The following is a 55,299-nucleotide window of genomic DNA, read 5'->3' on the forward strand; positions in this document are numbered from 1 at the left end:
GACGAGAGATTGTTTAAACTCCTCGTCGTAACGTTTAAATCCCGACATAAAAGTCCTTTCATTTTTGTGTCTTCTTAGACAGATTATAGCACACTTATTTGTGTCCACTTTTATAGTATAGCTCCACTTGCTGAACTTGCGGCACTACTTGTTGCTGAACTTGCAGTTGCGCTTGTGGCACTTAAACTAATGGTTGAGCCAGAAGTTGTGCTTGTTGCTGCAGTACTTGTAGCTGTGCTTGATACGGCACTGGTTGATGATGTTGCTGATGTTGAAACAGCAGATGTGCTTGAGCTTGCTACTGCACTTGTGGTGCTAGCGGCAACGGCACTGGTATCTGATGTGGCGGCGGTACTAGCGGCAGTACTCGCGGAGCTGGTCGTTACGACTTCAGTCGGTGTCACTGTGGCTGCAAAGGTAGCAGATGAGTTTACTGCTCCTCCTGCAATCAAAAGTGCCAAGGCTGACGAAGTGTAGAGCCATGATTTGCCAGATTTCCACGTTCTGAAGTGAGAGTTTTTAATTTCTTCTTCTTTTTTCTTGCGACGTGCAATCCGACTTAATTTTTCATTTTCCAAAATCGCTATTCAATTCTGAGATAAATCCAGAATGCCCCTTCTTTTGTATTTTATAGAATATACGCTTGTATTATACCATATCTGAACCTTAATGTATAGAGCAAAATCCCTAAAATGTCATAAAAAGAATAAATTATTTTTCATCATTTTGTAAGTGATTTTGTGTATTCTATATGCTATAATGATTATAATTGAACCTGTTTCAATAAACTTCCTCGGAAATAAATGCCATTCCATTTTGCTCCATTCTTTGGTTAATTTTTTCGACGGACACATCCTATGAACTAAAATGTCGGCAAAAAATTATCTCATTCCGCAAAATTCTGTTCTGATTCGTACTGAGCGGATTGAAACGGGGATAAATTTTGGAACGTATTAGTTCACAGTTTGTGTTTGTTCCAAAATTTATCCGAAAAGTGAAGTGAAGCGATTTTATTTCCGAGGAAGTTCAATAAAATTTATGAAAACTTTCTTTTTTGTATGGAGTAATATTGAAAAGAAAAAGAGGATACTCGTCGTGAATTATTTTGTCAATGAAAACATCTTTGCTTTAAATTCAGGAACTGAATTTTCTGCAATCAATCGGATTAAGTTATTCAAGAAAAATAAGATTTCAGCAAAAATCGTCACGCGCAACTACAACACGCAACTTGCGGCTGATGCCAAACGTTTGGGCCTTGAGTCGAGTGATGTCGTCAATATGTATGATTATTTTCAAGAACTTGTTGGGCTTGAAATGGAACGCGCAGATGTCCGTTTTGTCGATATGATTGACAAAACAAAATACCATATCGAAGGTGTCGATGCTAATTCATCTTTGATTAGTCATCATGGCACGACCATCGGAAAAATCAACATTGCACCCGCAACAGTTGGTCTTGTTGGTTCGGTCGATTATTTTGGTACTTTCGGTGATACTTTAACTACTGATTTGTGGGATTGTCGTGGTTTTAAGTCTTCGACTCAGTATTATCACCCAGACGGCTCAAAAGGAACTCAGGTTTTCTTTAATAAAGACGGGCAACCCAAGCTTGAACTGGCACACATGAATATCAATGGTCAACTTTTCCCTACAATGTATCGTTTGGTGGACTATAAAGGGGAAAGCTGGCGTTTTAATACCGAGGAAGAACTTTTCACATTTTTCCTTGATGAGTTAGCTGCACAAGGCGAAGCAAGTCTTATCAACGACCGTATTTCCTTGGCGCCTGCTGTCCATCGTGCCAAAGGTTTTGCTGGCAAATGGCACTTTTTACACAATGTTCACTCCTCAAACAATCAACAAGTTGGCCCTTCACGGCAGTTGGTTGATTATTTGAAACCTTTGTTTACTGAATTCAATGCTGAACTCGATGGCATTATTGTACCGACTGAGCAAGAACGTGATGAAATCATGAAATTCTATCACTTCAACAATGTGCTTGCTTTACCTGATTACTTTACAAAAGATGTCAAATTTGAAATTCCAAAAACGAAAAATAAGATTATTCATTTGGGACGATTGGCAGATGATAAAGGTGTTATCCAAACGGTCGAAGTCATGAATTATCTGCATCAAATGAACCCTGAAGCAGAGCTTGATTTTTATGGTTACGCTTCTCCTGCTGAAATGCAAAAACAACTTGATGAAAAAGTTGAAGCATTTGGTCTGCAAGATGTGGTTCATTTTAGAGGCTATCAAAATACAGAAATTCTCGAAGCCGCAATAAAAGAAGCACGCGCCGTCATCTCGACAACACCTGCTGAAAGTTTTGGTATGGAATTGTTAGAAGCGATGAGTTTTGGTGTGCCTGTGGTTGCTTATGATGTCAAATATGGTCACAAAGAATTGATTGACAATGGCAAAAACGGGGTGCTTGTACCACTCGGTGCAACGCTTGAAGCTGCACAAGCACTCAATGCATTGATTGTTGACGATAGCAAACATCTCAAGATGAGCAAGGCTGCACATGAAAAAGCACAAAAATGGCACGAAGCACTCGTTTGGAAAAAATGGACGAAGGTTCAAAAAACAAGTTCAAATTTGTTTGTGAAAGGGGAAAAATAAGCTATGAAATTCTTTATCAATTCATCTTTTAACCAAAAAAATTCAGGGATTGAACACGCACAGTTAAAACGTGCCAAATTGTTCAGAGATCACGGCGAAGCATTCAAAATGATCTTTCGTGAATGGAACCCCCGTTTACATCGTTACTTGAATGATGTTGGTGTTGCTGACAACGAAATCTTGTCAATGTTTGACTTTTTCCAAGATGCTGAACAGGTTGAAGATAAGATTGTTCACGCTCAAGATTTGAGATTTGGTGTCCGCAATGTCATTCATTTTAAAGATGAAGAAAAACATTTGTACAATGTCCAAACGAATACAAATCAACTGGTTGCTCGCGTGCATTATTATACTGAAGAAGACGATAATGAACGGGTCAGCATGGTTGAAATATTTGACGCTTTTGGCAATCTTTACCGTGTGGATAATTATGACTTTAGAGGTTTTCTATCTTTGACGCAATGGTACACGCCGGATAACAAGATTGGGACTGAAGTCTGGTACGATGTGCATGGTAAACCTGTCCTTGAAAGCTTTAACCGCTACAACACGAAAAAAGAATATAAAAAAGAAGGTTGGCGACTGACTTTTGGCAAAGCCATCTATATTTTCCCTACTATTGATGAGCTGATGAAGCATTTTTACAATCTCATCAATGAAAAATACTGGTCTGATACAGCTTTAAATGTCTTTATTCTTGACCGTACTCACTTGGGGGATTGGTCTGTTCTTGAACTCGATCGCCCTGTTTATACTGTTTTGCACTTGCACAATTCGCACGCAGGCGATGCACAAGATACCATGCATTCAGTCATGAATAACTTCTATGAATATGGTTTGACCAATATCAATCGTTATGACGCTGTTGTTTCTGCCACGCAAAAGCAAACATGCGATGTCATGGCACGTTTCAAACCGCAAACCAAGTGTTTTACCATTCCTGTTGGGATTATTCCAGATGCTGTCTTTGATCTTCCACGTGTTCCAATGGCTGAACGTGACCAACACTCTGTCGTCATGACTTGTCGTGTGGCACCTGAAAAGAATGTGGGCTTGGTTGCCCGTTCGATTGGACTTGCGAAAGCTATGATTCCTGACATCAATTTGACGGTTTATGGTTATATTGACCATCGTGATAATGATGCGGCTAAAAAAGCGATTGATGCAGCGATTGAAGAATTTGATCTCCAAGATGCAGTCAAATTGTATGATTATACTAACGATGTGGCCTCTGTTCAACGTAAAGGTCAAGTTTATGCGCTTGCTTCTGTCATGGAAGGATTTAATTTGTCCTTGATGGAAGCTCAGTCAAATGGCATGGTCAGCGTTACTTACGATGTTAATTATGGGCCAAATGATTTGGTTGTTGATCAAGAAAATGGTTACGTTATTCCATTTAATGAAGGTTTTAGCTGGCAAGAAACCGATCAAATGGTGGAAGCCATGGCTGAAAAATTCGTTGAATTGTTCTCTGACGCTGATAAATTGCAGGCCATGAGCGATAAAGCATTTGAATTGTCTGATCGTTTTTCAGAAGCAAATGTTTGGGCAGCTTGGCAAGAATTATTGACTGACGCTAATGAAAAAGCATTTCATTATGTGCCACAAACGCAATATGGTTTGAAAGAAAACGGCGAATAAAGAAAAATTAAAATCCATTTCGAAGTGAAATGGATTTTTTTAATATTATTTATTTAAAACGGCGGGATTTTTGAAGGGCAGGGACGATTGCCATTGTTAAGATGATTGCAATGATGACTTCGGCGATTGAATTTCCCGTGATAATGGCGCTTAGTAAGGCACCAAAGGTCATTTTTGTCACAGCTCTGAAAAAGATAAAGATGAAACCAAGGACAAGCACTGTATTGGTTGCTGTTCCAACAAAGGCCGCTAAGGCCGCTCCAAAGCGATTTTTAGAGATTTTATAGACATAATAAGGGAAAATACCAATCAAAATTCGTGGAACAATCGCAATAATCAGCGCTGCGATTGAGCCGTGATTGCTTCCCGGTACAGGCTGCAAAGGGCTAAACATAAAACTTGAAGGGAGTGTGATAATGGTCGAATTGACTACACTAATCAAGCCCATGACAAAGCCTAAAAATGCACCTTTTTTGGGCCCGAGTACGATGGAACCGATGATAACCGGAATGTGCAAAAGGGTTGGCACAATCGGCAAAGGCCAAACTGAATAAATAATCTGGCTCAAAACTTGGATTACGACCATAATGGCAATAAAGATAGCTAAAATGGCAACATCAGATGCTTTTGATTTTTTCATGGTTGTTTAAATTCTCGTCTCTTTTAATTTTAATTGAACGGCAGTGACAATGTCCTGCACGTCAGCAAGTGCGCCTTCGCCAAAATCGCCACAGGCAAGTAATGATTGTTTAGGGGCAATCATTTCAAAGCCAATTTTTTTCAGGGTCTGGATATTTTCTTGTGTCAATGGATTAACATACATATTGGTGTTCATGGCTGGGGCAAACATTTTCTTTTTGCCAGCTGGCAAAGCGAGTGCCACAGCACTTACAATATCATTTGCCGCACCATGAGCCAAACGACTGATCGTATCAGCTGTGGCTGGAGCAACAATAAAAAGGTCTGATTTTTTGGCGAGTTCGATATGATTGACGACTTCTGGTCTTTCCTCGTCCATAATGTCCAAGTGAACTTTATTTTTTGAGAGAACTTGAAGGGTCAATGGCGTGATAAACTGTGTGGCCGCCCTTGTCATCAAAACTGTGACCTGATGTTTTTGCTTTGTCAGCAATGACACCAAATCTGCTGCCTTATAAGCTGCAATACTTCCAGTTACGGCAAGTGTAATGTTAGCCATGATATGCCTCCTGCGCTTTTTCTACGATTTTATTGGCGATTTCTTGTTTGGTATTAAGCTGAATGAGCCTTTGCTGCTTATCCAAAATGAATGCTTTATGCTGTCCATTTTTAATTGTCGCAAGGTCATTTGCCACAATGAAATCTGCCTTTGTTGTGTTCATTTTTTCCTTGGCAATATTGAGCAAGTGCGTTTCTGTCACTCCTGACAACAATTTGAAACCAAATAAAATGACACTGGGTTTCCATTTTTTTATTTCTTGAATGACTTTTGGCGTTTTTTCTAGTAGCATGATTTGAAAATCTGCCTTCGAAGAGATTTTATTTTCCTGTGTTTGAGGTCTAAAATCAAGCAGTTCTTGACGAGAGAGTTGCTCAGAAAACTGCTCAAGCCCCGTCATATAGACTGGTCGATAATCAGAAACTGCCATGCTATGAATGACCACATCAACTTGGGGGACTAAGTCTGCCATTGACTCCATCAAGTCTTGCGTGTCCATTATCCGTCTGACCGTCAAGTTTTTGTGAGGTTCAGGAATGACCGCCGTCTGTCCAGCCAACAAAATGACCTGATGTGATGCTTGTAAAAAAGCTTCAGCTGTCAATTTTCCCAAGCTTCCTGTCGCAAAATTTGTAATGCCTCGAACCGTATCAATCGGCTCGGTCGTCCCACCCGCAGTAATTAAAATCTTCATGCTTTAATTTTAACCTAAGAAGCGCTGTTTCGCAAGATTTAGTCACTAAAATTACTTGATTTTTAAATGAAAAACACCTCTGTCAGTACTGACAAAGGTGTTTATTAACTCATTGGCGCTTATTTGTCGCCTCTGTTGCCTTTTTATCAGCCAATTTATTGGCTAGAGAAAACGGACATCTCTTTTAGTAGAGATCATTTATCTCCACGGTTACGCATTACGAAGCCAGCTGTTTTTTCTGTCCCTGTTGATTTGCGTGGTTTTTTGTTGTTTGATTTATTGTCAAATTTACGGTCGTCGCGTTTTCCTTTGTAGCCGCCACGGTTGTTATCACGATCACGGTCACGGTTCCAAGGTTTGCGTTCGCCACCTTCTTTGTTATCGCGGTTGCCACGGTATCCACTACGATTATTGTCGCGGTTATCTCCGTCGCGGTCGCGCCATTTGCGGTCTTTTTTGTCGCGATTACGGTGACCAGCACGTGGTTTTTTACCACGTCCGTCTTCTCCGTTATATGGCAATGGACGTTCAGCAGAAATTTTCACTTCTTCTTGATTGTCTGGGTCTTTAACACGACTTTGCAAGAGCAAGTCAACCAAAGCTTTTGCATCAAATTGTTCAAGCAATTTTTCTGCTTGTTTATCAAATTTGTGCAATTTTGATTGTGCATCTGCATCAGAAGCAATATCCAAATCACGAATAACTTCGTTCATGGCAACACCAAGTGATGCTTTGTAAGCTTCGTCTTTTGTTGGTGGTTTGATGCCTTTCATTGGTTTTTTAGTCAATTTTTCAATGGCACGAAGGTAACCCATTTCATTGTATGAAACGAATGTCATTGAACGACCTTTTTTACCTGCACGACCTGTACGACCAATACGGTGAACGTAGCTTTCTTGGTCTTGAGTGATGTCGTAGTTATAAACGTGTGTTACGCCTGAAACGTCAAGTCCACGTGCTGCAACGTCTGTCGCAACAAGCACATCAATGTGACCAGCTTTAAAGTCACGCAAGACAGCCAAACGTTTGTTTTGATCCAAGTCACCGTGCATTCCTTCTGCACGGTAGCCACGAAGTTTCAAACCACGTGTCAATTCGTCAACACGACGTTTTGTACGACCGAAGACGATGGCAAGTTCTGGGCGTTCAACGTCCAAAAGGCGTGTCAAGATGTCAAATTTTTCAAATTCTTTCGCTTTGATGTAGTATTGATCAATATTGTCAGCAGTCAATTCTTTAGCAGCAATCTTGATGTGTGTTGGTTCGTGCATGAACTTAACACCAATTTTCTTGATTGGTTCTGGCATTGTTGCTGAGAAAAGCAATGTTTGACGGTCAGATGGTGTATTTCCAAGGATGAATTCAATATCATCAAGGAATCCCATGTTGAGCATTTCGTCTGCTTCGTCCAAAATCAATGTTTGGATGTGGTCAATTTTCAATGCTTTACGTTTGATTAAATCGCACAAACGTCCAGGTGTTCCGACAACGATGTGGGCTCCTGATTTAAGTGCTTTGATTTGTTTTTCGATAGATGAACCACCAAAAACAGTACGAACTTTAAGCGATTTTGATTTTGCAAAACGGAAAAGTTCTTCTTGTCCTTGAACGGCAAGTTCACGTGTTGGTGCAATAACCAATGCTTGTACATTTGGATTTTGTGCATCAATTTTTTCAATGGTTGGCAAACCAAATGCGGCTGTTTTACCAGTCCCTGTTTGCGCTTGACCGATCACATCTTTTCCTGCGAGCGTCAATTTAATGGTTTGCTCTTGGATTGGAGTTGGTTCTACATAACCAATTTCTGTGAGGGTGTTGACGATGCCTTCTGAAAGGCCGAGGTCGCTAAATTTCAATTCTTTACCTATAGTTTCTAAGCTCAAATCGTAAATCATTACATTTGAGATTTATTTTGTCTTCCGACAATCATTTATTACTGAAGCACGAAGCTTCTCTACAGGCGAGATTTTATTAGCGCCTGATGTAACTTATCTATTATAGCACATAATTTTTACTTACACCATTTATTTTCTTGAAAATTTTTCAGAAGTAAAAAAACGGCTTCTGTCAGTACTGACAAAAGCCATTTTTATTCATTTTTTTGCTTAAACTGAAAATTCTTCTTTTAATTCAACATCTGGGTATTTATCTTTGAACCAACGCAATGCAAAATCATTTTCAAACAAGAATAATGGATGATCAAAGCGGTCACGCGCTAAAATATTACGTGAAGACGACATTTTTTCGTCCAACTGTTCTGGATTGATCCAACGAACTGATTTTTTACCCATTGGTGTCATGATAATATCGGCATTGTATTCACGTTCCATACGGTCTTTGAAGACTTCAAATTGAAGTTGTCCAACCGCACCCAACATGATATCGCCTGTCGTGTAGTTGGTATAAAGTTGGATTGCTCCTTCTTGTACCAATTGTTCAATTCCTTTATGGAAGGACTTTTGCTTCATGACATTTTTGGCTTGCACACGCATGAATAATTCAGGCGTAAATGTTGGCAATGGTTCAAATGCTTTTTTGAGCTTGCCTGTCGTCATCGTATCGCCGACTTGGTAAGTTCCAGTATCGTAAACCCCGATAATGTCGCCAGCAACCGCATTTTGAACATTTTCACGCGTATCTGCCATAAATTGAGTCACGTTAGCAAGTTTGAATTGTTTACCCGTCCGAACCAGATTGACACCCATGCCACGTTCAAATTCGCCAGAGACAATACGAACAAAGGCAATTCGGTCACGGTGGCGTGGGTCCATATTGGCTTGAATTTTGAAAACAAAGCCAGAAAAATCAGGATTGAGTGGTTCAATCTCTTCATCATCGATGGTTTTGTGTGCGTGTGGTTCTGGTGCATATTGGAGGAAACTTTCAAGGAAAGTCTGTACCCCAAAGCTTGTCAGCGCTGACCCAAAGTAAACTGGCGTTAATTGTCCAGCAATCACACGGTCAGCATCAAATTGGTTTCCTGCATCAGCCAACAACTCAGCATCTTCCACAGCTTGTTCGTAGAAAGGATTGCTTGCTAGTTCATGCTTGCCATCTGCCAGCTCTGACAAGCTCACAAAACGTTCGCCATCAGCTTCATGATGATAAACTTCAACACGGTCATTGGTAAAATCATAAAGGCCTTGGAAATTTTTACCCATCCCGATTGGCCAGTTCATTGGTACACTGTCAATACCCAAGATTTCTTCAAGTTCTGACAACAAATCAAGCGGTTCGCGTCCATCACGGTCAAGTTTATTGATGAAAGTGAAAACTGGAATGCCGCGATGCTTAACAACTTGGAACAGTTTTTTGGTTTGTGCTTCAATCCCTTTTGCAGAGTCAATCACCATAACCGCAGCATCCACAGCCATCAATGTCCGATAAGTATCTTCAGAAAAGTCCTCATGCCCAGGCGTGTCCAAAATATTGACCCGTTTTCCAGCATAATCAAATTGCATAACGGAAGATGTAACCGAAATTCCACGTTCTTTTTCAATGTCCATCCAGTCAGACTTGGCAAAGTTACCTGTCTTACGGGCTTTTACAGTCCCTGCTTCTCGAATGGCACCCCCAAATTTCAACAGTTGTTCAGTGATGGTTGTTTTACCAGCATCCGGGTGACTAATAATCGCAAATGTGCGACGTTTTTTAATTTCTTCTGCTCTACTCATTTTATTCTCATTTCATTCAAACTTCATACTTTTTTTCCAAAAAACAAGCCCAGTTAACTGAGCCAAAATCATTTTTCCTTATTTACATTGCTTTTTTCTTTCAAAAGTGGTTTTGTACTATTATATCAAAAAATGGGCTGAAATACACAGTCCATTTTCTTAAAATAATCAATTTTAAGTGTGTTAATTAGTCGCAGAGTGCGATTGAAACCAGCTTTTCATATTCTGGTTGATGCAATTTAACTGCAAAATCACGTAAAACGAGTCCACGTTCATCTGCATCTTCAGCATTATTTAATGCGAAAATTGCTTCTTTCAAGATTTTATTGTTTTCCATTCTCAAATCATTCCTTTCTTCAAACGGATTTGGACATTATAAACAAGAAATCTTAAACCAAGCATAATCAAGCTTTGTCAGCTTACAAAATCAAGCTGTCAGCACTGACAAAATTACATTCCTGGAGGGGTAACAACTTCATACAAATCAAGATTTCCACCCATCAATTTGTGAGGATGAATAGCAACTAAATCTGCTAAATCTTCAACGTTTTCTGCTTGCAAAAATGAATAACCACCAACACCTGGAGCTGTTCCTGCGACTGCAACCGTTGGATTACCAAAATCAAGCAAATGTTCGCCTGCTTTTTCAGCCCAATCCATCCAAGCCTTGTTCATTTTTTCGATGTCTTCTGGAGATAAATCACCAAAATGATTTTCTGCGGACATTTCTGCGGTATAAAGAACTAAGAATTTTTTCATCTCATTCTCACTTTCTGTAAAAGAAATTTGAATACGGTTTCATTATAACAAAATATTAACTTTTTGGACAAAAAAAGAACCTATCATTTGATGATAAGTTCTCATTTTTTATTAGATTAGTTTGTTGCAGTTTTCTTATATTCAGCAGCTTCTGCTTCTGTAGCGAAAACGAAATGTCCTGGTGTAATTTCGCGCATTTCACGATCTTGACCGTCTGTTTCATCAGTTGGATCATACACGATTGGTGTACGTTGACGTTCTGAAATAGGGTCAGGAGAAGGAATTGAGCTCAACAATGACTTTGTATATGGGTGGATTGGGTGATTGTAAACTTGTTCAGAAGTTCCAATTTCCAAGATTTTACCCCAGTGCATAACACCGATACGGTCAGAAATGTATTTCACCATAGATAAGTCATGGGCGATGAACAGATAAGTCAAGCCATTTTGTGCTTGAATATCTTTCAACAAGTTGACAACTTGAGCTTGGATTGAAACGTCCAAGGCTGAAATTGGTTCATCAGCAACGATAAATTTAGGTTTTACTGCAAGCGCACGAGCAATCCCGATACGTTGACGTTGTCCACCTGAAAATTCATGTGGGTAACGTGTCAAATGGTCATGGTTCAAGCCAACTAATTTCAACAAACGTTCAACTTGTGCTGTACGGTCGTCTGCATCTTTTGCCAAATGATTGACATCAAGCCCTTCAGCAACGACATCTTTTACACGCATACGGCCATTCAATGAAGCTTGTGGATCTTGGAAAATCATTTGAGCTTCAGAACGGAATTTTTTCAATTCATCGCCTTTAAGTTTACGAACATCTTTACCATTGAACAAGATTTCTCCTGATTCAATGTCTTTGTCGTACAGTTTCAAAATTGCACGACCGATTGTTGTTTTACCTGAACCAGATTCACCAACAAGACCAAATGTTTCGCCTTCATAAATGTCGAAAGAAACGTTATTGATGGCTTTATTTGCGTTGCGTTTTCCTTTGTTAAAGACAAGATTTAAATTCTTGAGTTCAACAATCTTTTTACCTTCTTGAGTCATTATTTCGTTTCTCCTTTCACGTCAGACATTTCAGCCCAGCGAGCCCAGCGTGCTTTGATTTTTTCTGATGGCTCGATTTTTGGTGCGCGAGGATCGAGCAACCAAGTTTTCGCGAAATGAGTAGGAGAAACTTCAAAGAATGGTGGTTCTTCTTCAAAGTCAATATCCAAGGCGTATTTGTTACGTGCTGCAAATGCATCGCCTTTTGGAGGATTCAACAAATCAGGAGGTGTCCCAGGAATAGAAACCAAACGGTCAACATCTGAATCAACAGTTGGCATAGAGTCTAAAAGTCCCCAAGTGTATGGGTGTTGCGGATTGTAGAAGATTTCTTCAACTGTTCCGTATTCAACGATTTCGCCCGCATACATAACGGCTACCTTATGCGCAAAACCAGCAACAACACCCAAGTCATGGGTAATGAAGATGATTGATGATGAAATACGTTCTTGTAATTCTGCCATCATGTGCATGATTTGTGCTTGAATGGTAACGTCAAGGGCTGTTGTTGGTTCATCAGCAATAAGAATTTCTGGATCACCAGCAAGTGCAATCGCAATAACAGCACGTTGACGCATCCCACCTGACCATTGGTGTGGATAATCATTGATGTGTTCTTCAGCAGCAGGAATACCAACTTGTTTCATGAGTTCCAAAGCACGCGCGAGCGCTTCTTTTTTCTTCATTCCTTTGTGTTTAATCAAAGGTTCAGCAATTTGTTTCCCGATTTTCATTGTTGGGTCAAGTGAAGTCATTGGATCTTGGAAAATCATTGAGATTTCATTTCCACGCAATTTTTGCCATTCCGCTTCTGTTAATTTCAAAAGGTCGTTGCCTTTATAAAGCAATTCTCCTTCTGGAATTTCAGCGTTTCTGGCATTCAATCCCATCAAAGTTTTAGTTGTTACAGACTTACCTGAACCAGATTCACCAACAATCGCAAGTGTTTGACCTTTTTCGAGATCGAAGTTTACGTTACGAATTGCTTTTACCTGACCAGCATAAGTTTTAAAGTTGACATGTAAATTTTTTACTTCTAATATTTTTTCAGACATGATTAATCCTCGCTAGATTTAGGGTCAAATGCATCACGCAAGCCATAACCAAACAAGAAGAATGAAAGTGACAAGAGACACAAAACAACAGCAGGTACTGCAAGTTGGAATGGATAGAATTGCAAGCTTGAAATACCGTCAGAAATCAATGAACCAAGTGAAGATGTTGGTGGTTTAACCCCAAGGTTAATCGCAGACAAAGTCGCTTCAGCAAAGATAACAGATGGAATATCGAACATGATTTGTACGATGATAACACCGAGCATGTTTGGAAGCAAGTGACGAATCATGATACGGAAAGTTGATTCACCAAGCGTCCGAGAGGCCAAAATGAATTCACGTTCTTTCCAACTCAAAGTCAAGTTACGCACCTGCCGGGCAATCCCTGTCCAAATAAACATACCAATCGCAAGGATAATTGAAGTAACCCCTTGTCCAAGAAGCATACCAAGCATTGTTACAATAACAAGGTAAGGAATTGATGAAATGATTTCGATGATACGTTGCATGACATTATCGACTTTTCCGCCGACCCAGCCTGAAATCAAACCATAAGTAATCCCGATAAAGATATCAAACAAAATCGCAGCAAAGGCAATCAAAAGTGAGATACGAAGTCCGACAATCGTACGTTTCGCAAGCGAACGTCCCAAGTTATCAGTTCCGAGAATGTATGATGTTCCTGAAGGTACTTTTTGGTCTTCATAAACATTTGTAGAAGCACTGTTACCAGGAGTTGTGAATTCACCATTCCAACCTGGAATATTCAAATTACCCAATTTTGGTGGCAAGTTTTTATAAACTTGTACTTTATTTGGATCAAAGTTATTTGCAGAACTTTGTGGTACAAGTACGATTGAAACCAATGAGAAGAGCAATGTCGCAATAACTACGACCATAGCAACAACTGCAATACGGTTCTTTTTAAAACGACGCCAAGCATCTTGCCAGAAAGTAAGTGCAGGTTTCGAGATTAATTCCATGTCATGTGAATCTGTCGTTCCCACGAGAGTGAATTTTTTATTTACATTTTCCATTTTTTTACTCTCCTTCCTAGTCTAATCTTACACGTGGATCAACAAACGCTGTGATAATATCGGTAATCAAAATCATAACCATCAACATCAAAGCATAGACGATTGTTGTCCCCATGATAACTGGGAAGTCTTTTGAAGGAATTGATTGAACAAATTGTTGACCAATTCCGGGGATACTGAAGATTGTTTCAATAAGAACTGAACCAGTCAAAAGACCAGCAGTCATTGGGCCAATCAATGTAAGCATTGGAATCAATGAGTTACGAAGGGCATGTTTCCAGAGTACTTCTCCGTCTGACAACCCTTTGGCACGTGCCAAGAGAATATAATCGGAACTCAAGGATTCTATCATTTCGGAACGCACGAAGGCGGTCACTTGTGCCATGGACGCGAGGGAAAGGGCGATTGATGGCATAACTGACGTTCCTGTAAACATTCCGTCCCAACCTGTAACAGGAAGTGATTGCAATGTATATCCGAAAACGAGAAGCAACAAAGTACCAACGACGAATGAAGGAACTGAGAAGGCAAATGTTGAGATAACACTCAAGACATTATCTACCCAACCGTTACGGTAGCGGGCAGAAAGAACTCCGAAGATCGTACCAAAAATAAGTGCAATAATCATTGCTTGAAGTCCGAGTTGAGCAGAAACAGGCAAACGTTGTGCAATCATCATGCTAACTGGTTGGTTAGTATAAGTGAATGATGTTCCAAAGTTACCAGTAAAAGCATGACCAATATAAATCAAATATTGATACCAAAGGGGTTTATCCAAGCCATAAGCTGCCATCAATGATTGTAATTGTTGTGGTGAAAGCTTAGGATTGTGGAATGGCGTACCAGGCATAACTTGCATCAAGAAGAATGTTGCAGTAATGACAAGGAATAATGTAAGCACCATCAGCATGATGCGTTTTAAAATGTATTTAGCTAACATATGTTAATCTTTCTTATATAAACACGAAAAAGTAGGTGCCAGTGGCCCTTACTTTTTCATTTACTCTAATTTCAAACTCATTACTTGATGTAAACACTCTTAAGGTCGTAAGAAAGTCCAGTTCCGTGGAAGGCCAAGCCAACCATGTTTGGATTACGAAGTGCAGGTGTTGTACGGAAGTAAATAGGGTTGATACTTGATTCATCGTAAAGTGCTTTTTCAGCATCTTTATAATCTGCATCACGAGCTGCATCATTTGTTACATTAGGCAATGTTGAAGCGCTCTTCATTGCTGCTTCATATGCAGCATTTGAAACACCACCGTCGTTGTTACCTGAGTCAGCTGTGAAGAGTTGCAAGAATGTTGATGGTTCTGCATAGTCGCCACCCCAAAGTGAGTTAACTAAATCAAATTGGTGATTTTGTGAATCTTTCAAACGTTGTTGGAATGGAACAATCTTTTCTGTGATTGTCAAACCAGGAAGTGCTTTTGCGAGTGAAGTTTGAAGGAAGTCAGCCATTTGCTTAGCAGTTGTTGAATCTGCATCTGTTTCATAAGTCAAAGTCAATGTGGTTTCACCAATTTCCTTCATCCCTTTGTCCCAGTATTCTTTAGCTTTAGTTGTATCGTAAGTATAAGGCTGTTTAGCGTATGTTGCAAAGTCTTCACCGTCTGCTGTCAGTGCCATACCAGATGGTACCAAACCAGTTGCTACTTTAGAACCGGCAGTTGTTTGAGAAACAATTGTTGCACGGTCAGTTGCAAGGTTCAAAGCCATACGAATGTTTTTGTTTTGCAATGCTTTAGCTGCTGCTGTACTTGAAGTACCTTTACCCGTTTGGTTATATTGGATATAGTCTGTTGTAGCTTCTTTAAGCGTTACGAGTTCAGCGTTCTTAGTGTAACCTTTGTTTGCATTGTAAAGGTCAGGTGTTCCAAGTGAAGCTTGGTCAAGTTTTCCTTGTTTGAACAATTGAACAGCTGTTTCAGGTTTTTTGATAACTTGATAGCTAATTTCGCTTGATTTAACATTCTTTTTGTCGTAGTATTTGTCGTTCTTAACAAGATCGAATGATTGGTTTGAACCTGTCCAACCAGAACCTTTGAAGACGAATGGACCAGAATAAAGTGTCTTGTCAGATGAAGTTCCGTATTCTTTACCATATTTTTCAACGAATGTTTGGTTCAATGGGAAGTATACAGATTGAGCAAGAAGATAGTTGAAGTAAGGAGTTGGTTGTGTCAACGTTACTTTCAATTCAGTATCTGAAACTTTTTCTATTCCAAGTGTACTTGGTTTAGCCTTGCCGTTCATGATTTCGTTTGCACCTTTGATGTTAGCCATAAGGTATGCATATTGTGATCCAGTTTCTGGATCAACTGCACGTTGCCAAGCATAAACGAAGTCTTTCGCTGTCAATGCATCTCCATTAGACCATTGAAGTCCTGAACGAAGTTTGATTGTATAAGTCAAGCCATCTGATGAAACATCAACACTTTCAGCAAGTGCTGGTTGAGCTTTTCCTGAGTCATCAACACGCATGGCACCTTCTTCGGTGTTACCGATAAAGATGTTTGAGTATGTATCTGTTGCCATTGTTGAGTCAAGTGTTGAAATATCCGTTGGGATTGCCAACTGAGGCGCACGTCCCGCATCTGACTTAGATGATGAACTACCACCACACGCAACAAGCAAAGCTGCAGAAGCCAATGTAACTGTACCTAAGCTTACTTTTTTCCAAGTTTTCATGAAATTTCCCTCTTTCATATTTTTTCTGTGAAATTATGTCATCGTAATTGTCAGAAAATTTGATATATTGGTATTATACTTAAATTAACCTAAAATGTAAAGTGAAATCATTACATATCATCTTTTTTAGTTTAATAACTTTAGTTTATTGTGGTTAAGTTCGTATTTTATCAATCTTTAAATCTATTTGTTATTTTCTGAAAATTTACTATGTTTGCAATTTTATCAGATTGGTTTAAGTTTGTCAAGAGAAATAGTAATTATATTTATATTAAAAAAATAACATGATTTGTAATAAATCATGTTATTTTTTATTTTATTTGATATAGGCTTCTTTCAAGTCATATGTAAGACCTGTTGAGTGGAATTGAAGTCCTTTAAGGTCTGGATTGACAAGTGCTGGACTTGCTTGGAAGTCGATTGGATTGATGTAAGAACCTTCGTAAAGAGCAGTCTCTGCTGCTTTATAGTGTTCATCAGTTTTCGCTTGATCCAAGACATCTGGTGCAGTTGATGCTGCTTTGTAGGCTGCATCATAAGCTGAACTTGAGAATTTACCATCGTTATAAGATTGTCCTGTTACAAAGAGTTGCAAGAAAGTTGATGGTTCAGCATAGTCGCCACCCCAACCACCAAGAATCAAATCAAAGGTCGTGTTGCGTTGGTCTTGCAAACGTTGTTGGAATGGAACGAGTTTCAAATCAATCGTAAGTCCTGGAAGGATTTGTTGATATGATGTTTGAAGGTAACTTGCTGTTGCTTTTGCAGGAGCCAAGTCTGCTGCTGCCTCAAGACTGAGCGTTAATTTTGTAAGTCCGACTTCTTTCAAGCCTTCAGCCCACAATTTTTTAGCTTCTGTTTCATCATATTTATAGTCTTGTTTTGCATATTGCGCAAAGTCTTCTCCTGAGTCGGTCTTACTCATACCGGCTGGTGTAAAGCTTGTTGCGACTGTTGAGTATGGCAATGCATTATCTACAATGGCTTTACGGTTAGTCGCCAAGTTAAGCGCTTGACGGATCTTCTTATTGGCCAATGCTTTTTGAGCATCTGTGCTGCTTGCACCTTTTCCTGATTGGTTATATTCCATGTAGTCAGTACGGGCTTGTTTAAATACAGTAAAGCCGTCATCGCCTTTATTTGCTGTAATCAAATCGGTTGTTGCCAACAAAGCGAAGTCAAGTTTGTTTTGTTTATAAAGTTGAGCACCTGTATTTGCATTTGAAATGACTTTGAAATCAACTTGTTTAGATTTCACTTTGTCTTTGTCCCAATAGCTTGGATTTGCATAAACTGAGAATTCTTTATTGGTTCCTGACCAGCCGTTCGATGATTTGAACATGTATGGGCCGCTATAGACCATCTTTTCAGAAGTTGTTCCGTATTCTTTTCCGTATTTTTCAACAACTTTTTCATTCAATGGATAGTAAACAGGCTCTGAGAGCAAGAATTTGAAGTAAGGAACTGGCTCAGCAAGTGTGACAGTCAACTTGTCTTCTCCGTCAACTTTGACAGCCAACGTATCTTTGTTTGCTTTTCCTGAAGAAATTTCGTTGGCATTCTTGATGGCACCCATCAAATAGGCATATTCTGAACCTGTGTCTGGGTCAACTGCACGTTTCCAAGCGTAAGCAAAGTCATTGGCAGTGAGCTTGTCGCCATTTGACCATTTCAAATCAGGTTTCAATGTGATGGTATAAGTCAAGCCATCTGATGAAACATCAATTGACTTTGCAAGGGCAAGTGAGGCGTCACCGTTTTTGTCAACACGTGTTGCTCCTTCTTCCACGTTCCCAATAACATCATATGAATATTGGTCAGTTACAACTGTTGAGTCCAGCGTTACCACGTCTGTTGGAATTGAAAATACAATATTTTTTTGAGCTTCTTCCTTTTTATCGCCACAGGCTGCCAAAACAGCAACAGATAAAAGCGAGAGCGCAGATATTCCGATAATCTTTTTCTTGTTCATATCAATAACTCCTAAATTTAATATATATAGAATTTACAGAAAATTTTATATGTTTTGTATTTTACAATATATTAAAAAACTTGTCAAGGATGAACTGCGAAATAAAAAAAAAGAAATCATCAGATTTCTTTTTCAATGTGTTCAATTATTTGGAAAAGTTTCATTCCATTTGAGCCTTTAAATAAAATTTGGTCGTTTGGTTGCAACTCCGCTTTGATGGCTTCAGTCAACTTCTCAAGGCTATCAAAATGTACAACTTTAGGATTTCCTGCTGCTTTGTCATAAAGATATTTCATCATTGGTCCATACAAATAGACCTTGTCCAAAATATCCAAATCTAGCGTTTCAAAGATGCTGGCGTGAAGTTGAGGTGCAGTTTCACCAAGTTCCAGCATGTCAGCAAGGACAGCCAGCTTTCTTCCCTTTTCATTTGGTGCAATCGCTTGGAAAGTCTCCAAAATCAAGCGTGTAGCTGTTGGATTGGCATTATAAACGTCAGCAAGAATATCTGCGCCATTGGCCGCTTTCTTCCATTCTGTTCGGTTTCTCGTCAATTCAACGTGTTCTAGTCCATGTTTGATTTCTTTTTCAGTCAATCCCATTTTCAAACCAACATAGCTCGCAAGCATGGCGTTAGTTGCATTGTAGCGTCCTGGCACTGGAATGCTGATGGTTTCGTTCATAAAATTGCTGTTGAAAGTGAGATAATCTCTATGTTCAACGAGTTGTGTCACATAAATATCTTCGTCAGCGCCAAAGCGTGTGATTTTTTGATTGTCATAGATAAATTCATTGATGATCGGATCAGCAGGTGCAATCAGCTCATTTTCAATGCCAAGTCCTGCTTGAATGCCCATTTTTCCTTTGGCAATGTTACGGCGACTTCCCATAAATTCAAGATGTGCTTCACCAATCAGCGTAATGACTGCCAAATCTGGACTAGCAAGACTTGAAAGTAAGTCAATGTCGCCAGGATGATCCATTCCCATTTCCAAGACCAATTTTTCAGTATCATCTGGCATGTGCAAAATGGTATAAGGCATGCCGATTTCGTTATTATGATTGCCTTGTGTTTTATAAGTTTGGTATTTTTCAGACAAAACAGCAGCAATCATATCTTTTGTGGTCGTCTTTCCGTTTGAGCCTGTAACAGCAATAACGGTTGGCTTCATTTTACTCACGTAATACTTAGCTAAAGCCTGAAATGCACGTAAATTATCATCGACAAGAAGATGTGCTTGTTCGATTTCTTTTTCAGAAAAAGTCAAAACGGCACCATTAGTAAAAGCGGTTTCGATAAAATCATGTCCGTCACGCACTCCTTTTAAAGGTAAAAAGAGGTCTCCTGATGTGATTAAACGGCTGTCAAATTCGATGGCGTGTATTTCTTGGTCTTTGTAGCTCGACCAGTCATTTTTGGCTTGCACGACTTGTGCAATTTCTTTTATTGTAAGTTTCATATTAGCTTAATTATATCACTTTTTGTACAAAAAAAATCTGTCAGTGCTGACAGATTTCATTCTTTTTTATTGTCTAATTTGGCCATTACCATAAATGATATATTTGGTCGTTGTCAGTGCTGACAATCCCATAGGCCCACGTGCATGAAGCTTTTGGGTGCTGATACCAATTTCTGCGCCAAATCCGAATTCAAAACCGTCTGTAAACCGGGTAGAGGCATTGATATAGACAGCCGCTGAACTGATTTCTTGCAAGAATTTTTGACTATTAGCATAGTCTTTTGTGATGATGCTTTCAGAATGCTTGGTACTGTGCGTGTTGATATGTTCAATCGCTTCCTCGATACTGTCCACAATCTTGATGGACAAAATCAAATCATTGTATTCTGTATAAAAATCTTCTTCTGTAGCTGGCGTGCAGTCAATGATAGACTGCGTGCGTTCATCACCTCGAAGCTCAACTGTATTGTTTTTTTGTGCCAACATCTGTAGAAATTCTTTTGCGACTTTCTCATGAACCACCAAACTTTCGCAGGCATTGCAGACAGATGGGCGTTGCGTCTTGGCATTCCATAAAACGTCAAGCCCCATTTCTAAATCAGCAAATTCGTCGATATAAACATGACAATTTCCAGAACCTGTCTCGATAACTGGAACGGTTGAATTTTCCACAACTGTTTTTATCAGACCTGCACCACCTCGAGGAATTAAAACGTCAAGATAAGTATTTAATTTCATCATTTGTGTTGCTGTCTCGCGTGACGGATCTGCCACGACTTCGACACAAGCCTCAGGTAAACCAGCAGTTTGAAGGGCTTGTTTCATTAGACGAGCAAGTTCAAGATTTGAATGCAAAGCATCACTTCCCCCACGTAAAAGGCAGGCGTTTCCTGATTTTAAGCACAAAACAGCTGCATCAACAGTCACATTTGGTCTTGCCTCGTAAATGATGCCAATAAGTCCTAAAGGCACGCGTTGCTGTCCAATTTTAAGACCGTTTGGCCGTTGCCACATTTGATCAACATTTCCCAAAATATCTGGCAGAGCGGTCAACTTTCTAGCTGCTTGCGCCATGTCGGAAATTCTTTGTTCATTGAGCATGAGGCGATCGCGCATGGCTGTTTTTTTTGAAGCAGCCATGTCTTTGGCATTTGCAGCAAGGATGCTCTCAAGATTTGCTTCTAAGCTATCTGCGATGGCAAGTAGTGCTGCATTGCGCTGTGTAATTGATGTATTGGCCAAAATAGTGCTGGCTTTTTTAGCCGCTTTTGCTTGTTCAACAATCGAAATATGTTCCAATTTCTTCTCCTTCTAATAAATTGTAAATTTTGCTTGGATCTGCGCCATTCATGATAACCGTTCGTGTTTTTGATTGCTGTGCAATTTGTGCAGCAAGGAGTTTCGTTGCCATACCGCCAGTACCGCGGTTAGAAGACACCCCGCCAGCCATTTCTCTTACTTGGTCAGTAATGACAGGAATTTCTCTGATTAACCGGGCATCTGGATTTTCGTTAGGGTTCATGTCATAGAGTCCATCAATATCTGTCAGCATGACCAACATGTCAGCTTTGACCATATTTGCAATATGCGCTGACAAGGTATCATTGTCGCCAAAGAGGATTTCGTCAGTTACAACAGTATCGTTTTCGTTGACAATCGGAATGACATTGAATTCAAGTAAGGTCTGAAAAGTATTGACTGCATTGTCGTGCATTTTTTTGTCCGTCAAGACAAGATGTGTCAAGAGAACTTGACCAATCAACTGGTTATATTGGCGGAAGAATTCGTCGTAAATTTCCATCAGTTGAGCTTGACCAATCGCTGCAGCTGCCTGCTTTTCCTTGACAGTTGTCGGCCGATGATCCATTCCTAATTTTTGAGCACCCACGCCGATTGCGCCAGAGCTGACCAAAACAATGTGCTTTCCCGAATTTTGTAAATCAGAAATCAAGCGCGCTAATTGTTCGATGCGGCGTAAATTTAAGCTCCCATTTTCGTAAGTCAAGGTACTTGTCCCGACTTTAATGACCATTCGATTGATGTTTTCTAAATTTCTCATATCGTTCACATTCTTTATTTTTGCTACTTCTTCACAACTCAAGATGAGTTTTATATATTATAGCAGAAATCAAGCAATTCTGCAGTTTTTCCCAACTGTTAAACATAAAAAAAGCTGTCAGTGCTGACAGCTTTTTGATTAATATTTCATGCTTAAAGCAATGAGTTTTTCGCAGAGTTGTGTATAATCCATTCCGACAACGGCAGCTTCTTGGGGCAAGAGGCTCATTGGTGTCATCCCTGGAATTGAATTTGACTCGATGAACCAAATATTTTCGTTGGCGTCAACGATAAATTCAGCACGTGAATAAACTTCAAAGCCAATTTGTTTATGACAGTATTCTGCTGCTTGGCGGAGTTTAGCATCAACAGTAGGCGTAATGTCAGCTGGACAAATTTCTTGAACGAAACCAGGATTATATTTTGCACGATAGTCATAAAAACCTTCTGTGGCAACAATTTCAATCGGCGGAAGGGCAACGCCATCAACTACACCTACTGAAAATTCACGCCCAAAAAGTTGTTGTTCAATCAAGACATCTTCCAAATCTAGTGCCTTGAATTCTTCCATATTTGCAGGAAATGACACGCCAATACTTGAACCTGAAGCGTTGGGTTTGACAACGATTGGAAAGGCTGCTTCCGTCACTTCATCAACTTCATATTCTTTCGCAACGCCCACTTTTTCGGCAGCCATGAGTTTTTTAGTGAGTGATTTATCCATCGCAACACCAGTGCTCAAGAAACGGTTACCCGTAAATTTAATCTTGTTCAGCTCAAGCAAGGCTTGCAGTTGGCCATTTTCGCCAATGCCACCGTGCGTTGCCAAAAAACAAATATCTGCCAATTTGGCAAGTTTCAAGGTATTTTCGGTGATTTCAACTGATTTGTCAGTGCTGACAGCAGCAAGGTCTGCTTTTGCCGCAAGCAAGTCATCAAATGTCGCAAAAGCTGGGTATTGCCCAATCAAGTTCAAGCTAACAAGCTGATGGCCATTTTTTTCCAAATGCTCAGAAATTTGTTGTGCAGATGAGGCAGAAACCTCTGCTTCTGGGCTTAAACCGCCAAATAATACAATAATGTTCATCTTATTTTTTGTCAGCCCAACTTCTGTAAGGACTGACAGACTCCTTTTTATGCTTTTCTTCTTTAGAAAATTGTTCTATCCTGTTTAACCATAGCCAAACCATTTTTATCATAAACAATTTGTTGCAAATGGTTTTAGTCTATTTTATCATTTTTAAGTTTGAATTTGAAGTTTTGAATTTAACGTTTTGGTCTCAAAAATATTTTGATTTTTACAATTCCAATCGATTTTCGACTGCTTTGGACAAGGTGACCTCATCGGCATATTCAATATCTGACCCTACAGCAAGTCCGCGTGCCAAACGTGTCACTTTAATGCCGGCAGGCTTAATCATCCGTGCTAAATACATGGCAGTCGCTTCTCCATCTGATGTTGCATTGGTCGCAATGATAATTTCGCTCACGGTGCTATCCATCAAACGCGTAATCAAAGACTTGACATTGATTTCATCTGGAGAAATCCCATTCATTGGGCTAATTGTTCCATGTAAAACATGATAAAGACCACGATATTCCCGAATTTTTTCCATTGCCAAAACGTCTTTTGGCTCTTCAACCACGAGAATGATTGACTTGTCTCGCGTTGGGTCGGAACAAATCCCACAAGGGTCAGTTTCTGTTAAATTGCCACAAATCGAGCAAAAATGCAAATCTCGTTTGGCTGAAAGTAAATTTTTTGCAAATTCATTAACCGATTGGTCGTCCATACCAATCGTATAAAAAGCAAGCCTTGTCGCCGTTTTCTGGCCAATTCCTGGCAATTTTGAAAAGGACTCAATCAGCTTTGCAATAGGTTCTGGATAATACATCCGCACTCCTTCATGTTTCTTTTTCTTCTCTTACTGTTTACTAGTCAAAATAATCAATATTCGACCATCGAAATGGTCGAATATTTTGATTTTAGTTGGCTGTATTTTCATTTTGGAAGGTCTGATTTCCAAAGTATAATTTGTAAATTTCGTTTGCAATCAACTGACCAATACCAGCAGTTGCTCCATTGACTGTTGAAGTATGAGGAACCATGACTGCTACGGCAATATCAGGGTCATCTGATGGCGCAAATGAAATGGTATTTGATACCGTGGTCTTGATTGGTGTCTTACCGTCTGCACCATACATGGTGTTGCCATTGGCATCTACAGCGATGGTTTCGGCTGTCCCTGTCTTACCAGAAATGCTTTGAGTCACGCCATTTTGAATCCGAAGACCTGTCGTCAACGAGTCTGTACCATGTGTTACTGCGTACATCCCTTGGTGCAAAATGTCCATATCAGATGATGAAATATCAACCTTATCTTTAGTTGTCGTTTCAATTTTCTTAACTAATGAACCTGTTGTCCCGTTAGCATTGCTTGTATAAACGCCTTCAACAATATGTGGTGTAATTCGTGTTCCACCATTTGCAATAGTTGACGCATAAACTGCCAACTGCAATGGTGAGAATTGGTCGTACTGACCGAATGACTCAAACAGGGCATTGGTTGCATCTGTTGTGCTACCTAAGAAGCCTGTTGTCGCCCCTGGAATATCAAAGCCAACATCTGTTCCCAAACCATATTGACCGTAGATTTTACGATAAGCATCCCATGTAGAAGTTACTTTACTTGTTGAGAGTTGCATACCTGATGAATAACTTTGACCCAACATGGCAAGTGCAACTTGCGTCATATAAGTATTTGATGAATACTGAAGTGCTTGAACCGCAGTGATTGCAAATGGGTTTGTATCTCCCCAAACGTCTTTGATTGGGTTTGATCCCGCAATATTGATGGCTTGCGCTGTGAAAGTCTGATTACCAGTAATGGCACCCAAGCTCCAACCAGTCGTCAATGTGGCTGGTTTCACAACAGATCCTGGAAGGAAGGTTTGCGTAAATGTATTGATGGTCGCAGGAGTTAATGTTCCTGTGGCTGGGTCACGTTCAAAGCCAGACATGGCAAGGATTGCGCCAGTTTTAGGGTTCATGACAACTGCATAAGCACCATTTGAGTAAGTCGCATAACCTTGAGAAACGGCGGTTTGCATTTGTGTTTTGATGATATTATCGACTTGCGTTTGGAAATTCAAATCCACCGTAAGTTTGATATCGTCACCCTTTTTACCTTCTTGAACAACTTTTGTTCCAGTAACATTTCCACTCTTATCAATGACAACTTTGCTGATTTCATGCGTTCCTTGGAGGTATTCTTCATACCCTTTTTCAAGATAAGAAGTTCCGACACGGTCGTTAGATTGATAGCCTTTTTTCAGATAGGCTGCGGCTTCTTCTGCTGGAAGTCCAGCTTGTTGACTACTAACACTTCCGACCAATGTACTCAGTGAATTTGAGGCGTATGAGCGATCCCAACTTGTGCTAACCGAAATCCCCGGTAAATCGCTCTCACGTTCTGCAATCGCAGCTTGTTGCTCCGCAGAAATATCGCCAATAGCAATGATGGTGGTGTGGAAAGTTGATGTCCCATTTATTTTTTTGAATAATTGTGCAGCAAAAGTTTGTTGTGCATTAAAATTGATGTCTGCATCTGTCACTTTTGACAACTGAACTTTATAAATATCAGAGCCAGACAAACTATTTCCATTCTTGTCTTTCGTTTCTTTATCGGTCAAACTTGCGGTAATTTTGGCAAGATTTTTTGCATCTGCTAAATAATAGTCTTTTTTATCACGTGTGGTTAGTGTTGTCGTGCTCGAACTTGTCGAAATTAAGGTTGATAATTGGTCTGCTACATTGCGCATTTCAGCTGCGGTAACATTTTGCCCACGAGTGTATTTGACAGCTTCCACAGCAACCGTTGTAGCAAGGGGTTGGCCAGCCGCATCATAAATATTCCCACGCGGAGCGCCTTGTACGATGGTTACATTTGATCCAACACCACTTAATTTATCCGCATAAAAGCTGCGATTAAGTACTTGCATGTCGTAGAGTTTGACAATCAAAATCATAAACAGCACAAAAATGACGAAGAATAAGATATTCACTCGCTTTGGAATTGAGCCGACCCGATTTGATTTTCTGGATAATTTCTTTTTAAATTCAAGTTCGCTTGATTGTTCGTTTGTTTCTTTATTTTCGCGTTTATTACGTGTTATTTTTGGCATTTTATCTCCAATAAATCTGCTATCCCATAGAATTGTGTTTTACCTTATTATTTTACCACAAACCGCTCATTTTTTCTCGCCTACATTTCGTAAGTTTTGTTTAAGGGAATTTATATTAATTTTATCAGTGCTGACCGTATTTTTCAAAAGAAATGCAAAAAAAATGCTTCCCTCAAAAAAGGAAATGCATTTTTCATTGATTATTTACCGAGGTAATATTCAGCTGTAACGTTGAGTTCGTCATCGAATTCAAATACAAGTGGTGGGAAGTTAGGGATTTCAACACCCATGATTTCGTCATCTGACAAGTGTTTGATTTGTTTAACGAGGGCACGAATTGAGTTACCGTGTGCACCAACGAATACTGTCTTACCTGATTTCAAAGCTGGAGCGATTTCATCTTCCCAGAATGGAAGTGCGCGTTCCAAAGTAACTTTGAGGTTTTCACCATCAGGAATACGTGAATCTTCAAGACCAGCGTAACGACGGTCTCCGTGAGCAGTGTATTGATCATCGTGGGCCATTGCAGGAGGCAATACATCGTAGCTACGACGCCAGATGTGAACTTGATCGTCACCATATTTAACAGCGGCGTCAGCTTTGTTCAAGCCAGTCAAACCACCGTAGTGACGTTCGTTCAAACGCCAAGATTTAACAACTGGTACCCAGAGTTGGTCTGAATATTCAAGCGCAAGGTTTGTTGTCTTGATTGCACGTTTCAATACTGAAGTGTATGCAATATCAAATTCAATTCCAGCTTCTTTGATGAGTTTACCAGCGTTGATGGCTTGTTGAGTACCTTCTTCAGACAAATCAACGTCTGCCCAACCAGTGAAAAGGTTAGCAAGGTTCCATTCAGATTGTCCGTGACGGGCGAATACTAATTTTGGCATGTGTATTTTTCTCCAAATTGTTATATTTTTTACAATATCTATTTTACACTATTTTTTCATTTTAATCTAGTGATGAAACCAACAAGAGACTTGTTTTATTCACGTTTTCTAAATTAGTTTTCTTTCAAAATCGCGTCAGTGTACAATGAAAGCTCTTTCTCGGTTGCTGTTGGACCTGAGTAGAAATAAACCTTGTTGTAGTCCATTGTGATGACATGTCCTTCTTTAACAGCTTTCATTTTTGTCCATACTGGATTTTTTTGGAGGGCTTCATATTGTGCCTTATCTGTGCTTGCAAAGTCAACGAAAATGTAGTCCGCATCAAATTCTGCCAAGCTTTCGGCACTGACTTCGGCATAACCTGTTCCATTTGTGAGAGCAGTCATTTTTTCAGATTGTTTGAAACCAAGGCCTGTTGTCAAAGCTTGACCTCCGCGGCCAAAATTACTTCCGTAGGCATAAATTTTATTGCCTTGTAATTCCAAAATCGAAATTGTTTTTTTAGATGGGTCAATTCCTGCATCTTTAAGTTTAGCTACTTCTTTTTTAGATTCTTTCTTGAATGATTTCAAGAATTTATCTTTGCCGTCTTCCATGTTGAGCAATTCAGCGAAGTAATCCAATGATTTATCCATTGTTGACAATTCTTGATAATTAACAAGTACTGTTGGCGCAATTTTTTGATGATCTGCAACTTGGTCTTTGTCAACGGTGATAATCAAATCTGGATTTTGCGCAGTCAATTTTTCAATGTTGAATTTTGGAGAGCCCAAGTCAACCATGTTTTTCTTTTGTTCTTTTGACAAGAATGGGTTTGGATATGCCCAAGAATCTGTCCCGACAACATTTCCACCGATAGAGGCAACTTCGTCAGGATAGTTTTGAACGGCAATACGTTTTGGGTGTGTTGGCACTTTAACATCGCCATTAAGCGCATGGAAAGTCTTTGTCGTTGGTTCAGTCGATTTTTTTGTGTCTTGGCTTGATGAGCCACAAGCTGCAAGTGTGAAAAGTGCGCCAAGCGCAACAAGTGAGGTTAATGTTTTTTTCATGAGATACTCCTATATCTTGTGAATGGATTAGCCAAGGCTAATTATATTTTTTGAATGAGATAAATGTAATATGGTGCCCCAATAAATGCTACAACAAAGCCTAATGGCAAGCTAGATGGTGCAATGATGAGCTGAGATACAATGTTTGCGAAAACGAGAATAATCATGCCGCTCAAGACAGCAAATGGAATTCGCTTTTTGAGTTTGAAACCGCCAAGTTCTCTTGCAATATGTGGCGCAATCAAGCCTACAAAAGCCAATCCGCCTATCACGAGAACGCCAATTACGGCATAATAAAGTGCCAGTAAATAGAGCTGAATTTTGACCCGTTTCACATTTAGTCCTAGAGACAATGCCAATTCTTCACCTAATGATAATAATTCCAATTGTTTGATGAAAAATGGGAAAACCATTAGTCCTAGCAGCAACAAAATTAAAACCAAAGTGATATAACTCGAATCCGTTTGCCAGACATCTCCAGACAACCAGACAGCCACCTGTTGAAAATCAAATTGATTGACTGATAGCTGCGCAATGGTAATGATAGATTGAAAGAATGAAGTCACAGCAATCCCTGTGAGCAGAACTCTGACATTGCTGACATTTTTTCTTAGTGCAAACACATAAATCATGGCAAATGCTAAAATGGCACCGACGATTGCAAAAATGGGATAGGAGAAATTCCAAAGTCCACTTAAGCTAAAATGTGAAGCAATAAGGAAGAAAATGACTGTTCCCGCACTCGCACCTGATGTGATACCAATTGTCGAACTGTCCGCCAACGGATTATCAGTAATCGTTTGGATAATCAATCCAGCCAGCGATAAAGCAATACCTGCGGCAAGTAAAATAATCAGCCGTGGCAGACGAAAGAGGGGAATAAGCAGAGCAAGGATTTGCGTGTTTGTCGAAAATTGCGTTAAATCAACGGCTATCAGAAGCGCCAATATAAAAAGTAATAAAATCAATTTCTTTTTCATTTTGCCTCCTGACTAATCACCCAGATGAAAAATGGTGCGCCGATAAGCATGGTCAAAGATCCTGCCGGAAATTCGTAAGGCTTAAATAAATTCCTTGCCAGCAAATCTGCAAAAACAAGTAAGATAATGGCTGTCAGCACTGACAAAACAACAGTTTGCCAAAAATTACTTTTGGTCAGTTTCTTTGCTATATGTGGTGCAATTAAGCCCACAAAGCTGATGACACCGACCGAAGATACGGTCACACCAGACGCGATTGCCACCATGACCATGACTACAAAACGCACTTGATTGACAGAAACGCCGAGTGATTTTGCTAAATCATCTCCCAAAGCTAGCATTTTTAATCTGCTGCCATAAAAAAAGAGAATCAGAAGAAAAAGCACAACTGTTACTGCCAAAAGCTTTACTTTTTCAGTTGTCACCCCTGAAAATGACCCAACAATCCACAAAAAATAGGCTTGCGAATCGTGTTTAGCAAAAGTGATGGCACTGGCTAAACTGGTCGCAAATAGGCCTACTGATGTCCCAACAAGTGCTACTTTAAGCGGTTGAAAATGCGTTCGTGCTGTCAAAATCATGACAATGAATAAAGAAACAAATGCCATGATTGACGCTAAACCTGCCGAAATGGCTGCATCTGTTGAAAAGCCAAATGCCAAGAGTATTGCTAAACCAACACTTGCACCACCTGAAATTCCCAATGTGGACATTTCAGCAATGGGATTTCTTGTCATCAACTGCACCAAAAAGCCACTGACTGACAATAAAAAGCCTGCTAAAAAGAGACTCATCAGTCTTGGTAAGCGCAGCTGCAGGACAATAGGATTTGTTGTCAGAGCTGACAGCGGATAATTTTTATCCCCAAGCATTAAATAAAGCACTGACAAGACCACTATCACAAGTGTCAAGCCAGCCACCCAACTGATAAACCGAATTTTACGCATTTTTTACCCCAGTTATCATCAGGCTCTTGGTATAAGTATCACAACCTAAAGTTACTTCTAAGCCAAAGCAATTTCTTAATTGTTCCGTCGTAAATAACTGCTCAACAGTGCCTGTATCAACGATTTTTCCGTCTTTCACCAAAATCAAATTGTCAGCAAAGCGGGCAGCATGATTAAGGTCGTGAATGACATAAACCACTGTTTTGCCAAATTTGTCAACGAATGCTTTGAGCAAACTTAAAATATCAAGTTGATGAACCAAATCAAGATAAGTTGTCGGTTCATCAAGCAAAATAATATCGCTATCTTGAGCCAAAATCATTGTGATAAAGACCCGCTGACGCTGTCCGCCAGAAAGTTCTGCTACTCGTTCATCGCGCATTTCCCAAATGTCCGTTTCGCGCATGACCTGTTCAATCACTTGCCGATCTACTTTCGACAAGCCTTGTTGCAGGCGTTTTTGATGCGGAAACCGGCCCATGCTGACCAATTCGTAAACCGAAATATCACTTGGTGCAAGAGCTGATTGAGGTAAAAGGGCGATTTTTTGAGCAATTTCAAGATTTGTCAGAGCTGACAAAGGCTTTTCATCATAAAAAATATCGCCTTTATACTTAAGCAAACGACCCATCGCGCGTAAAATGGTGGATTTGCCAGAGCCATTTATACCAACGATTGCAGTCGTTTTTCCTTTTTCAATTTCAAAAGAAGCATGTTCGAGTGCCAATTTTTTATCGTAATAAACACATAAATCCTTCGCACCAAAATACATTATTCATTCCTTTCGTAAAATGTCAAATTGTTTTTACATTTTCTATTATGCCACAAATTTTTTTCAATGACAAGAATAAATTAAAAAATTCACATATTAATGTGAATTTTTTATTTAAAACTTATTATTTTCAAAGTAAACTTCTAAACTTCGCTTGTAAGAAGTCGCTGCATTGCTCAGTAAATGTCCGCGATGCTTGACTAAGATTAAGCTATTGCCGTTGTCGCCATCCATTGGGACAACCGTAATATTACTCACACTCTCTTCATCAATAAAGCCAAGTCCTGTCGCGTAAGCGTCGGTTCTTTCTAAGATACCATTTAATGTTGCACGATCTGTCGTGTTATAGATGAATGTATTTTCAAAAGTTTCAACCAAATCTTCCGAATAGTATAGAAATTGTTCATTTTCTTGAGTGAACCGCACGCGATCGAGTGGCTTCAAATCTTTTTCATTGATTGCTGATTTCTTGGCTAATGGATGATCTTTTCGCAGATAAATGTGTGTTTGAGACAAAAATAATTCTTCGTATTCAAGTTCTAATTTGTCCAGCATTCGAATAATTCCCGCACGATTGTGCTTGTTGAGATAAACAATGCCCAGCTCACTATGGCCTTGTGCTACTTCTTGCAAAATACTGTAAGTCGTTGACTCAAAGATACGGAAATTCTTGATTTCAGGATTTTTCTTGGCAAAATCAACTCCAACGGGAGCTAGAAAATCATAATGTTGGCTGGCAACAGAGAAAGTACGATCGGACTCTTTTGGTTTAGAAAAACGTGCTTCAAAACTTTCAAAGTTTCGCAAGACCGATTGCGCATGCTCATAGAAACGTTCCCCCTCAATCGTCAGGCTGGTTCCTGTGTTGGTTCTTTCAAATATTTGAAAATCAAGCTCACGCTCCAAATCCTTAATTGCGATGGACATGGCAGGTTGGCTCACAAAAAGCTGTTCGCTTGCTTCACGAAAAGTCCCACTGTTTGCGATAGCTACCACATAGCGCAGTTGTTTGATGTTCATAACTTCCTCCATTTTGCCAATCTTTGCTCTCATAAATAAAAAAGCATATAGTCGAATTATACACTTTTTTTCTATAATTTTGTATTCAAATCACATTTTTGCTTTTTCAACAGTCTTCTTCTCAACACCTGCTCTTTTCAAGAGAACGCATTGATATTTTTCACACCAATAGACAGTACTCTCCTTACGTTGAGCAACGGATTGGCGGTAATTGAATAAATCGTCCACTTTTGTATTGAGTATTTCGGCAAGTTTGAAAGCCAATGTTAATTCTGGATCATATTTATCATTTTCAATGGCATTGATGGTTTGACGGCTGACGTGTGCAATATGAGCAACATCTTCTTGAGAAAGATGATTTAAGCGGCGTAGTTCACGAATTTTATTTTCCAATTCTTCTCCTCACTGTTCATTTTCTAAAAGCTGTAAAGCTTGTTTTACATAGCTCTATTAAATCATCTTTTGGCAAATTTTGCAAGGTATCCATAATCAAAAAATTACTTTCATTCACAAAAAAAGCATTTCCCAGAAATGCTTTCATTACTTAACGATGCGATGCTTTTTTTGCGAGAAAGTCTCCGATAAATTGAACAAGTAAGACAAAAATCAGGATCAAAATAGTTGCCACCCAAGTGACATCATTGAAAAATCGATTATAACCATAAGAAATTGCAGTATTTCCAAGACCACCTGCACCAACAGCACCAGCCATTGCTGTCAAGCCAATCAATGAAATCACAGTTACTGTGGAAACTCGGATTAAATTCGATAATTCTTCACGCAAATATACGGTAAATACAATATCAATAAAGTCTGCACCAACGGTTTGCGCTGCTTCAATTTTTCCAGGGTCAACCGACTCAAGCGAGGCTTGAACTTGACGGGCATAAAATGGCGCTACTCCTAAAGAAAGTGAAACGAGTGCAGCTGTTGTTCCGATTTGCGTGCCGACAATTTGTTTCGTCACTGGAGCAAGGACAGCAAGCAAAATGATGAAAGGAATGGCACGACCAATCGAAATAACCTTGTCAAAAATCCAAAAGACAACTTTATTGGGTGTAATCCCGTTGTCAGCAGTGACAACGACGACAATCCCAAAAATCAAGCCCAAAATCCCACCGATAATGGCAGAAACAAAAGTCATATAAAGCGTATCAGCAATGGCTGTTCCCCAGCCTGTTTCGCCTCCCCAACCCAAATAAGCAACGTTTGGAAATACGTGATTAAACCATTCAATCATTCTTTTTCTCCTTCTTCTTTAATCGAACCCAAAACGTTGAATTTCAGATTTTTTTCTGCAAAATAATTTTTAGCGGCGGCTCTTTGCTCGTTAGAACCCTTCAATGTGAAGACCAGTGAGCCAAATGGTTGTTGTTGCAACAATTCCACATTGCCGTAATAAATATTGGTTGTCACATCGAATTTTTTGGTGATGTCAGAGATGACAGGATCTTCAAGTTCTGATGAGGCATAATCCAAATGGATGAGTTCTTCGTCTTCAGACAAAATCTGTAATAATTTTGTTTTGGAAAGCCCAGCGATAAAACGATTGACAGACGATGTTGTTTCGATAAACTGTTTGGTTAATTTTTCTTTTGGATCTGCAAAAATATCAATCAATGAATTTTGTTCAATGATAACTCCATTTTGCATGACCGCTACTTTATTGGCAATTTCTTTAACGACTTGCATTTCATGCGTAATCAAAACGATGGTCAAGCCCAAACGATCGTGCAAATCTTTGAGCAAATCAAGAATTTGGTTGGTCGTCTTTGGATCAAGTGCTGACGTTCCTTCATCAGAAATCAAAATTTCAGGGTCATTGGCAAGTGCTCTCGCAATCGCAACCCTTTGTTTTTGTCCACCAGACAGTTGAGCTGGATATTTTTTAGCCAAATCAGTCAATTCGACCAGCGCCAACAAGTTTTCAACTTTTTCTTTCTTTTCATTGCCCGTCAAATAACGCAATTTACCCGTTTTTTCGTCTTCAATTTGCGTGTGTTGCAATGCAAACGCCACGTTTGCAAAAACGGTCTTTTCTGACAAGAGGTTGAAATGTTGAAAAATCATCCCGATTTTTTGACGGAAAGCGCGCAATTTGCTTCCTGAAAGTTTAACTGGATTTTCACTGTCAAAAATTGTTTCGCCATTGACAATAATTTGACCTGTTGTCGGTTTTTGCAAGAGGTTAATGGTACGCACCAAGGTTGATTTACCTGCACCCGAATACCCAATAACGCCGTAAATATCGCCTTTTTCAACATGCAATGTCGCATCTGAAACCGCCGTAATCAGCGTATGATTGGTTTGTTTTCCTGAAAAGGAAACCGTTAGATTGTTTAATTCAATGATATTTGTCATATTTTTTCCTTTAATTCTTCATTCTCTGCCCGCACAGACAATCTCTATTCTACACGATATTATTCTCACTCATAAATTTAAAGTAAGTTTGTTTTCATGTGACTTGTCAGTGCTGACAGAAAATCTCGCAAGGCGAGAATTTCTAGCGTTTAAAATTTCAAATCCCAAGCTGGACGTTCTCCACCATCTGGGTACTGAACTTCCATTGCTTTAGCTGTTGCTTCATTAGCATAAGCTTTTGCCACTTGTTTGTAAATTTTATTGTCTTTTTCTTTGCTTGTTGTGGCAATGAAATTGATGTATTGCTTAGAGTCTTTTGTGATTGGTTCAAGATAAATCGATTCACTCTTTAGAAGCCCTGCTGCTGTCGCATAATTATAATTGACAACAGAAATTGTAACAGAATCCAATGCACGCGCCGTTTGACTGGCATCAACTTCTTTGATTTTCAAATTTTTTGGATTTGAAACAATATCATTGACACCAACCAGCTTGCTGTTATCCATCGTGTTGAGTTTCAAAACACCTGCACTTTGCAAAACAAAGAGAGCGCGTGTTTCATTGACCGTGTCATTTGGAATGGCAACAGTATCACCGTCTGTCAGCTCTGACAAATCTGTAATCTTCTTAGAATAAACGTGCATTGGTGTGATAAATGTGTCTCCCACTGAGGCAATCTCTGTATCTTTGTGTGCATTATTCCAGTTTTTAGCATAATTGTAAGACTGGAAAGCATTGACATCAACATCACCTGAAATCAAGGCTTCATTTGGCTGACTATAATCTGTAAAATAAACAAATTTGAGCGTCAAACCATAATCATCTTTAGCTGTTTTTGAGACGGTTTTCCAAATTTCCTGTTCTTGCTTGTTCCCGCTCATAATGCCAACTTTGACAACTTTAGTATCCACTGCCGAAGCTTCGGTTGACTTGTGTCCCAAGCCAATGTATGCAATAACAGCGATGATCAAAAGCGCAATCGCGCCAATAATGGTATTTCTTTTCTTTGGATTCATAGATTTCCCCCGATAATCTATCTGAAATCAATTCAAAAAGAGACATGAAGTTGATTTCAATTACTAACTCTAATATTCATTTGATAAATCTTATTTTAATTCTAAATCCCAAGCTGGAATTTCTTGTCCGTTTGGATATGCTTCTTTGATGGCAGCTTTCGTTGCGTCTGATTGGTAAGCTTTGACAAAGTCTTTAATGACTTCATTGTCTTTATCTGACTTTTTAGCAGCGATGATGTTAATCCATTGTGCTGAGTTTTCGTTGACTGGTTCTGCAAAGATAGAGTCATCTGATGTCAAGTTTGCAGCTGTTGCATAGTTAGTATTGATGACTGCTGCTGCAACTGAATCAAGTGAACGTGCCGTTTGTGACGCGTCCAATTCTTTAACAACCAATTTTTTAGGATTTGTTTTGATGTCTTTCACTGTGGCAAGCGTATCTCCTGAAACAGATAAGGTAATCAAACCAGCACTTTGCAAGACATACAAGGCGCGTGATTCATTTGACGCATCATTTGGTACTGCAATAGTTGCACCATCTGCAATATCAGAAACAGATTTGACTTGTGTTGAATAAATGTGGATTGGTGTGATAAATGTTTTTCCTACTGGAACCAAAGTATTTCCATTTGCCTTATTGTAGGCTGCCAAGAAAGCATAATGTTGGAAGGCATTGACATCAATGTCGCCATTAGCAAGTGCTGCATTAGGTTGACTATAATCGGTGAATGTTGTAAATTTCAAAGTAATGCCGTATTTTTCTTTGGCTGTTTTAGAAACAGACTTCCAGATAATGTCGTCTTGCTTGATACCTGACATAATTCCTACATTTAAAACTTTTGATTTTGTATCTGATGTTTTTGGCTTATTATTGTTAAGCCCGATAAAAGCTCCGATAGCAACGATGACGACGATGATAGCAACAATAATAATGTTACGATTTCTTGGATTCATGAAAAATTCCCCTTAATTCCTAATTTCTTTACTGCACTAACTGAAAATCATTTTTTTAGTGCGTCTAATTTATAATTGCGATAGGTTTGTCAGCGCTGACCGTGCACTTGTCAGCACTTGATGAAAGAATTTATCAGAAATAAAAAAATAGCCCGTTTCATTATAGAAACGAACTATTCGTGGTACCATTCTAATTCAAGCTTTGCTAAAATAAAGGCCAAAAGTCCTACCAAAATGGAATTTCTGAGCTCATTTTAACATTTGCAACTCTCGGTTGAATAACGACAACCACTCCGTTACCAGCTTGACTCGCTTACTGATACACATTTATCTGGCCATTTTCACTAACGCCTCGCCGTTCCCTCTCACCATACGCGAACTCTCTGTGCTTGATTTGTTAGTTACTTACCAAATTGTTTTTTAATCTGATAAACTCTATAAGCTTATTCTATCAAAAATATTGCTTCTTGAACTTATTATTTTTTTATCATGCCTTAACTTTTTTTTAAGCTAGATTTTCTTCAAGCACCTGTGATTGATTTTTGACATTTTCATAAAAGGCAACTGAAGTAGCCGCATAAAATGGAATAACATAAAGTCCAACCAAACCAAAAGTAATTGAAACCAAGATATACCAACCAATGAAGCTCAGTTGCATATAGAAATAATTTCCTTTGAAGCCCTTCATCATCTGACGACTCTCAGTAATGATTTCACGAGAACCATTGTAAGTTCCGTTTTCCAGTTTGTCAAACAAAATCATGTCTGATTGTGAGTAAGCGAACGCTTTGATAATCCCAGGAATAACAAAAAGTAAAGACCACAAAGTAACGAAAAGAATTCTCCACAGTTGTAAACAAAAGACTTTAAAGAAAACATCTTGACGGAACACACGGAACATATCGTCTCCGATACTGCCATCTTTATGTTGCTGACGGAACATGGTAATCAACGTAAAGAGCAATGAAATTGAAACCATTGAAACGATAAAGCCGATGACAAGAATTAAAAGATTTTGGAAACCGTTGGCACCATTAACACTACTTACATCAATACTTGTTGTTCCCATATTTGATGTGATTTGTGTTACATTTTGTGCGGCATTAAAAATCGCTGACAAAATAACGAATGCAATCGGAACGATAAATAATTTTACTGCTGACCGAAAGCCCTCTTTGAAAACGACAGCTTTTGCTTGTTGTTTAAGTTCTGAATTTTTCATAACCTTTTCTCCCCATTTACAAAATTATAATCATTTTGTTATTTTTTTCTTATATTGTAATATTTTTGCTGTTTTTTGTCAATAATAAACCCTGTTAGTTAATATCTTTTTTTAGCACTTAGAAAGTGCTTTATTTGACCTTTTATGATAGACTATAGAGGTAAATTTAATTTGCACAATGGGTCTCGCAAATGCGAGTGAGAAAAACCATCTGACCTGATCGAGATCATGCTCGCGTAGGAATGTGTAGGCTGAAATTCAGCTCTCTCTAAAGTAAATTTAAATCTTAAATTTTTACTTTATCCCTCTTTGTGTACACAAGGAGATTTTTTTATGTCAAATTCTAAAGTTTTGCCGCTTGCTGAAACAGCAATTTTCGTGGCACTAGCCCTCATTTTGAGCCTTTTTTCAATCAATTATGCTCAAACCTTCTATATGGAGCTTACGGTTATTCCATTGCTTCTGCTTGCCATTCGACGCGGTGTTGTTTGGGGAGTTGTAGCAGGCTTGGTTTATGGATTGTTGGCCATTGTTCTCGGGCAAGTGACCATGCTCAGTCTGCCACAAGGAATCTTAGAATATATCGTTGCGCCAGCCTCGCTAGGTATCGCTGGCCTCTTCAACACCAAAAAGCAAGCCAAATTCAGTACGATCGTTTTTGCAGTCTTGCTCGGGGTCTTTGTTAAATACTTCTTCCATTTTGTTGCAGGAATTATTTTCTGGGGACAATTTGCATGGAAGGGCTGGTCTGTCTGGTTGTATGTCCTTATCACGCAAGGCATTTCAGCAATCGTTACAGCGCTTGCTGCACTTGTAATTTTAGGTATTATTTATAAAGCAGCACCAGGATTATTCATTGCTAAAAAATAAAAAGAATCTGCGCAAGCAGATTTTTTATTTGGCTTATAGCTCAATAATCGATTGTTCAAGAAATTATCCATTTGTAGTATAATAAAACCATGTCAAAAAAACAAAAATTAAAAAAGACTTTGGTCGAACAAATTTTAGACAAGGCAAAGATTGAGCACCTTGGGATTGCCATCAATGCGCTCGAAGAAAAAACACTTCCTGACGGCATCGAACGTTCAGACATCTACAAAACGCTGGCCTTAATCGGCGACAAGACTGGGCCTATCATCGGTATGCTCCCTCTGACTGAACATCTCTCTGAAAAAAAATTAGCAAAAGCGTCAGGCAATAAAAAAGTGAGCATGATTCCGCAAAAAGACCTGCAAAAAACAACCGGTTATATTCATGGGGCAAATAACCCTGTCGGAATTTGGCAAAATAAAAAATTCCCAATTTTTATTGATACGATAGCGCTCGAACATGACTTTATCGTTTGTTCTGCAGGCGAACTGGGACGCAGTATTCAGATTGCCCCTTCTCTTTTGGCTGATTTCGTCCAAGCCCAATTCATTGAACTCAGAGAACTTTAAACAAACGCTTTGGTTGTAACCTTGCGTTTTTTATTATATAATTTTATACATCAAACAAAAAGAGGAAAATAATGAGAAATTCTAAAACATATTCACTCACACTTATTGCGATTGGAGCAGCGATTATTGCTGTGCTTTCGCCATTCACACTTCCATTAGGCCCTGTGCCGATTACCTTGCAAACCTTAGCGGTTGGCTTGATTGCCACTGTCTTAAAAGCACGAGAAACATTTTTTGCTGTCTTTCTTTATTTAATTTTAGGGTTTATCGGGCTTCCTGTCTTTGCTGGTGGTACATCTGGAATTTTTGTTCTTTTTAGTCCAACTGGCGGTTATCTTTTAGCCTTCCTTGTCGGTGGAACCTTGATTTCTTGGGCATTAAATCGTGTCAACTATCAACTTGTCCCTGCTTTTGTTGTCAACATTTTAGGTCATTTAGTGATGCTTGTGCTTGGAACAGTCTGGCTCAAATTTGTTAGTGGTGCTTCTTGGGCAACTGCATTTACGATTGGTGTTACCCCTTTCCTCTTTGTTGAAATTGCTAAAGCGATTGTTGTGACTATTTTTGGACTTGCAGTCATTCGCGCGCTTCAAAACTCAAATAATTACTTTACAAAAGCCTAAAAAACAGCTACAATTAAAGCATGTTACCTAAGATTATTGCCGCACTTTATCCACTTCTGGTCTTTATTGTGCTTGTGTTCGTGTTTAAATATTTCAAATTGCGTCATTTGACCAATCGTCGCCTCAAAATACCTGATGTCTTCACTGTTTTTCTTGTGATTGGCCTATCGATTTATTCCAATCAGCTGGCCAGTATCAGTATTTTGCCTTACTATTTTCTGATTATTTCCGGACTGGCACTCGTACTGATGATGCTTGATCTTTTATATTATAAAAATTTTGTTTTCCGCAGATTCCTAAAACTGTGGTGGCGGATTACTTTTATCATTACTTTTATTATTTATATTAGTTTCATCGTCGTTATTTTCATGAATTAAAAAAAACTCGTTTAACGAGTTTTTTTATTTATTTCCTAATTCTTTTAAGAGAACAGCAAACTCTTCATTTGAGAGGGTAATGCCTTTTCCCATTTTTTCATGATCTGGAGACCATTGACGAATGTCATATTTAGCTTCTGCATCATTCCATGACACGCGGTTCAGTTCTTTTGTCCAGCCTTTTGGATTTTCTGACAATGTAATCAAATGCTCGACAATTTCAAATTTTAAATCAGCCATGAATTTTCCTTTCTTGTCATTACTGACAGAACGATTTTTTACGCTCATCATCTCATACGTAAAAATATGCTGTCCGTCACTTCTTTATTCCTCAATAAGTTTAATATCGACACCAAGAGCGGTCATTTTTTCGATAATACTATCATAGCCACGCAAAATGAAATCGATATTAGAAATGGTTGTTGTTCCTGAAGCAATCGCCCCAGCAACTACAAGTCCTGCACCTGCACGTAAGTCTGTTGCTTTGACTTGCGTTCCTGTCAATTGATTTGAAGCATCATAAACGATTTTGTCATTGATGACAGAAATTTTTGCACCCATTCGAGCCATTTCAGGAACGTGATTGACCCGCTTTTCATAAATGGTATCCATAATCCAGCCACGTCCATTTGTTGACAAGAGGAGCGGTGTAATCGGCTGTTGCAGGTCTGTTGCAAAGCCAGGATAAGGAACCGTCTTGATATTGACCGCTTTAAGATTTTCAGATTTATGTACTTCGATTGAGTCTTCTCGAATGGTCATCCGAACGCCCATTTCTTCAAGTTTGGCAATAAAACTATCCAAATGTTCAAAAATAACATTGTCAACGATGACACCGTCACCAATGGCTGCCGCAAGTGCTAAATAAGTTCCAGCTTCGATACGGTCAGGAATGACAGTGTGACGAGCACCGTGAAGTTTCTTTGTTCCTTGAATTCGAATGACATCAGTCCCTGCACCACGAACTTTTGCGCCCATGTTATTCAACAAAGTTGCCACATCAATAATTTCAGGTTCACGCGCAGCATTTTCAATGATTGTCATGCCTTCAGCTGTACTAGCAGCAAGCATGGTATTGATTGTAGCACCGACTGAAACCATGTCCATATAGATGGTTGTACCAAATAATGAGTCTTTTTTAGCCTCAAGATGCATGGCATTTTCCAAGAAACTCATCTCGGCACCAAGCGCTTCAAAAGCCTTGATGTGCAAGTCAATCGGACGTGGACCCAAATCACACCCTCCAGGAAGGCCAACTGTCGCACGTCCAAAACGGCCAAGCAAAGCACCATTGAAATAATAAGACGCGCGCAAGGAATTGATTTTACCATAAGGAAGCGGCATTGATTTAACATCACGCGTATCAATTACCAAGACACCAGCCTCAACATCACGCTCAATTTTCGCACCCATGACTTCCATGATGTCAATTAAACTCGTTACATCAGAAATATCCGGCACGCCTTCCAAAGTAACCACATCATTTGCCAAAATTGTTGCCGGAATTAAGGCAACGACACTATTTTTAGCACCAGAAATCGTTACCTTACCCGAAATCCGATTGCCACCATTAATTACAATTTTTCTCATCTTTAATTTTTTCTCTAAATCTTAATCCATTTATTTTTGTAATAATTACCGTCCTTTATTTTATCATTTTCTAGCGATTTTTCCTAGTTAAGATAATTATAATAAAATATCAGCGCTGACAGATAAAGCTAAAAGTAACATTTTACACAAGACATTTAACGATAAAACAAAAGCTAGCTCAGCTAGCCTTTATTCGTACAAACTCTTATTCCGACGAGCAGCGCAGGACGGTGGTCTAGGGAGAAAGATAGGACAAACGCATGCGTTTGTCCGTAAAATAAAGAGCTAGCTCAGTTAGCCTTTATTCGTACAAACGCTTATTCCGACGAACAACGCAAGGCGGTGATCTAGGGAGAAGGATAGGGCAAACGCATGCGTTTGACCGTAAAATAAAGAGCTAGCTCAGCTAGCCTTTATTCGTACAAACGCTTATTCCGACGAACAACGCAGGGCGGTGGTCTAGGGAGAAGGATAGGGCAAACGCATGCGTTTGACCGTAAAATAAAGAGCTAGCTCAGCTAGCCTTTATTTTTTCCTTATTCAAAAACAAATTGATTATGATAGAGTTCCGCATAGAATCCATCTTGTTCAACAAGTTCATGGTGCGTTCCTTCTTCGATAACTTCGCCATCTTTAAGAACCACAATCTTATCTGCATTAAGAATTGTTTTCAAGCGGTGAGCAATGACAAAGGATGTCCGACCTGCAATGGCTGCTTCCATTGCCCATTGAATTTGTTGTTCCGTGACTGTATCGACGTTCGATGTTGCTTCATCCAAAATCAAAAGTTCAGGATTGGTCAAAATTGTACGTGCAATAGAGATTTGTTGTTTCTGACCAACAGAGAATACAGACTCATCATCGCCGACAACTGTTTCGTAACCTTCAGGCAGACTTTCGATAAACTCATGGATATGTGTTGTCTTAGCAACCGTGATAATTTCATCCATTGTAGCTTCTGGCTTACCAAATTTAATATTATCTGCAATCGTACCTGAGAATAAAGTTGATTCTTGGAGTACGATACCGACATTATTTCGCAAGCTATCCAAATCAAAGTCTCGAATATCTGTGCCGTCAAATTTGATGGAACCACCATTGATGTCATAGAAACGGTTCATCAAGTTCATGACTGTTGTCTTACCTGAACCTGTTGGGCCAACAAGTGCCACCATTTGACCTTTTTTAACGTCAATATTGACATTTTTAAGGACAGGTTTTCCAGGCAAGTATTCAAAGTCGAGATTTTCAATCTTAACGCCTTCGTTAATTTTATCAAATTTCTTCCCGTTTTCTGGACGAATTTCTTCTGGTTCATCGAACATGACATTCAATCGAGTTGCACCCGTAATTGCCAGTTGTAATTGACCAAAGTTAGATGAAATCTGCATGATTGGATTGTAGTAAGTTTGAACATATTGAACAAAGGCAACAATCAATCCAAGTCCTGTCGCAATCGCCATTTTATCATCGTTGAGGACATAAGCTGTCCCACCGAAAATAACAATCGCAATACTCAATAATTGGAAACCATTCATGAGTGGGAAAATCATACCAGACCATGCTTGTGCCGCAAATGTCCGTTTTTTAACGTTTTCGTTGTGTTTCAAGAAGCCATCGATTGAATCTTTTTGAAGTCCTTCAACAATAATTGCCTTTTGACCAGAAATTTTCTCGTCCATATAGGCATTCATTTGAGAAACTTCTTCTTGTTGTAAATCTGTAGCCTTCTTCGATTGACGAATGATGATGACTGCTGACAAGATTGCAACAGGTGACGCTGCAACTGTTAACCAAGCGAAGGTAACATTCTTGTCGAAAATCTGAATCAAGACACCAATGAAAACTGCCGCATTTGAGACAACAGAAACCAGTGCTTGGTTCAATGTATTTTGAATATTATCCAAGTCTGATGTAAAACGTGCAAGAATATCGCCATCTTGATGACGGTCAAAATATGAAATGGTCAAGCGTTCCAATTTACCAAACAAGCCTTTACGCATCCGATTTGTTGAATGTGCAACAATCCGACTCATGAGTAAACTGTAAATCAACATTGAAAGCCCCGTTGCCACGTAAACTGCAAGAAGTTGCCACATTCCATTCATGAACGTTGTCAAACTTGCTGGTTTTGAATGTGCAATCGCTGTAACTTGGTCAATGGTCATTCCTGAAACTTGGTTAAATTCGTTCGCAGTCATGTGCAATGAACTTGCTGTTTGATTGGCCATTTGGAAGATTTCTGAGAACTTAGTAGAACCTGACAAATTGGCTTGAGAAATCATCGGTTGGAAACCATCTAACAATTTACTCATTCCTTCAGCCCCTTTATGAGTGAAGAAATCACCAACAAATTTCGTCAGATTGGTTACTGCATCTCCTAACAATGATGGCGCAATAACCTGCAAATAAGTAGCCAAGATAATGAAAATCATGATGACTACAAATTGGAGTTTGTATCTCTTTAAGTAAAGATAGAAAAAGCGAATCGCACGTGCGGTATCAGACATTTTCTTTTGTGGTTGAGTTGATGCCATGTCTTAGTCCTCCTGTGCTTTCTGTGTTTGATAAATTTCTTGATAAATTTTGTTCGTTTCAACAAGTTCTTGGTGTGTTCCTTGACCGACTAATTTTCCTTGATCAAGTACCAAGATATTATCTGCATGAACAACAGAAGAAATCTTTTGAGCAATAATAATGGTTGTTGTCTCTTTTAAATCTTTGTCCAATGCTTCTTGGACTAATTTTTCAGATTTTGCATCAAGAGCTGATGTAGAATCGTCCAAAATCAAAACGTTTGGATTTTTTACAATCCCACGAGTAATGGACATTCTTTGCTTTTGACCACCTGAGAAGTTATTCCCACGTTCTTCAACTTGAGCTTCGTATTGTCCATCTTTTGTTTCGATAAATTCAGCAGCTTGAGCAATCCGTGCTGCACGAGTGATTTCTTCTTCCGTCGCGTCAGCTTTCCCTTGCTTAATGTTTCCTGCAATGGTACCTGAGAACAAGATTGCCTTTTGCAAAACGATTGAAATGTTTGATTTCAAAGTACCACGACTCAAGCTCTTGAGGTCTTTTCCTCCAACAAAAATCGTTCCTTCTGTTGGGTCAAACAAACGTGGAATCAGTTGTGCAAGTGTTGATTTACCCGCACCTGTTGCACCAACAATACCGACCATTTGACCGGGTTGAATTTCAAAACTGATGTCCTTCAAGGTTGGTTCAGCATCGTTTGGATAATTGAAGCTAACATGATCAAATTTAACTGATCCTGTCAATTTTTCGTCTTTGGCATTTTCATCAAATGACATGGCAGGTTCTGTATTCAGTACTTCATTGATACGACCGATAGAAACCATCCCACGTGAGGCAAACATTGAAATCATTCCGCCCATGATGATGGCAAACATAATCATTCCCATGTAAGTCATGAATGTTGCAATCCCACCGATACTGTCTTGGGCGATTTTAGTAGAATCTGTCACAAATGTTGATACAAGATAAATTCCTAACCAAATCGCACCTTGACCAATAACTGTAAACAATGGAATCATGGCAGAGAAAAGCTTCCCTACTGCCCAGTTATGATCGTAAAGTTCATCTGATGTCTTATCAAAACTATCGATTTGATTTTGTTCCTGAACAAATGATTTTACAACACGCGCCCCACGTAAGTTTTGCTTGGCAATCGCATTGATCTTATCTGTTAATTTTTGGAATGCCATGAAGTGAGGCCCCATGCGTCCCATCAAAATGGCAGTTACCAATACAATAGCCACGATCAAAAGCAAAGTTACCCACCAAAGTTGTGGCAGAGTTGTGATAGAAAGGATGACGGCTCCGATTAAAAGGACAGGTATTCTCATTAAGATTTGGAAAACCATCATCATCAAATTTTGGACTTGGTTGACGTCATTTGTCATGCGGACAACCAGATTTCCTGAGTTGAAATTTTCGATATTTTCATATGAAAATGTGTTGATTTTTTTATAAGTGGCTTCGCGGACATCCGCACCAATTTCTTGTGCCAAACGGGCTGCACTCAAAGTACTGGCGATAGCCCCGATTATCCCAATCGCAGCAACGATCAGAAGTTCAATTCCGTAGCCTTGGATTTTATCAGACATCTCATGGCGTGTATAAGTCGTCGATGACATTACCGTCATAATACTTTTCATGATTTGTGGCTGATAGAGCTGTACCGCGGCATAAAGGACTGTCGAAAGAATAGAAAAAATGGCAATCCACTTATGTTTCATGATTGATTTGAAGATCATAAATTCCCTTTCTTTAGGAAGAAGTGTATAAAATAAAACTGTCGGTGATTTCTGCTTGTTGCAAAAAGTTAACAAAACATTACAGAATTCCGATAAATCGTATTATTATATCATCATTTTTTTTGAGAAGCAAGTGCTTATATTTTCTTCCTTTATTTAGTTTTTTATTATATAAGCTAACTAATATAGTCTAACGTTTTTCTTCGCTTAAGTCAACGTTTTTATCATATTTACAGGATATTTTCGGCACTGCGAACGGAATTTTTGATATAATAGAAAGACATGTAAAAAATAGGACGGAGCCATCATGCAAAATACACGTTCAAATAATCTCAAACTGGCTGAAAAAGGCGTTTGGGTTTCGATTTTAGCTTATATTGTTTTGTCAATCGGGCAAATCGTTGTTGCACAGCTGACCCATTCAGCAGCCTTGAAAGCCAACGGTTTTAATAACTTAACTGATATTTTAGGAAACATTGCCATTCTCATTGGTTTGCGCATCGCACGTATTCCTGCTGACAACGATCATGTTTACGGTCATTGGAAAATCGAGTCTATTGCAAGTCTCGTTTCCAGCTTCATCATGTTCTTTGTTGGTTTTGAAGTCTTACGTGATACCATTACCAATATCGTTACCGGTAAAGAAGAAGCCATTGATCCAATCGGGGCAGTGGTTGCTCTATTTTCAGCCTTTATCATGATTGGCGTTTATTTTTACACCAACCGTTTGGCAAAAAAGACAAAGTCTCAAGCCTTGCTTGCTGCCAGTAAAGATAATCTCAGTGACGCTGTTACTTCAATAGGGACTGCGATTGCTATTCTTGCTTCTGTTATTAAACTAAGCTGGCTTGATGAGGCGATGGCCCTTCTGATTGCGGCTTTTATCTTAAAAACAGCCTATGACATTTTCAAGGACTCGGTTTTCTCGCTTTCTGATGGATTCGATGAAACTTTAATAGAAGAATACATTAAAGCTATCTCACTCGCACCAAAAGTATCTCGCGTCAAACTCGTTCGCGGAAGAACTTATGGAAGCAATATCTTTCTTGATGTCGTTGTCGAAATGTCACCTGATTTGAGCGTTTTCGAAAGCCATGCGGCAACTGAAAATATTGAAAAGTTATTGATTGATCAGTTTGAGGTCTATGATGTAGATGTGCATGTTGAGCCAGCTGAACTTCCTGAAGTCGAACATTATGCTTCACGAGCCTTGGAATTATTAGAAAAAGAAGAAAAAGTTTTAAACTTAAACCAGCTTGAACAACTTTTGGCACCTGAATATCATGAAATTTCACTTGATGGAAGTCCTGTCAGTCGCCAGCAAAAGTTGTCAGCACTGACAGAAAATCCGTTGACAGAGAAAAATCTGGCACTGAAAGCTTATCATTCCGAACAAATCAGTAAAAAAACCTTTATCCTTACTTACGAATATGTTGAACATGGGCAAGTATTTGAAGTCAGTAGCTTGTGGCGCAGACATGATTATTGGCTTTGTATGTTCCGTCAAATCACACCTAAAAAATAAAAAAACTGATGCTAGCATCAGTTTTTCTTTATTACATTTTTTCTGAAATTTCAGCAAGGCTAGCAACAACTGCTTCCTTTTGATTTTCAATCAAATTCACGCGAGCTTCAATTTGCTTGATTCCCATCTTGATTGAACGACCAAGTCCAAGAATATCAAGTTTTGGTTCAAAGAATGCTTTGTATTCAGCCAATTTTTCAGCTGTTTTAAAGACATTTGCTGGGTAAATAACAAACTTGTCAAAGCTCATGTCGCCACCGAGTTTTTCTTTAACCCATTCCCAATTTTCTTTAGCCCAAGCCCATGCGGTATCTTGACTGAAGTCTTTGTTTAAGACACGCAAGTACCATGATGAGATATCTTGAGGTTTGATGATTTCGCCATCTTTCATGTCTTTAAGAATGAGAGCTGTGATTTCTGGATCTTTAGCGTTTGCTACAGCAGCAGAAAGTTCGCCTTTGTATTCAGCAACACTCGTTTTCACGTAAGTGCCGATAAATGATTTAACCAAAGCCATGTCGTTTTTCGTTTTGATTTCATTGCTCAAAACAATCAAACGAATGTCAGCAGGAATTGTTTCCATCTTGTCAGCGTGTGCAGCAAAAATTTCACTTGCTTTCGCTTTTGCTTCTGCATTGTCAGCAGCAATCATCTTGTTCAACACGAGACCACGTTGTGTTTCATCATCTGAACTTTCGCCAACGATTTTTTCCCAACCAAGTCGAGCATAATCTTTACTGAACAAGGCATCTACTGTCTTATGGAAGTCTTTTTCTGCGCTTGAGTCTTCATCAACGAACAATTCAACATCTGCAATCACTTGGTTCAGGGCTTGCGAAACGATGTAAGATTTTTCATCTGTAAAGTATGGCAATAATTTAACTACTTCAGCATAAGAAATCACTTCACCTTTGGCCAAATTCTTACGGTCTTGCAAGATTTGGAATTTAGTGATTTCGTCAAGTTCTGTCAGTGCTGACACAAGTTCTTCCAACAATGATGCTTCATAATTAACCACATAGTGTGCGGCATTTTGATCATTCAAGCGGAAAGCCACACCTTTATTGGCTGCTTTCAAGCTAGCAAAGCCTGCTACACGCACTTCACGTTCACCAAGAACATCTGGTAAACCAGTCCATGAACTGTTAAGTGGCACTTGCCACAAGCGTCCAACTTCTTCGCCTTCACCAATGAAGAATTGTTTTTGTGAAAGGACAAGTTCGTCGCCTTCAACACGAACATCAACCACTGGATAACCAGGTTGATCAAGCCATGAACTCATAAGGCCAGCAACATCTTTTCCTGACGTTTCAGAAAGGGCAACCCACAAGTCATTTCCGACAGTGTTACCGTATTTGTGTGTTTCAAAGTAATTGTGCAAACCAGCTGAGAAATCAGTATCGCCAAGCCATTTGCGGAGCATCACCATGAGACGCGCTCCTTTGGCATAAACGATTGCTGGGTCAAACAAAGTATTGATTTCGTCTGGGTGTGTTACTTCAACGTGGACAGATTGAACACCGTCAGTTGCATCACGGTTCAAAGCCATGTTTGCTTCAACGATTGAGAAGTGATTCCAAATGTCCCATTCAGGATGCAAGGCATCACAAGCAACGTATTCCATCATGTTGGCAAATGATTCATTGAGCCACAAATCATCCCACCATTTCATTGTAACTAAGTCGCCAAACCATTGGTGAGCAAGTTCGTGACAGATAACAGATGCCACATATTGTTTGCTTGCTGCTGTCGCATTGTCTGGGTCAACGAGCATACAAACTTCACGATAAGTGATACAGCCCCAGTTTTCCATTGCTCCAGCAGAGAAGTCAGGCAAGGCAACGTTCCAACTGTGTGCAAGTGGGTATGGTGTCTTGAAGTAATCTTCATAGAATTCAATACATTTTGTTGCAATTTCAAGCGGGAAATCAAGTGCTTCTGGTTTATGTGCTTTCGTTGAGAATGTCCCAACAGTGACACCTGATTTTGTTTTCGCTGTCTTGTATTGCATATCGCCAAAGACAAAGGCAAGCAAATATGAACTCATTTTTACAGTACGTTCAAAGACGTGAATGCCTTCAATGTTAAGCAATTCAGGCATGTTAGAAATGATTGTATCGCCTGGTTCTTCGTCAAATTTGACAGACAAATCAAAAGTTGCTTTTGCTTCAGGTTCATCGATTGATGGGAAGGCTTGACGTGCAAAATGGCTTTCAAATTGCGTACCAATAAGCATTTTCTTTTCGCCATTCACTTCGTAATATGAAGGGTAAATTCCCATCATGTTATCTGTGATTTTGCCTTCATATTCAAATAAAATTGTGACATTTCCTGTAGTTCCAACGCCAACAACAACTTCTTCATTTTCATAATCATTCATAAAATTGGTATCAACGCTAAAGACGCGAACATTGTGGATATGCAAATCTTTCGCATGGAAATAGACGTTTTCGCCTTTTGCTTCCCCTTTGATTGCGACTTGACCTTTAAAAGTCTTTGTTTTGCGGTCAATATCAAGGAAAATCTTGTAGTTTTCTGGCACAAATGTGTCAATAAGGTGTTTTACAGCCATAATTTCTCCTATTTTTCAGTATTAACTTAATTATATCAAATTGAGTACAAAATTTCGAGTACTGACAAATGTAATTTATAAAAAGACAAAAAATGCCCCGAAGGACATTTTTTATTTTGTTGCTGCTAGAGCTGCCTCATAGTTTGGTTCATCAGTAATCTCAGTCAAAATTTCGTGATAAGTAATCTGACCCGCTTTGACAACGAACGTTGCACGCGCAAGTTTGCCGCTCATTTCTCCGTCAGTCATCAGCAAACCGTAAGCTCGTCCAAAATCTCCGTTGTCAGAAAGGACTGTCATGTCAACACCTTCCGCTGCACACCAGTTTTTTTGTTGGTCTTTCGTATTGTTAGAAATACTCAAAAAATCAATCTCATGATGTTTGCTGGCTTCAAGATTAAAATGCTTGGTCTGCAAAGAACAAACACGCGTATTGATGTCAGGGAAAACACTGATAAGAACTGGTTTTGTCAGCTCTGACAAGCGAATGGTTTGACCTGCTAAATCTGTCAAAGCAAAATCAGGTGCAGCTCCTTCAATAACTGGGTTGATTGTCGTTAATTTTTCTCCGTGGCGCTTCAAATCAAATGACATGTTATTCCTCATTTTTCTATTATTTTATTATATTTCTATCATAACATTTTAAAAAATCTTAAAATAGAAATATGCTCATTTATTTATTTTCAGAAATTATTTAATTTTCTCTCATTTTTTGATATACTTGTTTTGAAAGTGATACAGAATATGGAAAAATGGATTTTAACTGCAGATCAAGTCAAAATACACTATCAACTTTGCGGGCGTGGCCCTGTCATGATCTTTTTGCATGGAAATTCTCAATCCATGAAAGTTTTTAAGAAACAAGTCGCTTATTTTTCAAAATTCTACACCTGTTTAACGATTGATACCAGGGCTCATGGTCAAAGTATTTTTTTAGGCGAACGCATGACTTTTCGTGATCTTTCAGAAGATGTTTTTAGTATTTTGGACAAAGAAAACATCAAAAAAGCAACTTTGCTCGGTTTTAGTGATGGGGCAAATACAGCCATGCTCCTCGCTGCTTTACAGCCCGAGCGGTTTACCGAACTCATTCTCAACGCTGGAAACCTTAATTTCAATGGGCTTTATTCTATTCTGCGTTTTATCTTCTCTTTTATCAATCGAATAAAAAACTGGTTCAAAATCAAGAGTCCAACATTGGAGCTGTTGACAGAAGATACGGGACTTGATTTGACTGATTTGTCTCAGATTTCGGCAAAAACACTGGTCTTGATTGGTCAGTTTGACGTGATCAAATACGGTCACGCGCGGGCAATCAAAAATGCCATTCCACATGCCAAACTCATCATTGCCCCATTTGCTTCTCATCTCTTTTTTAGAACGCAACCACATCGCTTTAATAGAATTGTAAGTCATTTTCTTAAGGCTGTCAGCACTGACAAACACTAACCCTATTCAAATTTTTATTTTAATATGTTAGAATTATGTTATGACAAATATACAATTATCTTTTGCCGAACTTACAGATTTAGACGACATCATGACTGTGGAAACGAGCTGTTTCACTGCTGACGAAGCTTCTTCTCGGGCATCAATGCTTGAGCGGATTGAAAAGAATGCTGATACTTTCATTGTAGCAAGAGACATGGACAAAAATGGCCAAGTGATTGGTATGATTGTTGGCCCAACATCAAGCAATCGCTACATCACAGATGATTTATTTGTCCGTTCTGACAAAAACAAAGCCTCTGATAAATTTCAAACTGTCACCAGTCTTGCCGTACTGAAAGAGTATCGCAAACACAAAATTGCCAGTCGTTTAATCAAAAAATTGATTGAAGTCAGCAAAGCCAGCAACCGAGAGCTCATTAGTTTAACTTGCCTCAAGTTTCTCATTCCATATTATGAAAAACAAGGCTTTACCAATGAAGGACGCTCTGAGTCGCAACTTGCAGGCGAAGTCTGGTACAACATGACTTATCAGCTCTGACAATAAAAAAACACCTCGATTTTCTCACTCGAAGTGTTTTTTATTTCTCAAATTCAAAGACACGCAAATCGCCCTTGTTACTTTCAAACAAGGCAGAATGAATGGTCAACTTGATAAGCGCCATTTTTGCTGCATTTTCATGAAGCGAACGAATTTTTGGCTCATTTGTAAGCTCTGACAGGATTTGTTCGCCCTCAAATATCTCTGCTGTCACTCGATTTGAGGACAAGCGGCAATCTCCCGCCGCATGATTAAACCAGCTCGTAAAGCTGACCGCACTGTTTTGCTCAATTATCTTAAGTTTTGACGCCCGTTTATCCGATACCATGTACCACACATTTTCCGCATGCTCCGATTGAAGGTAGCTCATGATACTTGTTGATGAATTTCCATTTTGACTATAACTCAAGACAATATAACCTGGCAATTCTTTCAATATCTTAGAAAATTCTCCCCCGTCAGCCTGACTTCCAACCGTATTTTCCTTTTTCTTCGCCTTAAGCACTGTCAAAGCCACAAGTGGCAAAATCAAGATAAGATAAGCAAGCAGCACTGACAGAATGACTGTCAACCAAGAATATCCCGCAAAATTTGTAGAAACAAGTCCTAACAGAACTGCTGCAGAAATCAAAAAAATAAGGAATAATTGCATAAAACGTTTAAAATACATTTTTTCTCCATTTCTAATCACTTTTATTTTATCACAAAATAAAGCTCTCGGAATTTAAAAATAAAAAAAGCCGACATTCCTGTCAGCTTTTCTTTTATTTACTTACTAAATTTGCAAAAATCATACGACCAGCCGATGTTTGAAGGACTTTATCGACTTCAACTAAAACTGTCTTGTCAATCATTTTGGCAGTGTCCTCAATGACAATCATTGTGCCATCTGGCAAATATGCCACGCCTTGTTGACGTTCTGACCCTTCACGAATGATTTGTACGCGAATTTGTTCCCCAACAACCAGTTGTGTTTTAACCGCATTTGCCAAATCATTGATATTCAAAACGCGAACGCCTTGAATCTCAGCAACCTTATTCAAATTAAAGTCATTTGTGACCAATTTAGCACCCGTTTCGCTTGCATAACGCAACAACTTGGTGTCAACTTCATGAACATCCGTATAATCTTTGTTTGAAATTTCAACATTGTCAAATTCTTTCAAGGCATTGACCAAATCCAATCCTCGACGTCCTTTGGCACGTTTTAAACTGTCTGAACTATCAGAAATGGTCTGAAGTTCAAGCAAAACAAAGTTCGGAACAATGACTTTATCAGAAATAAATCCCGTTTTCAAAACGTCTAAAATTCGACCGTCAATAACTGAACTCGTATCCAATAAAATAGCATGTTCTACGACTGGCTCAGTTTTTTCAGCAGCTTCTTCTTCAACAATGGCTTCTTTTCTTCTTCTCAGAAGAACACGAAAGATTTCTTCTCCTCGCTTATCAAAAATCATGTATCCCAGATAAACGAAAATTAAAATCAATAAAAATGGAACAAGGGAATTCAAGATTGGAATGTTCAATCGACCAAGAGGAATTGACCCCAAAACACCGACCAAAAGTCCCAAAATTGCTCCGATAAAATTATAAACCAATTTTGATAAATTAAGATTTGTAATTTTAGCTTCCAAACGTTTCAAACCACGTAACATCTTTCCTGAAACCAAAAACGAAAGAATAAGAAAAATAAGTGCACCAACTAAACCGTCAAAAATGCCGTGATCCAAGATTGTATTGCTTTGCCCAATTGCGTTCCCAAGAACTGGTAAAAGGGTAATCCCTAAGGAAGCACCTACAATCATCATCAATAGATGAATAACCCAACGACGCATATTCAACCTCCCATATTTTATTTTGGCGTTCGCCATAAATTCATTATAACATAAGAGTTTAAATTTATCTTATTTTACTTTAACCAAAGACTAATTTTAGACATTCGCTTAAAGTAGTCACACCAATGACCTTGATATGCTCTGGAATTTCAAGCCCCAAAAGTGAATTTTTCGGTGCATAAACCTTTTTAAAGCCCAATTTACTTGCCTCATTCAACCGTTGTTCAATCCTTGTCACCCGTCGAATTTCGCCCGTCAAACCAATTTCACCAATGAAACATTCATCTGCGCCCGTTGGCATTTCTTTATAACTTGATGCAATCGCAACGGCAACCGCAAGGTCAATCGCTGGTTCGTCCAATTTGACACCACCTGCTGATTTCAGATAGGCATCTTGATTTTGCATCATCAAACCTGCTCGCTTTTCAAGCACTGCAATAATCAAACTAATCCGGTTGAAATCAAGTCCTGCTGTTGTTCGTTTTGCATTACCAAACATGGTTGGTGTGGTCAAAGCCTGAATTTCCACCAAAATAGGTCGCGTGCCTTCTAATGCACATACAATTGCTGAGCCAGTTGATCCTTCAAGCCTTTCCTCCAAGAACACTTCCGACGGATTAGTTACTTCTATCAAGCCTTGCCCCTGCATCTCAAAAATTCCAATTTCATTGGTCGAACCAAAACGATTTTTGACAGCTCGTAAAATACGAAAAGTATTATTCCGTTCCCCTTCAAAATATAAAACGGTATCTACCATATGTTCAAGCATACGAGGCCCCGCCAATGTTCCCTCTTTTGTGACATGGCCTACGATAAATGTCGCAATATTATTGGTCTTGGCGATTTGCATCAATTCACCCGTTACTTCACGCACTTGGCTGACAGAGCCTTGAGTCCCTGGAAGTTCTGGAGACATGATGGTTTGAATCGAATCAATAATTAAAAAATTCGGCTGCAAACGTTCAACTTCTGCCCGAATGACTTGCATATTGGTTTCAGCATAAAGATAAAAGTCACTGTCAATATCGCCAAGTCTTTCCGCTCGCAATTTGATTTGTTGGGCTGATTCTTCCCCGCTGACATAAAGCACACGACCACGTGAGGCAAGCTGCGTTGACACCTGCAAAAGCAATGTTGACTTCCCAATGCCTGGATCACCACCAATCAACACTAAACTTCCGGGTACAATTCCTCCCCCTAGCACGCGATTGAATTCGTCAAGATCTGTCTCAACTCTGGGTGTTTCAAATAACTCAACTTCATCAAGTTTCATGGGCTTAGAACGCTCACCTGAAACAGAAATGCGGGCATGCTTGACCTCAGCAATTTCTACTTCTTCAACAAATGAACTCCACTCGCCACAATTTGGACATCTTCCCAAGTAAGATGCAGATTTATAACTGCAATTTTGACATAAAAATGTTGATGATTTTTTCTTAGCCATTTGACCCTCTATTTTTAATACGTATTTATTTTCAAATTGTAACAAAAAAGCGGAAATCCGCTTTTTCTTCTCCTCTTATTTTATCATATTTTCACAAAGAGCACAAAATCCGATGGCCGGAAATGGGGAAATTAAAAGTCCAGAATTAAATCTGGACTTTTTTTATTTTAGGCAAATTGCAAATTTAATCTAGCCACCCTGTAACATCTGAAAAGGTGTCTGATACTTGAACATTTTTCTTGGATAGTGATTCATCCAAGTTTCAATACGAGCGACTTCATTCGAAGTCGTTTTTGT

The 55,299-nt window shown here is 39.1% G+C and carries 50 protein-coding genes and 1 riboswitch; of the genes, 9 read left to right on the forward strand and 41 right to left on the reverse strand.

Annotation, left to right across the window (positions count from 1 at the left end):
• Window positions 1–110: 110 nt before the first annotated feature.
• A complete protein-coding gene (locus GHI45_RS08945; protein ID WP_153497437.1) occupies window positions 111–578 on the reverse strand; it encodes a KxYKxGKxW signal peptide domain-containing protein in 468 nt (155 codons plus the stop codon).
• A 460-nt stretch (window positions 579–1,038) separates the two neighbouring features.
• On the opposite strand from GHI45_RS08945, the gene GHI45_RS08950 reads away from it, so the two are divergent.
• Together GHI45_RS08950 and GHI45_RS08955 are read left to right on the forward strand one after the other, a co-directional pair.
• Window positions 1,039–2,625 (forward strand): glycosyltransferase, encoded by a 1,587-nt coding sequence (locus GHI45_RS08950; protein WP_153497438.1) that lies wholly within the window; start codon window positions 1,039–1,041, stop codon window positions 2,623–2,625.
• A 3-nt stretch (window positions 2,626–2,628) separates the two neighbouring features.
• Window positions 2,629–4,266 (forward strand): glycosyltransferase, encoded by a 1,638-nt coding sequence (locus GHI45_RS08955; RefSeq protein WP_147780400.1) that lies wholly within the window; start codon window positions 2,629–2,631, stop codon window positions 4,264–4,266.
• Between the two features lie 49 nt (window positions 4,267–4,315).
• On the opposite strand, the gene GHI45_RS08960 is transcribed toward GHI45_RS08955, so the two are convergent.
• The 31 genes from GHI45_RS08960 to GHI45_RS09110 form a co-directional block, all read right to left on the reverse strand.
• Window positions 4,316–4,906 (reverse strand): ECF transporter S component, encoded by a 591-nt coding sequence (locus GHI45_RS08960; protein ID WP_147780401.1) that lies wholly within the window; start codon window positions 4,904–4,906, stop codon window positions 4,316–4,318.
• A 6-nt stretch (window positions 4,907–4,912) separates the two neighbouring features.
• Window positions 4,913–5,464 (reverse strand): phosphopantothenoylcysteine decarboxylase, encoded by a 552-nt coding sequence (gene coaC / locus GHI45_RS08965; RefSeq protein WP_147780402.1) that lies wholly within the window; start codon window positions 5,462–5,464, stop codon window positions 4,913–4,915.
• Window positions 5,457–6,158, reverse strand: a complete 702-nt coding sequence (locus tag GHI45_RS08970) for a phosphopantothenate--cysteine ligase (protein ID WP_147780403.1) — start codon at window positions 6,156–6,158, stop codon at window positions 5,457–5,459. Before GHI45_RS08970 ends, coaC begins: the two co-directional genes overlap by 8 nt.
• A 194-nt stretch (window positions 6,159–6,352) precedes the next feature.
• Entirely contained in the window at window positions 6,353–8,014 is a 1,662-nt protein-coding gene (locus tag GHI45_RS08975) for a DEAD/DEAH box helicase (protein ID WP_147780404.1), read from the reverse strand.
• 249 nt (window positions 8,015–8,263) lie between these two features.
• Complete coding sequence (locus tag GHI45_RS08980; protein ID WP_147780405.1) at window positions 8,264–9,832, reverse strand: peptide chain release factor 3; 1,569 nt, start codon at window positions 9,830–9,832, stop codon at window positions 8,264–8,266.
• Between the two features lie 187 nt (window positions 9,833–10,019).
• On the reverse strand, window positions 10,020–10,169 hold the full coding sequence (locus tag GHI45_RS08985; RefSeq protein WP_153497439.1) for a hypothetical protein: 150 nt from the start codon (window positions 10,167–10,169) through the stop codon (window positions 10,020–10,022).
• A 113-nt stretch (window positions 10,170–10,282) separates the two neighbouring features.
• Window positions 10,283–10,591 (reverse strand): hypothetical protein, encoded by a 309-nt coding sequence (locus GHI45_RS08990; protein WP_147780406.1) that lies wholly within the window; start codon window positions 10,589–10,591, stop codon window positions 10,283–10,285.
• 116 nt (window positions 10,592–10,707) lie between these two features.
• Window positions 10,708–11,649 carry an ABC transporter ATP-binding protein gene (locus GHI45_RS08995; protein ID WP_147780407.1) on the reverse strand — a complete coding sequence of 314 codons (942 nt, stop codon included), beginning with the start codon at window positions 11,647–11,649 and terminating at the stop codon, window positions 10,708–10,710.
• Window positions 11,649–12,704, reverse strand: coding sequence for an ABC transporter ATP-binding protein (locus tag GHI45_RS09000; protein WP_153497440.1), 1,056 nt, complete (start codon window positions 12,702–12,704; stop codon window positions 11,649–11,651). The genes GHI45_RS08995 and GHI45_RS09000 overlap by 1 nt, the downstream gene beginning before the upstream one ends.
• 2 nt (window positions 12,705–12,706) lie before the next feature.
• Window positions 12,707–13,741 carry an ABC transporter permease gene (locus GHI45_RS09005; protein WP_147780409.1) on the reverse strand — a complete coding sequence of 345 codons (1,035 nt, stop codon included), beginning with the start codon at window positions 13,739–13,741 and terminating at the stop codon, window positions 12,707–12,709.
• Window positions 13,742–13,757: 16 nt separating this feature from the next.
• Window positions 13,758–14,681: an ABC transporter permease gene (locus GHI45_RS09010; protein WP_147780410.1), complete on the reverse strand. Its 924-nt coding sequence runs from the start codon at window positions 14,679–14,681 to the stop codon at window positions 13,758–13,760.
• Between the two features lie 80 nt (window positions 14,682–14,761).
• Window positions 14,762–16,432, reverse strand: coding sequence for a peptide ABC transporter substrate-binding protein (locus GHI45_RS09015; protein ID WP_147780411.1), 1,671 nt, complete (start codon window positions 16,430–16,432; stop codon window positions 14,762–14,764).
• Window positions 16,433–16,748: 316 nt separating this feature from the next.
• A complete protein-coding gene (locus GHI45_RS09020; RefSeq protein WP_147780412.1) occupies window positions 16,749–18,404 on the reverse strand; it encodes a peptide ABC transporter substrate-binding protein in 1,656 nt (551 codons plus the stop codon).
• A gap of 119 nt (window positions 18,405–18,523) precedes the next feature.
• Complete coding sequence (murF, locus tag GHI45_RS09025; protein ID WP_147780413.1) at window positions 18,524–19,864, reverse strand: UDP-N-acetylmuramoyl-tripeptide--D-alanyl-D-alanine ligase; 1,341 nt, start codon at window positions 19,862–19,864, stop codon at window positions 18,524–18,526.
• Between the two features lie 66 nt (window positions 19,865–19,930).
• Window positions 19,931–21,163, reverse strand: coding sequence for a glutamate-5-semialdehyde dehydrogenase (locus tag GHI45_RS09030; protein WP_147780414.1), 1,233 nt, complete (start codon window positions 21,161–21,163; stop codon window positions 19,931–19,933).
• Complete coding sequence (gene proB, locus GHI45_RS09035) at window positions 21,141–21,923, reverse strand: glutamate 5-kinase (protein WP_147780415.1); 783 nt, start codon at window positions 21,921–21,923, stop codon at window positions 21,141–21,143. The genes GHI45_RS09030 and proB overlap by 23 nt, the downstream gene beginning before the upstream one ends.
• A gap of 138 nt (window positions 21,924–22,061) precedes the next feature.
• On the reverse strand, window positions 22,062–23,009 hold the full coding sequence (locus GHI45_RS09040; RefSeq protein ID WP_147780416.1) for a D-alanine--D-alanine ligase: 948 nt from the start codon (window positions 23,007–23,009) through the stop codon (window positions 22,062–22,064).
• Between the two features lie 211 nt (window positions 23,010–23,220).
• The gene (gene recR / locus GHI45_RS09045) at window positions 23,221–23,817 is read right to left on the reverse strand and encodes a recombination mediator RecR (RefSeq protein ID WP_147780417.1); all 597 of its coding nucleotides are present in this window, start codon (window positions 23,815–23,817) and stop codon (window positions 23,221–23,223) included.
• A 91-nt stretch (window positions 23,818–23,908) separates the two neighbouring features.
• Window positions 23,909–26,107, reverse strand: a complete 2,199-nt coding sequence (locus GHI45_RS09050) for a penicillin-binding protein 2 (RefSeq protein ID WP_147780418.1) — start codon at window positions 26,105–26,107, stop codon at window positions 23,909–23,911.
• Window positions 26,108–26,307: 200 nt separating this feature from the next.
• The gene (locus GHI45_RS09055) at window positions 26,308–27,000 is read right to left on the reverse strand and encodes a phosphoglycerate mutase (protein WP_147780419.1); all 693 of its coding nucleotides are present in this window, start codon (window positions 26,998–27,000) and stop codon (window positions 26,308–26,310) included.
• 113 nt (window positions 27,001–27,113) lie between these two features.
• Window positions 27,114–28,052 (reverse strand): iron-hydroxamate ABC transporter substrate-binding protein, encoded by a 939-nt coding sequence (locus tag GHI45_RS09060; protein ID WP_147780420.1) that lies wholly within the window; start codon window positions 28,050–28,052, stop codon window positions 27,114–27,116.
• Between the two features lie 41 nt (window positions 28,053–28,093).
• Window positions 28,094–29,032, reverse strand: a complete 939-nt coding sequence (locus GHI45_RS09065; RefSeq protein ID WP_147780421.1) for an iron ABC transporter permease — start codon at window positions 29,030–29,032, stop codon at window positions 28,094–28,096.
• Window positions 29,029–29,979, reverse strand: a complete 951-nt coding sequence (locus GHI45_RS09070; RefSeq protein WP_147780422.1) for an iron ABC transporter permease — start codon at window positions 29,977–29,979, stop codon at window positions 29,029–29,031. The genes GHI45_RS09065 and GHI45_RS09070 overlap by 4 nt, the downstream gene beginning before the upstream one ends.
• Window positions 29,972–30,751, reverse strand: coding sequence for an ABC transporter ATP-binding protein (locus tag GHI45_RS09075; protein ID WP_147780423.1), 780 nt, complete (start codon window positions 30,749–30,751; stop codon window positions 29,972–29,974). Before GHI45_RS09075 ends, GHI45_RS09070 begins: the two co-directional genes overlap by 8 nt.
• A 114-nt stretch (window positions 30,752–30,865) precedes the next feature.
• Entirely contained in the window at window positions 30,866–31,771 is a 906-nt protein-coding gene (locus tag GHI45_RS09080) for a LysR family transcriptional regulator (RefSeq protein ID WP_147780424.1), read from the reverse strand.
• A gap of 90 nt (window positions 31,772–31,861) precedes the next feature.
• Window positions 31,862–32,164: a helix-turn-helix transcriptional regulator gene (locus GHI45_RS09085; RefSeq protein WP_147780425.1), complete on the reverse strand. Its 303-nt coding sequence runs from the start codon at window positions 32,162–32,164 to the stop codon at window positions 31,862–31,864.
• Between the two features lie 151 nt (window positions 32,165–32,315).
• Complete coding sequence (locus GHI45_RS09090) at window positions 32,316–33,011, reverse strand: methionine ABC transporter permease (RefSeq protein ID WP_147780426.1); 696 nt, start codon at window positions 33,009–33,011, stop codon at window positions 32,316–32,318.
• The gene (locus GHI45_RS09095; RefSeq protein ID WP_147780427.1) at window positions 33,008–34,132 is read right to left on the reverse strand and encodes a methionine ABC transporter ATP-binding protein; all 1,125 of its coding nucleotides are present in this window, start codon (window positions 34,130–34,132) and stop codon (window positions 33,008–33,010) included. Before GHI45_RS09095 ends, GHI45_RS09090 begins: the two co-directional genes overlap by 4 nt.
• Window positions 34,133–34,281: 149 nt before the next feature.
• The gene (locus GHI45_RS09100) at window positions 34,282–35,148 is read right to left on the reverse strand and encodes a MetQ/NlpA family ABC transporter substrate-binding protein (protein ID WP_147780428.1); all 867 of its coding nucleotides are present in this window, start codon (window positions 35,146–35,148) and stop codon (window positions 34,282–34,284) included.
• Window positions 35,149–35,238: 90 nt separating this feature from the next.
• Window positions 35,239–36,102 carry a MetQ/NlpA family ABC transporter substrate-binding protein gene (locus tag GHI45_RS09105; protein ID WP_147780429.1) on the reverse strand — a complete coding sequence of 288 codons (864 nt, stop codon included), beginning with the start codon at window positions 36,100–36,102 and terminating at the stop codon, window positions 35,239–35,241.
• Window positions 36,103–36,607: 505 nt separating this feature from the next.
• A complete protein-coding gene (locus tag GHI45_RS09110; RefSeq protein WP_147780430.1) occupies window positions 36,608–37,324 on the reverse strand; it encodes a DUF975 family protein in 717 nt (238 codons plus the stop codon).
• A 168-nt stretch (window positions 37,325–37,492) separates the two neighbouring features.
• Window positions 37,493–37,584: riboswitch (TPP riboswitch) on the forward strand.
• A 73-nt stretch (window positions 37,585–37,657) separates the two neighbouring features.
• Here GHI45_RS09110 and thiT point away from each other — a divergent pair.
• From thiT to GHI45_RS09130, 4 genes are all read left to right on the forward strand, one after another.
• Complete coding sequence (gene thiT, locus GHI45_RS09115) at window positions 37,658–38,194, forward strand: energy-coupled thiamine transporter ThiT (protein ID WP_147780431.1); 537 nt, start codon at window positions 37,658–37,660, stop codon at window positions 38,192–38,194.
• A gap of 89 nt (window positions 38,195–38,283) precedes the next feature.
• Entirely contained in the window at window positions 38,284–38,763 is a 480-nt protein-coding gene (locus GHI45_RS09120) for an aminoacyl-tRNA deacylase (RefSeq protein ID WP_147780432.1), read from the forward strand.
• Window positions 38,764–38,834: 71 nt separating this feature from the next.
• A complete protein-coding gene (locus GHI45_RS09125) occupies window positions 38,835–39,386 on the forward strand; it encodes a biotin transporter BioY (RefSeq protein WP_147780433.1) in 552 nt (183 codons plus the stop codon).
• A 20-nt stretch (window positions 39,387–39,406) separates the two neighbouring features.
• On the forward strand, window positions 39,407–39,763 hold the full coding sequence (locus GHI45_RS09130) for a DUF3397 domain-containing protein (protein ID WP_147780434.1): 357 nt from the start codon (window positions 39,407–39,409) through the stop codon (window positions 39,761–39,763).
• A 24-nt stretch (window positions 39,764–39,787) separates the two neighbouring features.
• On the opposite strand, the gene GHI45_RS09135 is transcribed toward GHI45_RS09130, so the two are convergent.
• The 4 genes from GHI45_RS09135 to GHI45_RS09150 form a co-directional block, all read right to left on the reverse strand.
• Complete coding sequence (locus tag GHI45_RS09135; protein WP_147780435.1) at window positions 39,788–40,003, reverse strand: YdbC family protein; 216 nt, start codon at window positions 40,001–40,003, stop codon at window positions 39,788–39,790.
• Window positions 40,004–40,087: 84 nt separating this feature from the next.
• On the reverse strand, window positions 40,088–41,353 hold the full coding sequence (locus tag GHI45_RS09140) for a UDP-N-acetylglucosamine 1-carboxyvinyltransferase (protein ID WP_147780436.1): 1,266 nt from the start codon (window positions 41,351–41,353) through the stop codon (window positions 40,088–40,090).
• A gap of 536 nt (window positions 41,354–41,889) precedes the next feature.
• Window positions 41,890–43,863 carry an ABC transporter ATP-binding protein gene (locus GHI45_RS09145; RefSeq protein WP_305061063.1) on the reverse strand — a complete coding sequence of 658 codons (1,974 nt, stop codon included), beginning with the start codon at window positions 43,861–43,863 and terminating at the stop codon, window positions 41,890–41,892.
• Window positions 43,864–43,893: 30 nt separating this feature from the next.
• On the reverse strand, window positions 43,894–45,615 hold the full coding sequence (locus GHI45_RS09150; RefSeq protein ID WP_147780438.1) for an ABC transporter ATP-binding protein: 1,722 nt from the start codon (window positions 45,613–45,615) through the stop codon (window positions 43,894–43,896).
• 325 nt (window positions 45,616–45,940) lie between these two features.
• Here GHI45_RS09150 and GHI45_RS09155 point away from each other — a divergent pair, with 325 nt between their 5' ends.
• A complete protein-coding gene (locus GHI45_RS09155) occupies window positions 45,941–47,158 on the forward strand; it encodes a cation diffusion facilitator family transporter (RefSeq protein WP_147780439.1) in 1,218 nt (405 codons plus the stop codon).
• Between the two features lie 31 nt (window positions 47,159–47,189).
• On the opposite strand, the gene GHI45_RS09160 is transcribed toward GHI45_RS09155, so the two are convergent.
• Window positions 47,190–49,730, reverse strand: coding sequence for a M1 family metallopeptidase (locus tag GHI45_RS09160; protein ID WP_147780440.1), 2,541 nt, complete (start codon window positions 49,728–49,730; stop codon window positions 47,190–47,192).
• 111 nt (window positions 49,731–49,841) lie between these two features.
• A complete protein-coding gene (locus GHI45_RS09165) occupies window positions 49,842–50,324 on the reverse strand; it encodes a peroxiredoxin (protein ID WP_147780447.1) in 483 nt (160 codons plus the stop codon).
• A 150-nt stretch (window positions 50,325–50,474) separates the two neighbouring features.
• Here GHI45_RS09165 and GHI45_RS09170 point away from each other — a divergent pair, with 150 nt between their 5' ends.
• Together GHI45_RS09170 and GHI45_RS09175 are read left to right on the forward strand one after the other, a co-directional pair.
• Window positions 50,475–51,179, forward strand: coding sequence for an alpha/beta fold hydrolase (locus GHI45_RS09170; RefSeq protein WP_147780441.1), 705 nt, complete (start codon window positions 50,475–50,477; stop codon window positions 51,177–51,179).
• A gap of 40 nt (window positions 51,180–51,219) precedes the next feature.
• The gene (locus tag GHI45_RS09175) at window positions 51,220–51,720 is read left to right on the forward strand and encodes a GNAT family N-acetyltransferase (RefSeq protein WP_147780442.1); all 501 of its coding nucleotides are present in this window, start codon (window positions 51,220–51,222) and stop codon (window positions 51,718–51,720) included.
• A gap of 40 nt (window positions 51,721–51,760) precedes the next feature.
• On the opposite strand, the gene GHI45_RS09180 is transcribed toward GHI45_RS09175, so the two are convergent.
• The 3 genes from GHI45_RS09180 to radA all read right to left on the reverse strand — a co-directional run bounded on the left by GHI45_RS09180 (window position 51,761) and on the right by radA (window position 55,002).
• A complete protein-coding gene (locus tag GHI45_RS09180; RefSeq protein WP_147780443.1) occupies window positions 51,761–52,390 on the reverse strand; it encodes a pyridoxamine 5'-phosphate oxidase family protein in 630 nt (209 codons plus the stop codon).
• A 94-nt stretch (window positions 52,391–52,484) separates the two neighbouring features.
• On the reverse strand, window positions 52,485–53,558 hold the full coding sequence (locus GHI45_RS09185; RefSeq protein WP_147780444.1) for a PIN/TRAM domain-containing protein: 1,074 nt from the start codon (window positions 53,556–53,558) through the stop codon (window positions 52,485–52,487).
• A gap of 79 nt (window positions 53,559–53,637) precedes the next feature.
• Window positions 53,638–55,002, reverse strand: a complete 1,365-nt coding sequence (gene radA / locus GHI45_RS09190) for a DNA repair protein RadA (RefSeq protein ID WP_147780445.1) — start codon at window positions 55,000–55,002, stop codon at window positions 53,638–53,640.
• Window positions 55,003–55,299: the final 297 nt, after the last annotated feature.

The organism is Lactococcus sp. dk101 (assembly GCF_009601055.1).
Taxonomy (GTDB): domain Bacteria; phylum Bacillota; class Bacilli; order Lactobacillales; family Streptococcaceae; genus Lactococcus.

What these genes read in the sequence shown, in the direction of transcription:
- GHI45_RS09070 (WP_147780422.1), bottom strand. Translation starts at nt 29,979, where the DNA reads ATGCGTAAAATTCGGTTTATCAGTTGGGTGGCTGGCTTGACACTTGTG.
- proB (WP_147780415.1), bottom strand. Translation starts at nt 21,923, where the DNA reads ATGAGAAATTTAGAAAACATCAATCGAATGGTCATTAAAGTCGGGACA.
- GHI45_RS09100 (WP_147780428.1), bottom strand. Translation starts at nt 35,148, where the DNA reads ATGAATCCAAAGAAAAGAAATACCATTATTGGCGCGATTGCGCTTTTG.
- GHI45_RS09075 (WP_147780423.1), bottom strand. Translation starts at nt 30,751, where the DNA reads ATGTATTTTGGTGCGAAGGATTTATGTGTTTATTACGATAAAAAATTG.
- GHI45_RS09015 (WP_147780411.1), bottom strand. Translation starts at nt 16,432, where the DNA reads ATGAAAACTTGGAAAAAAGTAAGCTTAGGTACAGTTACATTGGCTTCT.
- GHI45_RS09000 (WP_153497440.1), bottom strand. Translation starts at nt 12,704, where the DNA reads ATGTCTGAAAAAATATTAGAAGTAAAAAATTTACATGTCAACTTTAAA.
- GHI45_RS09155 (WP_147780439.1), top strand. Translation starts at nt 45,941, where the DNA reads ATGCAAAATACACGTTCAAATAATCTCAAACTGGCTGAAAAAGGCGTT.
- GHI45_RS09120 (WP_147780432.1), top strand. Translation starts at nt 38,284, where the DNA reads ATGTCAAAAAAACAAAAATTAAAAAAGACTTTGGTCGAACAAATTTTA.
- GHI45_RS09105 (WP_147780429.1), bottom strand. Translation starts at nt 36,102, where the DNA reads ATGAATCCAAGAAATCGTAACATTATTATTGTTGCTATCATCGTCGTC.
- GHI45_RS09020 (WP_147780412.1), bottom strand. Translation starts at nt 18,404, where the DNA reads ATGAACAAGAAAAAGATTATCGGAATATCTGCGCTCTCGCTTTTATCT.
- GHI45_RS09140 (WP_147780436.1), bottom strand. Translation starts at nt 41,353, where the DNA reads ATGAGAAAAATTGTAATTAATGGTGGCAATCGGATTTCGGGTAAGGTA.
- GHI45_RS09160 (WP_147780440.1), bottom strand. Translation starts at nt 49,730, where the DNA reads ATGGCTGTAAAACACCTTATTGACACATTTGTGCCAGAAAACTACAAG.
- GHI45_RS09150 (WP_147780438.1), bottom strand. Translation starts at nt 45,615, where the DNA reads ATGAAACATAAGTGGATTGCCATTTTTTCTATTCTTTCGACAGTCCTT.
- recR (WP_147780417.1), bottom strand. Translation starts at nt 23,817, where the DNA reads ATGTATTATCCAGAACCTATTGCAAAGCTGATTGAGTCCTTTTCAAAA.
- GHI45_RS09095 (WP_147780427.1), bottom strand. Translation starts at nt 34,132, where the DNA reads ATGACAAATATCATTGAATTAAACAATCTAACGGTTTCCTTTTCAGGA.
- GHI45_RS09125 (WP_147780433.1), top strand. Translation starts at nt 38,835, where the DNA reads ATGAGAAATTCTAAAACATATTCACTCACACTTATTGCGATTGGAGCA.
- GHI45_RS09040 (WP_147780416.1), bottom strand. Translation starts at nt 23,009, where the DNA reads ATGAACATTATTGTATTATTTGGCGGTTTAAGCCCAGAAGCAGAGGTT.
- GHI45_RS09065 (WP_147780421.1), bottom strand. Translation starts at nt 29,032, where the DNA reads ATGAAAAAGAAATTGATTTTATTACTTTTTATATTGGCGCTTCTGATA.
- GHI45_RS08980 (WP_147780405.1), bottom strand. Translation starts at nt 9,832, where the DNA reads ATGAGTAGAGCAGAAGAAATTAAAAAACGTCGCACATTTGCGATTATT.
- GHI45_RS09055 (WP_147780419.1), bottom strand. Translation starts at nt 27,000, where the DNA reads ATGCCAAAATTAGTATTCGCCCGTCACGGACAATCTGAATGGAACCTT.
- GHI45_RS08985 (WP_153497439.1), bottom strand. Translation starts at nt 10,169, where the DNA reads ATGGAAAACAATAAAATCTTGAAAGAAGCAATTTTCGCATTAAATAAT.
- thiT (WP_147780431.1), top strand. Translation starts at nt 37,658, where the DNA reads ATGTCAAATTCTAAAGTTTTGCCGCTTGCTGAAACAGCAATTTTCGTG.
- GHI45_RS08970 (WP_147780403.1), bottom strand. Translation starts at nt 6,158, where the DNA reads ATGAAGATTTTAATTACTGCGGGTGGGACGACCGAGCCGATTGATACG.
- GHI45_RS08990 (WP_147780406.1), bottom strand. Translation starts at nt 10,591, where the DNA reads ATGAAAAAATTCTTAGTTCTTTATACCGCAGAAATGTCCGCAGAAAAT.
- GHI45_RS09175 (WP_147780442.1), top strand. Translation starts at nt 51,220, where the DNA reads ATGACAAATATACAATTATCTTTTGCCGAACTTACAGATTTAGACGAC.
- GHI45_RS09165 (WP_147780447.1), bottom strand. Translation starts at nt 50,324, where the DNA reads ATGTCATTTGATTTGAAGCGCCACGGAGAAAAATTAACGACAATCAAC.
- GHI45_RS08955 (WP_147780400.1), top strand. Translation starts at nt 2,629, where the DNA reads ATGAAATTCTTTATCAATTCATCTTTTAACCAAAAAAATTCAGGGATT.
- GHI45_RS09180 (WP_147780443.1), bottom strand. Translation starts at nt 52,390, where the DNA reads ATGTATTTTAAACGTTTTATGCAATTATTCCTTATTTTTTTGATTTCT.
- GHI45_RS09060 (WP_147780420.1), bottom strand. Translation starts at nt 28,052, where the DNA reads ATGAAAAAAACATTAACCTCACTTGTTGCGCTTGGCGCACTTTTCACA.
- GHI45_RS09130 (WP_147780434.1), top strand. Translation starts at nt 39,407, where the DNA reads ATGTTACCTAAGATTATTGCCGCACTTTATCCACTTCTGGTCTTTATT.
- radA (WP_147780445.1), bottom strand. Translation starts at nt 55,002, where the DNA reads ATGGCTAAGAAAAAATCATCAACATTTTTATGTCAAAATTGCAGTTAT.
- coaC (WP_147780402.1), bottom strand. Translation starts at nt 5,464, where the DNA reads ATGGCTAACATTACACTTGCCGTAACTGGAAGTATTGCAGCTTATAAG.
- GHI45_RS09005 (WP_147780409.1), bottom strand. Translation starts at nt 13,741, where the DNA reads ATGGAAAATGTAAATAAAAAATTCACTCTCGTGGGAACGACAGATTCA.
- GHI45_RS09110 (WP_147780430.1), bottom strand. Translation starts at nt 37,324, where the DNA reads ATGAAAAATTCAGAACTTAAACAACAAGCAAAAGCTGTCGTTTTCAAA.
- GHI45_RS09185 (WP_147780444.1), bottom strand. Translation starts at nt 53,558, where the DNA reads ATGCGTCGTTGGGTTATTCATCTATTGATGATGATTGTAGGTGCTTCC.
- GHI45_RS09010 (WP_147780410.1), bottom strand. Translation starts at nt 14,681, where the DNA reads ATGTTAGCTAAATACATTTTAAAACGCATCATGCTGATGGTGCTTACA.
- GHI45_RS08995 (WP_147780407.1), bottom strand. Translation starts at nt 11,649, where the DNA reads ATGACTCAAGAAGGTAAAAAGATTGTTGAACTCAAGAATTTAAATCTT.
- GHI45_RS09050 (WP_147780418.1), bottom strand. Translation starts at nt 26,107, where the DNA reads ATGCCAAAAATAACACGTAATAAACGCGAAAATAAAGAAACAAACGAA.
- GHI45_RS09135 (WP_147780435.1), bottom strand. Translation starts at nt 40,003, where the DNA reads ATGGCTGATTTAAAATTTGAAATTGTCGAGCATTTGATTACATTGTCA.
- GHI45_RS08960 (WP_147780401.1), bottom strand. Translation starts at nt 4,906, where the DNA reads ATGAAAAAATCAAAAGCATCTGATGTTGCCATTTTAGCTATCTTTATT.
- GHI45_RS09080 (WP_147780424.1), bottom strand. Translation starts at nt 31,771, where the DNA reads ATGAACATCAAACAACTGCGCTATGTGGTAGCTATCGCAAACAGTGGG.
- GHI45_RS09090 (WP_147780426.1), bottom strand. Translation starts at nt 33,011, where the DNA reads ATGATTGAATGGTTTAATCACGTATTTCCAAACGTTGCTTATTTGGGT.
- GHI45_RS09145 (WP_305061063.1), bottom strand. Translation starts at nt 43,863, where the DNA reads ATGTCTGATACCGCACGTGCGATTCGCTTTTTCTATCTTTACTTAAAG.
- GHI45_RS09170 (WP_147780441.1), top strand. Translation starts at nt 50,475, where the DNA reads ATGGAAAAATGGATTTTAACTGCAGATCAAGTCAAAATACACTATCAA.
- murF (WP_147780413.1), bottom strand. Translation starts at nt 19,864, where the DNA reads ATGAAACTTACAATAAAAGAAATTGCACAAGTCGTGCAAGCCAAAAAT.
- GHI45_RS08950 (WP_153497438.1), top strand. Translation starts at nt 1,039, where the DNA reads ATGAAAACTTTCTTTTTTGTATGGAGTAATATTGAAAAGAAAAAGAGG.